The organism is Amycolatopsis sp. NPDC049691 (assembly GCF_040675005.1).
Taxonomy (GTDB): Bacteria; Actinomycetota; Actinomycetes; order Mycobacteriales; family Pseudonocardiaceae; genus Amycolatopsis.
Genome location: NZ_JBFANX010000004.1, coordinates 221,895 through 279,070, shown reverse-complemented (window position 1 = coordinate 279,070; position 57,176 = coordinate 221,895). Strand labels below are relative to the sequence as shown.

Genomic DNA, 57,176 nt, shown 5'->3' with positions numbered 1-57,176 from the left:
GCCAGCCGACGTGCTCGTGGCCGAACCCGCCGGTCCACGTGACCCGGCCGGTGTGCGTGTGCTCGACGGTGATCCGCCAGCTCCCGCTCCACGCGAGCGCGGTCGACCACACTTCGCCGGCCGTCTCGGTCGCGTCGCCCGCGTCGAGCATCACCCACGGGTTGACCTGGTGGCTGGACACGCCGCGACGGCTGGTGAGCGTGGTTTCACCGACCGGCAGAGCTTCGCGCAGCACGCCGTACTCGGCGCTCCACGCTCCGGATGTCCGGGTCAGTCGCGCGCCGGCGCGCCGGGGGAGCGTCCACGACGCGGAATCCGTGCGCAGCAACGAAATCGGGGCCTCGCCGGTGTTCCGCAGCGACGTCCACCGCTCGACGACGTCGCCGCGGACGCGGTAGTGCAGCGAGAGTTCAAGTGGGTAGTGCCGGTCCACCAGCCGGACGACCAGGGTGTCCTCGGTGCTGGTGTGCCCGTCGTAGCGCCATTCGAGCGCCGACGTCCCGTCTTCGTACCGCACGGCCAGTGCCGCGACGCCGAAGAACGCGCCGCCCTCGGCCGGGAGTTCCTGCCGCTCGTCGCCGGGCTCGTCGAAGCTGCTGTCGGCCGGGTTGCGGCGCGCGGCGACCTGCGTGGCCTGGGCCAACGTGAGCGGCGGGCCCCAGTGGACGTGCCGCGGCCGGTCGTCGGCGTCGAGCCGGAAGGCGTAGGAGCTCTCGGGGGTGCGCAGCAGCCAGAGCCGGTGCGCGGGGTCGTGTTCGACGAGCGACATGATCCCGAGCGTAGGCATGACCAGCGAAAAAATAAATTCTTGACGAAGTTAATTAATCCTGCCTACCCTTCCGGCCATGCCTCGCAGTGCACCGGCAAGGGCGCCGATCACCAGTCCCGCGGCAGCGACCGTGTTCACCACGGTCCTGACCGAAGGGCCGGTCTCCCGCGTCGACGTCGCCCGGCGCACGGGTCTGTCGTCGGCCGCGGTCACCAAGGCGGCCCGGCCGTTCATCGAAGCCGGTTACCTCGAAGAACTCGCCTCCGAAGGCCGCACCACGCCCGGCGCCGGCCGGCCCGCGAACCCGCTCGCGATCCGCCCGGACCGCGAGTACTTCGTCGGCGTCAAGATCACCGGCGACGACCTGATCGGCGTCGTCACCGACCTGCGTGCCGACGTCCGCGCCAGCGCCCACCACGCGTTGACCGGCCACGACGTCGAGCACGTCGTCCACGCGCTGGCCGACCTCGTCGGCGAGCTGCTCGCCGGGCCGACCCCCGACGGCACCAGCAACCTCCGCGACCGCGCCTACTGCCTGGGCGTCGCCGTGTCCGGTGACGTCGACCGCGCTTCGGGCGTCGTCCGGTACTCGCCGTTCCTCGGCTGGCGGGACGTCCCCCTGGCTTCCCTCCTGGAAGACGCGACCGGACTGACCGCGACGTTGGAGAACGACGTCAAGGCCCTCGCCGTCGCCGAGCAGTGGTTCGGCGAAGGCGTCGGGGCGTCGTCGTTCGCGCTGGTCACGGTGGGAACCGGCATCGGCAGCGCGCTCGTCGTCAACGGCGACCTGGTCCGCGGCGCGCACGGCGTGGCCGGCGAGATCGGGCACGTCCCGGTCGCCGACGGCGGCCCGGCCTGCCACTGCGGCGGCCGGGGCTGCGTCGAGGCGATCGCGTCCACGGAAGCGATCTTGACGCGCGCCCGCTCGGTTTCGGGAGAGTCCGCGCTGAGCATGGAAGACGCGGTGGTCCGGGCCCGCGGCGGTGACGAACTGCTGCGCGAGGTGTTCGCCGGAGCCGGGCACGCGATCGGGCTCGGCCTGGCCGCGCTGGTCAACCTGTTCGGCCCGGAGCGGGTGGTCGTCTCCGGTGAAGGGGTCGCCACCTACGACCTGTTCGAGGACCAGATCCGCCGGACTTTCGCGGTCCAGGCGTTCGGCAGTGCCGCCCGCTGCGGCCTGGTGATCCGGCCGCTGCCGTTCGAGGAGTGGGCGCGGGGCGCGGCCGCCGTCGCCATCCAAAGTCTTTTCGTCGCCGAGAGCGTCTAAGGAGTCCCTTGTGAGCCCCATGAATCGCAGAAGCTTCCTGGTCGGTTCCGTCCTCTTCGCCGGGGGAGCGGCCCTCGCGGGCTGCACTTCGGACCCGTTGAACAAGAACGCGGGCGCCGCTTCGGGCGCGAAAGTCACGCTGCAGCAGTGGTACCACGCGTACGGCGAATCCGGGACGCAGCAGGCGGTCCAGCGGTACGCCCAGGAGTTCACCAAGGCCAACCCGGACGTCGCGATCAACGTCAGCTGGATCGCCGGCGACTACGAGACCAAGCTGAACTCGGCGATGCTCACCGCGCAGGCGCCCGACCTGTTCGAACTGGGCGACTTCCGGTACCAGAACGTCAAGAACGGCCTGCTCGCGCCGCTCGACGACATCGTCGGCCCGGTCAAGGGCGACTTCAGCCAGGCCGCGCTGGACACCGTGACCGTCGACGGCAAGATCTACGGCGTCAAGATGATCGACGACGTCATGATGCTGTACTACCGCAAGAGCGCGCTGCAGGCCGCGGGCGTCCAGCCGCCGCGGACGTTCGCCGAACTCCTCGAAGCGACGCGGAAGCTGAACACCGGCAAGCAGAAGGGCTTGTACGTCGGCACCGACGGCGTCGGCGAAGCGGCGACGCTCCTGCTGTGGTCGTCCGGCGGGGACTTCTTCGACTCCAGCGGCAAGAAGGTCGCGTTCGCCTCGCCCGAGGCGATCGCCGCGATCGGCGGGCTCAAGCAGCTGCACGACACCGGCGGCCTGCTGCAGGGCTACCCGACGGACTGGTCGGACCCGGGCGCGTTCGCGAACGGCGCCACGGCCATGCAGTGGGGCGGCCTGTGGTCGCTGCCGGACATCAAGAAGGCCCTGGGCGACGACTTCGGCGTCGTCGCGTGGCCGAAGTTCGGCGACGCCGGCAAGCAGGTCGCCCGCGTCGGCGGCTGGTACCAGCTGGCCAACGCCAAGTCGCCGAACCTGGACGCCGTCAAGAAGTACATCGACTGGCTGTGGATCAAGAACGCCGACCTGCAGAAGGACTGGTGCGTCAAGTACGGCTTCCACATCCCCGCCCGCAAGGAGGTCGCGGCGCAGACGACCGAGTTCTCGAGCGGTCCGGCGAAGGACGCCGTGACGATCTCGCAGCAGAACGGGAAGTCGTACTCCGGGCTGTGGAACAAGGCGTCGGCGACGCTGTTCCTGCAGGCCGCGACGAAGATCGCGAACGGGCAGGCCGACCCGGCCGCCGAGCTCGGCGACGCGGCGAAGAAGGCGCAGGCCGAAGTCGACAAGCAGCTGGCATGACGGCCGTGATGGAGGCTCCGGCGGTTCCGGCGGCGGCCGCGAAGAGACGTCGCCGGCGTCGGGACTGGCGGGCGATCGGCGCGTTCGCGGTGCTGACCGGGCCGGTCGTGCTCGGGCTGGGGCTGTTCAAGTACGTCGCGATCGCGTGGAGCTTCCTGCTCAGCTTCAACGACGCCCGCGGCACCATCTCGCTCGGGCACTGGATCGGTTTCGACAACTACGCGTTCCTCCTCGGCGACGACGCCTTCCTGACGTCGCTGTCGACGATCGCGGTCTTCACCGTCTTCATAGTGCCGATCACGTTCGTCGCGTCGCTCGGGCTGGCGGTGCTGATCAACAGCATCAAGCGCGGCAAGGCGTTCTTCCGGACGGTGTTCCTCATCCCGGCCGCGGTGTCGTACGTCGTCGCCGCGCTGGTCTGGAAAATGGCGCTGTTCAACGGCCTGCCCTCCGGCGTCGCGAACGTCGTCGGCGGGCTGTTCGGCGCCGACCCCGTGCCGTGGCTGTCGACGACGAGCCCGCCGGTGTACTGGGTCGCGGTCGTGACGCTGCGGCTGTGGCTGCAGGTCGGGCTGTACATGATCCTGTTCCTGGCCGGGCTGCAGGCGATCTCGCCGTCGCTGTACGAAGCCGGGGAGCTGGACGGCACGACGAAGTGGCAGGCCTTCCGGTACATCACGCTGCCGCAGCTGCGGAACACGTCGGTCGCGGTGCTGCTGCTCATCCTCATCGCCGCGTTCCAGGCGTTCGACGAGTTCTACAACCTGTTCGGCACGGGCCTTTCCGGCACGGCGACCGCGCCGGTGAAGCCGCCGCTGGTCTACCTGTACGACTCCGCGCTCGGCGACCAGAACTACGGCGTCGGATCGGCGGGCGCGTTCCTGCTGACGGTGCTCATCGTCGTGATCACGCTGCTGCAGGGCCGGTTCGTCGGCTTCGGGAAGAAGGACTGATGGCCGTCCTCGCCGCTCCCCGCGTTCGGAAGGCGCCGAAGTACGTCCTGGCGTCCGTGCTCGCGCTGGTCTTCCTGCTGCCGTTCTACATCATGGTGCGCAACGCGCTCATGACGCGGCAGCAGGTCAGTTCGCCGGACTGGTCGTGGCTGCCGGACCCGCTCTCGTGGGTCGACTTCGGCGACCTGTTCGCCGACGCGTCGGTGCCGATGGCGCACGCGTTGTGGAACTCGTTCCTGGTCGCCGTGATCACCGCCCCGGTCGGCACGCTCTTCGGCTCGATGGCGGGGTACGCGCTGGCCCGGATCAACGTGCCCGGGCGGCGGGCGGTGTTCACGTACGTGCTGGTCACGCTGATGATCCCGCAGTCGGTGACGTTCGTGCCGACGTTCGTCGTCGTGGGCTCGATGGGCGGGGTCAACACCGAGTGGGGCATCATCGCGCCGAACCTGTTCAGCGCGTTCACCGTGATCCTGTTCCGCAACTTCTACCTGCGGTTCCCCGCCGAGATCGAGGAAGCGGGCCGGCTCGACGGGCTCGGCTACCTCGGCGTCTACCGGCGGCTCGTGCTCCCCAATTCGGGCAGCATGATCGCGTCGCTCGGCGCGTTGATGTTCATCGAAAGCTGGAACGCGTTCCTGTGGCCACTGGTGATCGGGCAGGACCCGTCGTCGTGGACCGCGCAGATCGCGCTCTCGACGTTCCTGACCGCCCAGTCGGTCAACCTGCCGGCGCTGTTCGCCGGCGCGCTCGTCACCATCGCGCCGCTGGTCGCGATGTTCCTGGTCGCCCAGCGGTTCATCGTCCGCGGGATCGCGGCCAGCGGGCTCAAGGAGTAGGTCCCCCCTATCGAGGAGTGTCCCTTTGAAGCGCCTCCTTTCCGTTTCCCTCGCTGTGCTCGGATTTCTCTCCCTGATCGTTCCTGCGGCCGACGCGCGGACGCCGTTCGTCAAGCCGTTCATGGGCTGGAGCAGCTGGAGCCTCGAGTCGTCGACCCGCGCGGGTTACGGCACTTCGTGGCTCAACGAGTCGCACATCCGCGACGCGGCTCAGGCTCTCGCCACGAAGCTCAAGTCCGCCGGTTACACCTACGTCAACATCGACTCGGGCTGGAACGCCGATCTCTCGTGGGTGTTCCACACCGACGTCAACGGCATCCCGACACCCGATCCGGGGCGGTTCCCCTCCGGGATTCCCGCGCTGGCCTCGTACGTGCACGGGCTCGGGCTCAAGCTCGGCCTGTACGCGGTCACGGGCCTCGAGAAGGAGGTCTACGACAAGAACGCGCCGATTCTCGGGACGTCGTGCCACGCGCGGGACATCGCATACCAGCCGCTGACCCCGTCGAACATGTGGGGCGGCAACTGGAAGGTCGACTTCACCAACCCGTGCGCGCAGAAGTACTACGACTCGATCGTGGCGCGCTTCGCGTCCTGGGGCGTCGACTTCGTCAAGGTCGACGGGACGACCGAAGACAACGTCGCGGACATCCGGGCCTGGTCCACGGCCATCGACCACTCGCGGCGGCCGATGTGGCTGACGGCGAGCGCGTGGCCGGTGCCGCGGTCCGCCGGTCCGGCCCTGGCGCCCTACGCGAACGGCGTGCGCGTCGACACCGACGTCGAGTGCTACTGCGAGACGGTGTCCACCTGGGACAGCTCGGTCAAGGCCCGGTGGGCGGACCTGCCGAACTGGCAGGGCGTGTTCGGGCCGCGGTACCGGCCGGACCTGGACTCGATGCCGATCAGCAACAACACGGGCTCCGGCATCCAGGACGGGATCTCCGACGTCGAACGGCAGAGCGTGATGACGTTCTGGTCGATGGCGTCCTCGCCGCTGTACGTCGGGGGAGACATCTACTTCCTGGACGCCTCGGCGGTGTCGATCCTGACGAACCCCGAGGTCATCGCGGTCGACCGGGCCGGGAGCTACCCGACGCAGGTGACCGGCGGCAACCTGCAGGTCTGGAAGAAGCAGGCGCCGGACGGCAAGTGGTACGCCGCGGTCTACAACCTCGGTTCCGCTCCGGCGGACATCACGGTGGACCTGGGTGTCCCGGGTGCGCGGCCGGTGCGTGACCTCGTCGCGCGCACGGACCTGGGCCGGTTCCGGGGCTCGTGGACGGCCGCGGCGGTGCCCGCGCACGGCTCGCGGCTGATCCGGATCGGCTGAGCTTCTCCGGCCCAAGGGGACTTTCCTCGCTGCTGCCGCGGGGAAAGTCCCCTTCGTCGTGTGTGCGTCATCCATTCGGTGGAAGACGTCTGGTCGGCGGCCCGCGCGTCGTGCTATGTTCGGTTTCAGAACGAGTGTGCGTGATGCGAACGGATTCGGAGCGTGGGATGGCAGAGCTGCTGTCGCTGGAGGAGGCCGTGGGCCGGCTGGTGCACGACGGCGACACCGTCGCGCTCGAAGGGTTCACGCACCTCATCCCGGTCGCGGCCGGGCAGGAGATCATCCGGCAGGGCAGGCGGGGCCTGACGCTGGTGCGGATGACCCCGGACATCGTGTACGACCAGCTGATCGGCGCGGGCTGCGCGCGCAAGCTGGTCTTCTCGTGGGGCGGTAACCCCGGAGTCGGCTCGCTGCACCGGTTCCGCGACGCGGTCCAGCACGACTGGCCGGTCCCGCTGGAGATCGAGGAGCACAGCCACGCGGGCATGGCGAACCGGTACGTGGCGGGCGCGTCCGGCCTGCCGTTCGCGGTGCTGCGCGGCTACACGGGCACGGACCTCCCGGCCCAGACGGACACGATCAAGCCGATCACGTGCCCGTTCACCGGCGAGCGGCTGACGGCGGTCCCGGCACTGAACCCGGACGTGACGATCGTCCACGCCCAGCGCGCGGACCGCGACGGCAACGTCCAGATGTGGGGCATCACGGGGGTCCAGAAGGAAGCGGTCCTGGCGGCGAAGCGCTCGATCGTGACGGTGGAGGAGATCGTCGACGAGCTGGAGCCCCGCCCGGGAGCGGTGGTCCTGCCGGCCTGGGTGGTGACGGCGGTGGCCGAGGTGCCGGGCGGCGCGAAGCCGTCGTACGCGGCGGGGTACTACGAGCGCGACAACTCGGCGTACCAGGCGTGGGACGAGGTGGGCCGCGACCGCGAGGCGTTCACGAAGTGGCTGAACGAGCTGACGGGGGTAAAGGCATGAGCACCGACTACACCGCCGACGAGATGATGAGCATCGCGGCCGCCCGTGCCCTCGCCGACGGCACCTCCTGCTTCGTCGGCATCGGCCTCCCGAGCAAGGCGGCGAACCTCGCCCGGCGTGCGCACGCCCCCAACCTCACCCTGATCTACGAATCCGGCTGCCTCGGCGCGAAGCCGTCGCGCCTCCCGCTGTCCATCGGCGACGGCGAGCTGGCCGACACCGCCGACGCCGTGGTCAGCGTCCCCGAGGTCTTCAACTACTGGCTCCAGCCGGGCCGCATCGACGTCGGCTTCCTCGGCGCCGCCCAGCTCGACAAGTTCGGCAACATCAACACCACGGTCATCGGCTCCGACTACCACGACCCGAAGGTCCGCCTGCCCGGCGCGGGCGGCGCCCCCGAGATCGCGGCGTCCTGCGGCGAAGTCTTCATCGTCCTCCGCCAGAGCCCGCGCGCCTTCGTCGAGAAGGTCGACTTCGTGACGTCCTTCGGCCACGGCACCGGCAAGGGCGACCGCGAGAAGCTCGGCCTGCCCGGCAAGGGCCCGACCCTGGTGGTGACCGACCTCGGCCTGCTGCGCCCCGACCCGGAGACCGCCGAGCTGACCCTCACCGAGCTCCACCCGGGCGTGGAGCTCGACCAGGCGATCAAGGCCACGGGGTGGACACTGAAGGTCGCGGACGACCTGAAGGTCACCCCCGCCCCGACCGAGCAGGAGCTGACGGTGCTCCGAGACCTGGAGAAGGCATGACCGACGTCTACGTCCTCGACGCGATCCGCACCCCGTTCGGCCGTTACGGCGGCGCGCTGGCCGGCGTCCGGCCGGACGACCTGGCCGCCGGGGTGCTCAAGGCGCTCCAGGCCCGCAACGACCTCGATCCGTCCACAGTGGACGAAGTGACCCTCGGCGACGCGAACGGCGCGGGCGAGGACAACCGCAACGTCGCCCGCATGGCCGCCCTCCTCGCCGGCTGGCCGACGAGCGTCCCCGGCAACACCGTCAACCGCCTCTGCGGCTCCGGCCTGGACGCGGTGATGCAGGCCAGCCGCGCGCTCCAGGTCGGCGACGCGTCGCTGGTCGTCGCCGGCGGCGTCGAATCGATGACCCGCTCGCCGCTCGTCATGCCCAAGCCGGAGAAGGCCTTCCCCGCCGGCAACCAGACCCTCTACAACACCGCGCTCGGCTGGCGCATGGTCAACCCGGCGATGCCGGCGCAGTGGACGATCTCCCTCGGCGAGTCCACCGAGCTGCTCGCCGAGCGCTACGGCATCGGCCGCGACGAGCAGGACGCCTTCGCCGCCCGCAGCCACGTCAACGCGGCCAAGGCGTGGGACGAAGGCTTCTACGACGACCTGGTCGTCCCGGTCGAGGGCGTCGACCTGGCCCGTGACGAGGGCATCCGCCCGGACTCCAGCCCGGAGAAGCTCGCCAAGCTGAAGCCCGTCTTCCGCAAGGAAAACGGTACCGTCACGGCCGGCAACGCCTCCCCGCTGAACGACGGCGCTTCGGCGCTCCTGCTCGGCGACGAGGCGACCGCCAACCGCCTGAACAAGGCGCCGCTGGCCCGGATCGCCGGCCGCGGCGCGGCGGGCGTCGACCCGGACGTCTTCGGCATCGGCCCGGTCCGCGCGGCGGAGATCGCCCTCGAGCGCGCCGGCATCGGCTGGGACGACCTGGCCGCGGTCGAACTCAACGAGGCCTTCGCCGCGCAGTCCCTGGCCTGCCTGCGCGACTGGAAGAAGCTCGACCCGGAGATCGTCAACACCCACGGCGGCGCGATCGCCATCGGCCACCCGCTCGGCGCGTCCGGTGGCCGGATCCTCGGCACCCTGGCCCACGACCTGCACCGCCGCGGCGGTGGCTGGGGCCTGGCCGCCATCTGCATCGGCGTCGGCCAAGGCCTGGCCGTCGTCCTCGAAGGCCGGTAAGGGAGAGAAACGTGGCCACTCCGACCGAATTCAGGCTGCCGCGCTACGGGCAGGAGCCCGAAGGCACCCACCCGCCGCTCGGTTTCCCCGGTTACCGCTCGACGGCGTTGCGGCACCCGAAGCAGGACCTCGTGCTGCTGCCGCAGATGCTGACCGAGGTCACCGGCCCGCTGCTCGGCCCCGGCCGCCTCGGCGAGCACGACAACGACCTCACCAAGCAGCACGAAGGCGAACCGCAGGGGCAGCGGATCATCGTCACCGGCCGCCTCCTCGACGGCGACGGCCGCCCGGTGCGCGACTCGCTCATCGAGATCTGGCAGGCGAACGCGGGCGGCCGCTACCGCCACACCGGCGACCGGTGGCCGTCGCCGCTGGACCCGAACTTCACCGGCGTCGGGCGCACCCTGACCGACAGCGACGGCCGCTACACCTTCACCACCATCAAACCGGGCGCGTACCCGTGGAAGAACCACGACAACGCCTGGCGTCCCGCGCACATCCACTTCTCGGTGTTCGGCTCGGCCTTCACCCAGCGGCTGGTCACCCAGATGTACTTCCCGGACGACCCGCTCTTCTACCAGGACCCGATCTTCAACTCGATCCCGGACGAAAAAGCGCGCCAGCGCATGGTTTCGCGCTACGACCACGAGATCACGCAGGCCGAGTGGGCGCTCGGGTTCCAGTTCGACATCGTGCTGCGCGGGCGCGACGCGTCGGTGTTCGAAGAGGAAGAGGACGAGGACGAATGACCGAGCTGCTGCCCACGCCGTCGCAGACCGTCGGCCCCTACCTGTCGATCGGGCTGCCCTGGCCGGACGGCCCGCACGTGGTGCCCGAGGGCACGCCCGGCGCGTTCTGGATCCGCGGCACGGTCCGGGACGGCAACGGCGACCCGGTCCCGGACGCGATGATCGAGACGTGGCAGGCCGACCCGGACGGCGGCTTCCGCCACCCCGACGACCCGCGCGGCGAGGCGTCCGGCGAGTTCCGCGGCTTCGGCCGCTGCCCGACGGAAGCCGACGGCACGTACGGAATCCTGACGCTGCTGCCGGGCCCGGTGCCGGGGGAGCACGGCACCACGCAGGCCCGCCACATCGACGTCTCGGTGTTCGCCCGCGGCCTGCTCAACCGGGTCGTCACGCGGATCTACTTCGAGGACCAGGACAACTCCGCGGACCCGGTGCTGGCGACGGTGCCGGAGGAGCGCCGCGGCACGCTGATCGCGGCGAAGACCGAAGACGGCTACCGCTTCGACGTGCGGCTGCAGGGCGACGGCGAGACGGTGTTCTTCGCCGTATGAACGGAGGTGGGAACGTGAGCGCCGTGCGGGTGCACCGCGTCGTGGAAGGTCCGGAAGACGGGCCGGTGGTGGTGTTCGGCGGGTCGCTCGGCAGCGACGTCCGGATGTGGGAGCCGCAGGTCGTGCCGCTGCTCGAGCGCGGCTTCCGGGTTGTTCGCTACGACACGCGCGGGCACGGCGCGTCGCCGGTGCCGCCCGGCCCGTACGAGATCGACGATCTGGGCGCCGACGTCCTGGCGCTGCTCGACGACCTCGAGGTCGCGCGGGCGCACCTGGTCGGGCTGTCGCTCGGCGCGATGACCGGCATGTGGCTCGGCACCCACGCGCCCGACCGGGTCGCGAGCCTGGTGCTCTGCTGCACGTCCGCGAAGCTCGGGCCACCGCAGATGTGGGCCGACCGGGCCGCCAAGGTCCGCGCGGAGGGCACCGCCGCCGTCGCCGAGGCCGGCGTCGCCCGCTGGCTGACCCCGGCGTACGCGGAGCGGCACCCGGACCGCGCCGCTTTCCTGCGGTCGATGATCGCCGCGGTCCCGGCCGAGGGCTACGCGGCCTGCTGCGGCGCGATCGAGCGGATGGACCAGCTCGACGCGCTGCCGAAGATCACCGCCCCCACCCTGGTCATCGCGGGCGCCGAAGACCCGGCCACCCCGCCGGAGGGCCACGCCGACCTGATCGCGGCGGGCATCCCCGGCGCGCGTCTGGAAGTCGTCGCGGACGCGGCGCACCTGGGCAGTTACGAGCGGCCCGAGGAGTTCACCCGGCTGATCCTGGACCACTTGGAGCGAGCGTGACCGACCGCCACGAGCAGGGCATGAAGGTGCGGCGCGAGGTGCTCGGCGACGAGCACGTCGACCGCGCGGTCGCGGGCACGACGGACTTCAGCCGCCCGTTCCAGGACTACATCACCGAAGGCGCGTGGGGCTCGGTCTGGGCCCGCGACGGCCTGGACCGCAAGACGCGCAGCTGCGTCACGCTCGCGGCGCTGACGGCGCTGCAGGCGCACAACGAGCTGGCGATGCACGTCCGGGCCGCGGTCCGCAACGGCCTGACGGCGGCGGAGATCAGCGAGGTCCTGCTGCACACGGCCGTCTACGCCGGCGCACCGGCGGCGAACGCGGCGTTCGCCATCGCCCAGCGCACCCTGGCCGAGCTCGGCGAGCCGACCGCCCGCCCGGCCGACGCCGGATAGGCTGCGGTCATGGACGTGGGGAGGCAGATCGAAGCCGAGGTCGACACCGAGCCGGCGCACCGAGGTGCCCACCACGTGCAGTCGCTGGAGCGCGGCCTGGCGGTGATCAAGGCCTTCCACGCGGAAGCGGCGGAGCTGACCCTGAGCGACGTGGCCCGGTCGACGGGCCTGACCCGCGCCGCGGCCCGCCGGTTCCTGCTGACCCTGGCCGACCTGGGCTACGTCCGCACGGACGGCAAGTACTTCTCCCTGACGGCCCGCGTGCTGGAGCTGGGGTACTCGTACCTGTCGAGCATGACGCTGCCGGAGGTGGCGCAGCCACACCTGGAGCACCTGTCGGCGGAGGTGCACGAGTCCAGCTCGGTATCGGTCCTGGAGGGCACGGACATCGTCTACGTGGCCCGGGTGGCGGTGTCCCGCATCATGACGGTGAGCATCAACGTGGGAACCCGCTTCCCGGCCCACGCGACCTCGATGGGGCACGTCCTGCTGGCCGGCCTGAGCAGGGCGGAACTGGAGGCGTACTTCGTGGTGGCGAAGCTCGACCCCCTGACGGACCGCACGGTCACCGCACCCGGCCGCCTGAGGGAGGAGCTGGCCAAGGTGCGGGACCAGGGCTGGGCGATGGTCGACCAGGAGCTGGAGGAGGGCCTCCGTTCGGTGGCGGCCCCGATCCACGACCGCAGAGGCCGAGTAGCGGCAGCGGTGAACCTGTCAACACACGCAAGCCGAACGACGGCGGAGTCGGTGGAGCGAGATCTGGTCCCACCGTTGCTGGAGACGGCCCGGGCGATAGAGGCCGACCTGGCGATCGGAGCCCCAGGCCGAGCCCATGGCTGAGAACCGCCCCCGAGCGGCCGGAGCATCAGGTGCAGCAGCCGAGCCCGTCGCCGGCCTGCTGCTGGCCGCCGGGGCCGGGCGTCGGTTCGGCGGTCCCAAAGCCCTCGCCGAACTCGATGGCCGTCCGCTCGTCCTCCGCGCACTCGCCACCCTCGATGCCGCCGGCTGCCGGCCCGTTCGTGTCGTTGTCGGCGCCGCCGCCGAGCAAGTGCGCGCGCTCCTGCCCGAGCCCGGTCAAGCCGTCTTCGCCGAGGGCTGGGAGAGCGGCATGGGCGCGTCCCTCAAAGCCGGCCTGGCCGCGCTCTCCGCGGCGCCAGGCCCGGTCGCGGCCCTGGTCCACCTCGTCGACCTGCCGTGGGTCGGCGCCGACGTCCTGACCCGCGTCGCCGCCGGCGCGACCGCCGAAACCGTCGCCCGGGCCTCCTACGAGGGCGTCCCCGGCCACCCGGTCCTCCTCGGCCGCCGCTGGTGGGCCGAAATCGCCGAGTCCGCCCAGGGTGACCGCGGCGCCCGGGACTGGCTGTCGACCCGTCCCGACCTGAAGCTCGTCGAGTGCGGCGACCTCGGCAGCGGCCGCGACGTCGACCGCCGGGCGGATCTGCCCGGCCGGTGACCGGCGCGCCGCCTACGATCGACACTGTGACGGACTCGCTCGCCTCGCCTGAAGAACTTGCCGCCGCGCTGGACGCGACCGGTTACCTCGCCGACGACGGGCTCGCCACCGCCGGCTTCCTCGCCCTCCGGATGGGCCGCCCGCTCTTCTGCGAAGGCGAACCCGGCACCGGCAAGACCTCCCTGGCCATCGCGCTGGCCACCGCACTCGGCCGGCCGCTGGTGCGCCTCCAGTGCCACGAGGGCATCGACGCCGCCCAGGCCCTCTACGAATGGGACTTCCCGCGCCAGCTCCTGCACCTGCGCGCCCTCGAGGCCGCCGGCGACGGACGCGTCGACGTCGAGACCGCCGAACGCTCCCTCTACACCGAACGCTTCCTGCTCGCGCGCCCCCTGCTGCAGGCCCTCATCACGGCGCCGTGCGTGCTGCTCGTCGACGAGATCGACCGCGCCGACGACGAGTTCGAGGCCTTCCTCCTCCAGCTGCTCGACGAGCACGCCGTGACGATCCCCGAGTACGGCGAAGTCCGCGCCGAACAGCCGCCGCTGGTGGTGCTGACCTCGAACCGGACCCGCGAAGTGCACGACGCCCTCAAGCGCCGTTGCCTCTACCACTGGCTGGAACACCCGGACCTCGCGCGCGAGGTCACCATCCTGCGTCGGCGGATCCCGGAGATCGGTCCGGTGCTGGCCCGCCAGATCGCGGAAGCGGTGCACCGGCTCCGCGAGATGGACCTGCTCAAGCCGCCGGGGGTGGCGGAGTCACTCGACTGGGCCCGGGCCCTGCTGGCGCTGCACCGCGACGAACTGGACGCGGCATCGGCGGCCCGCACGCTCGGAGCGGTCCTGAAGTACAGCGAAGACCTCGACCGCGTCCGCGCGAAACTGGACGCGCTGTTCGCCTGAAAGTCCACAAAGGACCGCAGGTTAATTGCGTTGACCGCCCCGGCGGGCTCCGGCATCCTTTTCCCAGCACAGCAGGCAACACCACCGAGAGGAGGAGATCGTGAACCGGCAAGTGAACCGCTGCGGCACGATCTCCCGTGCCGTTCGCTGAATCTTCCTGAAGGCTCTTCGCGCCCACCCCTCGCTACCTCGGGTCGGCCGCGGCGAAGAGCGCGGTCTGCGCCCGCCCGGGGAGGGGCGTGCGCGCAGACCGCCCCGTCCCGGTAGCTCAGCAGGACAGAGCGCGGCGCTACGAACGCCGAGGTCCGAGGTTCGACTCCTCGTCGGGACGCCAGAGCAGCCCCCGTTTTCCACGCTACCGGAGGGCACCGACAGGTTCGGGTGGCCGCCGAGGTGCTGTCCACAGGACAGCCCTCACAGGTGCGCCCTCCTCGGCGGGTGAGCGCACAATGGAGTCATGACCACCGCCGCCGATCCCGTGGCCGGGTATGCCGGGTTCGCCGCCGCCCTGCGCGAAGCCGGCGTTGCCTGCGATGCGCACCGCGTGCAGGCCTACCTGACCGCCGTCGCCGAGATCGACGTCTCCGAACCCACCCAGCTCTACTGGGCCGGCCGGCTCACCCTCTGCTCCAGCCCCGATGACCTCCCCTGCTACGAAGAAGCCTTCAGCCAGTGGTTCGCCATCGAAACGACCACCCCCCAACGCGCGAAAACTGCCGCTCCCAAGCAGGCGCGCATCGCGCCGCTGGTCGACGCCGACGGTGGGCAGTCCACCACCGCAGATGCCCCTGACCAGCTCAAAGTCGCCGCCAGCGCGCAAGAGGTCCTGCGGCACCGGGATCTCGCCGCCCTCACCACCGCCGAACGCGAACACCTCCGCGAACTCCTCGCCACCCTCAAGCCCGTCCCGCCGCGACGGCCGGCCGCGCGCAGGACCCCCGCGCACCGGGGGCGGCTCGATCCCTCCCGGACCCTGCGCGCCATGCTCGCCAGCGGCGGCGAACCCGTGAAGCTCGCGCACGTCCGCCGCGGGAAGCGGGCGCGGCGGGTCGTGCTGCTCATCGACGTCTCGGGCTCCATGTCCCCCTACGCCGACGCCCTGCTGCGGTTCGCCCACGTCCTGACCCGGTCCGCGCCCCAGTCCGTCGAGGTCTTCACGCTCGGCACGCGCCTCACGCGGGTCTCGCGCCAGCTGCGGCAACGCGACCCCGAACGCGCCATGCTCGCCGCGGGCTCGGCGGTGCCCGACTTCGCCGGCGGCACCCGGCTCGGCGAGACGCTGCAGGCCTTCCTCGACCGCTGGGGCCGGCGCGGGGTCGCGCGCCGCGCCGTGGTCACCGTCTTCTCCGACGGCTGGGAACGCGGCGACACCGGCCTGCTCGGCGAGCAGCTCGCCGGCCTGCGCCGGCTCGCGCACGCCGTATTCTGGGTGAATCCGCACGCCGGCCGTGCGGGGTACGCTCCGGTCCAGTCGGGCATCGTCGCCGCGTTGCCCCACATCGACCGGCTCCTGGCCGGGCACACCCTGGCCACCTTGGAACGACTGCTCGGGGAGATTTCCGATGCGTGACGTACTCGACGACGTGTTCCGCCGCTGGTCCGACGGCGAGACGGTCGGCCTCGGCACCGTGGTCGCGACCTTCTCCTCGGCGCCGCGCGCGCCCGGTGCCGCGATGGTCGTCGCGGCCGACGGGACCGTCGCCGGCAGCGTGTCCGGCGGCTGCGTCGAAGGCGCGGTCTACGAGCTCGCGCAGGAGGTCGTCGCCGAGCGCAAGCCGGTGCTGCAGCGCTACGGCGTCTCCGACGACGACGCCTTCGCCGTCGGCCTGACCTGCGGCGGGATCATCGACATCTACGTCGAGCACGTCGACCGCGAGTCCATGCCGGAGCTCGGCGACGTCGTCGCGTCGGTGCGCGGCGGCGAGCCCGTCGCGGTCGTCACGATCATCGAGCACGAACAGGAAGGCCTGGTCGGCGAGCACATGATCGTCTGGCCGGACCGGACCGCGGGCTCGCTGGGGTCGTCGCGGATGGACGACGCGGTCGCCGACGACGCGCGCGGACTGCTCGCCAGCGGCCGCACCGGCACCCTGCACTACGGGCCGGACGGGCAGCGCCGCGGCGAGGGCATGGCGGTGTTCGTCAACTCCTTCGAGCCGCCGCCCCGGCTGCTGGTCTTCGGCGCGATCGACTTCGCCGCCGCGATGGCCCGCATGGGCGCCTACCTCGGCTACCAGGTCACGGTCTGCGACGCGCGGCCGGTGTTCGCCACCACCAGCCGCTTCCCGGACGCGCACGACGTCGTCGTCGACTGGCCGCACCGCTACCTCAAGGCGGAGGCCGACGCGGGCCGGATCGACCAGCGCACGGCGATCGCGGTGCTGACCCACGACCCGAAGTTCGACGTGCCGCTGCTGGAGGTCGCGCTGCGCCTGGACGTCGGCTACGTCGGCGCGATGGGCTCCCGCAAGACGCACGACGACCGCTTCGCCCGCCTGCGCGAAGCCGGGATCACCGAAGCGGAGCTGGAACGGCTGTCCTCGCCGATCGGGCTCGACCTCGGTGCCCGGACCCCGGAGGAGACAGCTGTCTCGATCGCCGCGGAAATCATCGCGCTGCGGTGGGGCGGCGGCGGAAAACGCCTCGCCGAGCTGTCCGGACGCATCCACGGCTGATACTCCCGGTGGCCCACAAAAGTTCACCCATCCGGACTTCCGCAGATGCGGCGCCGAACGTGGAGGCGTCGCTTATCTGCGGAAGAGATAGTTGAACGTGTGACATCAGGACTTGTCCGCGCGAAGGTCGCGTAGCACGCTCGGGAGTCTGTGAGCCCGATCACGGTCGGGCGGGCCGTTCCCGAACCGGCTTTTGGAGGCCTGATGCGCATCACCGTCACCGTCGACGGGACGAAGTACACCGACGAAGTCGAGCCCCGCACCCTGCTCGTGCACCACCTGCGCGAAAAACTCGGCAAGGTCGGCACCGTCGTCGGCTGCGACACCAGCAACTGCGGCGCCTGCACCGTCCACCTGGACGGGCACAGCGTGAAGTCCTGCTCCGTCCTGGCCGTGCAGGCCGACGGCTGCGAGGTCACCACCATCGAAGGTCTCGCCCGCGACGGCAAGCTGCACCCGGTGCAGCAGGCCTTCCACGACAACCACGCGCTGCAGTGCGGGTTCTGCACGCCCGGCATGATCATGCAGTCCATCGACCTGCTGGCCGACAACCCCGACCCGGACGAGGAAGCCGTCCGCGAAGGGCTCGAAGGCAACCTCTGCCGCTGCACCGGCTACCAGAACATCGTCCGCGCGGTGCGCGACGCCGCGCAGCACATGAGCCCCGGCGCCGGCCCCGAAGCCGAGCGGATCGCCGAGAACAAGCACGTCGGCGTGGGTGGTGACTGATGACCGCGACGATCGAACCGGAAGTCGGAAGGTCCCGGCGCCGCAAGGAGGACGAGCGGCTGATCACCGGCCGCACCCGCTGGACCGACAACATCGCGCTGCCCGGCCTGCTGCACATGGCCGTCCTGCGCAGCCCGTTCGCGCACGCCAAGATCGTCTCGATCGACACGTCGGCAGCCAAGGGCGCTTCGGGCGTCGTCGCCGTCTACACCGGCAAGGACCTCGACCCGGACGGCGCGATCGGCATGCCGTGCGCGTGGCCGATCACGCCGGACATGAAGGCGCCGCGGCGTCCCGTGCTCGCGTCCGACACGGTGAACTTCGCCGGTGAGGGCGTCGCGGTCGTCGTCGCGCGGTCGTCCGCCGAAGCGCACGACGCGCTCGAGGAGATCGACGTCGAGTACGACGAGCTGCCGGTGATCCTCGACATGGAAGCCGCGATCGCCGACGGCGCCCCGCTGGTCCACGAGGACCTGGGCACCAACACGAGCGCGGTCTGGAAGTTCGACTCGGCCGAGGCCGGCACCGGCGGCAACGTCGAGGACGCGATCAGCTCGTCGGAGGTCGTGCTCAAGCGCCGCTTCCGGCAGCAGCGCCTGGTCCCGGCGTTCATGGAGCCGCGCGCCTGCGTCGTCGACCCCACCGGCACGCAGATCACCATGTGGTCGGCCACGCAGGTCCCGCACATCCTGCGCGTGATGTCGGCGCTGACGCTCGGCATCCCCGAGCACAAGCTGCGCGTGATCGCCCCCGACGTCGGCGGCGGCTTCGGCGGCAAGATCGGCGTGCTGCCCGAAGAGATGATGTCGCTGCTGGTCGCGCAGAAGCTCGGCAAGCCGGTCAAGTGGAACGAGTCGCGGTCGGAGACGATGCTCGCCGCGCACCACGGCCGCGACCAGATCCAGGACATCACCATCTCGGCGACCCGCGACGGCCAGGTCACCGGCCTCAAGGTCGAGCTGCTCGCCAACCTCGGCGCGTACAACGGCCTCGTCGGGCCGGGCGTGCCGATCCTCGGCGCGTTCATGTTCAACGCGATCTACAAGATCCCGGCGTACCACTTCGCGTGCACCAACGTGTACACGACGACGACGCTGACCGACGCCTACCGCGGCGCCGGCCGCCCGGAGGCGACCTTCGCGATCGAGCGGATCATGGACGAGCTCGCGGTCGAGCTCGGCATGGACCCGCTGGAGCTGCGCGAGAAGAACTGGATCAAGCACGAGGAATTCCCGTTCACCACCGTGTGCGGGCTGACCTACGACTCCGGCAACTACGAGGCCGCCACCGAAAAGGCCAAGCAGCTCTTCGACTACGACGGCCTGCGCGCCGAACAGAAGCGCCGCCGTGAATCGGGCGACAAGGTCCAGCTCGGCATCGGCATCTCGACGTTCACCGAGATGTGCGGGCTCGCGCCGTCGCGGGTGCTCGGCTCGCTCGACTACGGCGCCGGCGGCTGGGAGTACGCGTCGATCCGGATGCTGCCCACCGGCAAGGTCGAGGTCACGACCGGCGCGTCCGCGCACGGCCAGGGCCACGAGACGGCGTGGAGCCAGATCGTCGCCGACCAGCTGGGCGTCGCGTTCGAGGACGTCGAGATCCTGCACGGCGACACGCAGTCGTCGCACAAGGGCATGGACACCTACGGCTCGCGGTCGCTGGTGGTCGGCGGCATCGCCGTCATCAAGGCCGCCGAGAAGGTCGTCGCCAAGGCGAAGCCGATCGCGGCGCACCTGCTCGAATGCGCCGAGGACGACCTCGAGTTCGCCGGCGGCAAGTTCACCGTCAAGGGCACCGACACGTCGACGACCATCGGCGACGTCGCGCTCGCGGTCTTCGCGGCGCACAACCTGCCCGACGGGGTCGAGCCCTCGCTCGACTCGGACGCCACCTTCGACCCGGAGAACTTCTCGTTCCCGCACGGCACGCACCTGTGCGCCGCCGAAGTGGACACCGAGACGGGCCGGATCAAGCTGCGCTCCTACGTCTGCGTCGACGACGTCGGCGTCGCGGTGAACCCGCTGATCGTCGAGGGCCAGGTGCACGGCGGGCTCGCGCAGGGCATCGCGCAGGCGTTGTTCGAGGGCACCGAGCACGACGACAGCGGCACGCTCACCACCGGCACGTTCGCCGACTACCTGCTGCCGTCGGCGGCCGACCTGCCGTCGTTCACCACCGACCGCACGGAGACGCCGTCGACGTCCAACCCGCTCGGCGCCAAGGGCGTCGGCGAGGCGGGCACCATCGCCTCCACTCCGGCGGTGGTCAACGCGGTGGTCGACGCGGTGCGGCACTTCGGCGTCAACGACATCGAGATGCCGTTGACGCCCATGCGGGTGTGGCATGCCATCCAGCACGGCACGACCGACGCGGGCGGCCCCGGCCGCGACGAAGCGGGCGGCGGGCTCGGTTCCATCGACGCTTCCGGAGGTGCGCAGTGATCCCGGCTTCCTTCGACTACGTCCGCCCGTCCACAGTGGACGAAGCGGTGCAGGCGCTGGCGTCGGCGGGCGAGGACGCCAAGGTGCTGGCCGGCGGGCAGAGCCTGCTGCCGGTGCTGCGGATGCGGCTGGCCGCGCCGACGACACTGGTCGACCTCGGGCGCGTCGCGGAGCTGCGCGGCGTGCGCGAGGACGGCGACGACCTGGTGATCGGCGCGATGACGACGCACTACGAGGTGCAGCGTGACGCGCTGATCGCCGAGCACGCCGCGTTGCTCAAAGAGGCGACCGACACGGTGGCCGACCCGCAGATCCGCCACCGCGGGACGTTGGGCGGCGCGATCTCGCACGCCGACCCGGCGGGCGACCTGCTGGCACCGGTGCTCGCGCTGGAGGCGTCGCTCGTGGTCGCCGGTCCGTCCGGCCGCCGGACGGTGCCGGCCGCGGAGTTCTTCCAGGACCTGTTCACGACGGCGCTGGCGCCGGACGAGCTCCTGGTCGAGGTCCGCGTGCCCAAGCACACCGGGTGGCGGGCGCACTACGAGAAGTTCAACCGGGTCGCCCAGGCGTGGTCGATGGTCGCGGTCGCGGTCACCGTCCGCACCGAAGCGGGCGTCATCGAGGAGGCCCGCGTCGCGCTGACGAACATGGGCTCGACGCCGGTCCGGGCGTCCGGTGTCGAAGCGGCGCTGGTCGGCGTGCAGGCGTCGGCCGATGCGATCGCGGCGGCGGCCTCGCACGCGGCGGAGGGCACGAACCCGCCGGTCGACAGCAACGCCGACGTCGAGTACCGCCGGCACCTGGCCCAGGTGCTGACGGGTCGCGCGATCGCGGCGGCGGCCGGAGCCTGAGGCGTCACCCTGGCCGTCGCTCCGGCGGCGGCTAGGGTGGGCACCGGACCCCGTCGTCTTCAGGAAGGAGGTCGGCCCGTGCGGCTCGACCACGAATTCACCGTCCCGGCACCGATCGGCGAGGTCTGGCAGGCGGTCGTCGACCCCGAGCGCGTCGCCCCGTGCATGCCGGGGGCCACGTTGACGAAGGTCGAGGGCGACAAGTTCAGCGGCACGGTGAAGGTCAAGCTCGGGCCGATTTCCCTGCTGTACAAGGGCAACGGCGAGTTCCTGGAGAAGGACGACGCCGCCCACAAGGTGACGATCAAGGCCTCGGGCAAGGACTCCCGCGGAGCGGGCACGGCGGCGGCAACGGTGACGTTGACGCTGACGGAAACCGACGGCGGAACCCACGGCGCGGTGGCGACGGACCTGTCGATCACGGGCAAGCCCGCGCAGTTCGGCCGCGGGCTGATCAGCGAGGTGGGCGGCAAGATCCTGGACACGTTCGCGGGCTGCCTGTCGGGCAAGCTGGCCCCGGCGGCTTCGCCGGCGCCGTCACCGGTGGCCGCGGAACCGACGCCCGAGCCGACATCGACGACGGAGCCGGTGGCCAAGCCGGCCCCGGCGGTCAAGCCGGCCCCGACGACGGCGGAGATCAACACGGACCCGAAGCCGGCGGCCGCGTCGTCGGACCGCCCACCGTTGCGAAGCGTCCCGGCGGCACCGGAGACGGAAGCGATCGACTTGCTCGACTACGCGGGCCAGTCTGTGCTGAAGCGGGTGGCGCCGGTACTGCTGGGCATCGCGGCGGTGGTCGGCTTGGTGGCGATCATCCGGGCGCTGCGCAAGTAGGGAGCCGGGTCCTCGCGGGCGCGGAGTCGGATTGGGTGCTTCGCGCCAGGTGTGTGTGGCGCGCGCTCGGGTGCGGCCACGACCCTGAGTGCTGAGCTGGGCGAAGCTTGCGTCGCTCCTTGGTCGCACGCTGGTGTTCGTGCGCGGCGTTGGCGCTCTTCCTCGGCGAGCGTGGGATCGCCGAGGCGGGATTCCCACTTCCGCGATCCCGCCTTCGCGATCCCGCCTTCGCGTTCCCAGGTTCGCGTTCCCGCTCCTGTTTTCCCGGGTCCGCCTTTCCCGGGCAATGATCTGCTCGTGGACCGCTGAGCTGCGTGGATCTACTTTGCGCGGGTCTTCGGGCAGGCGCGTTGCCCGCAAATCGCCCGGACTGGCGACGCGCGTCGTCGGAACGGCTACGCTGGGCTACCTGGTCGGCCGAACTTCGCGCAAGGGGTACGTCACGATGCCGGTCCGTCACGTCTGTGGCTTCGGCTCTTGAGAGCCCAGGCCGCCGTGCGCCGGGAAGCGCTTTCCACCTGGCCGGGCTGGCCCGCGCGGTGGGAGATGTGGGCCGGCGCGAAAGCCCGCTGGATCACCTACGCGCTCGGGTGCGAACTGGTCGCCGTAGTCGCGACCGGGACCGCGCTGGTCACCGGGTTCGGCGGGCCCGTGCGGCCGGTCTGGTTCGCGGTGCTCGTCGCGCTCGGCGTGGCCCAGGCCGAGATGTCGCGCCGGATCGAGCGGCTGCGGCGGTGGATGAGCGGGCAGACCCACATCAACGTCACGTCGGTCTGGTACCTCGCCGGCGTCGTCCTGCTGCCGCCGGCGTGGGTCGCGCTGCTGGCCGTCGTGCTCTACACGCACCTGTGGGTGCGCGTGTGGCGTCAGGTGCGTACGCGGCCCGCGCACCGCTTCGTCGCGAGCACGGCTTGGGCGATGCTCTCGTGCTTCGCTGCTTCGTCCGTTCTGGCGGTGTCCGGGTTGCACGGAACGCCGTTGCAGACGGCGCGCGGGCTCTTCGCACTCTGCCTGGCCGCCGCGGTGTTCGAGCTGGTGAACGTCGGCCTGGTCGCGGCCGGGATCTACCTGTACACGAGCCAGCGCTCGGCGGCCGACCTGATGGGCACCTGGGAGGACAACGCGTTCGAGCTGGCGACGCTCTGCCTCGGCGGCCTCGCCGCGCTGGCGCTGGCCGAGCAGCCGGTGCTGGTGGTGTTCGTCGTGGCGCCGTTGTTGCTGTTGCACCGCTACCTGTTGCTGAAACAGCAATTGCAGGTAGCGGCGGTGACGGACGAGAAGACGGGCCTGCTCAACACGGCGGGCTGGCACGAGTCGGCGGTGCGCGAGCACACTCGCGCGCAGCGGCGCGGCCCGGCGGGCGGCGGGTTCGCGGTGCTGATGATCGACCTGGACCACTTCAAGCGCATCAACGACACGTACGGCCACCTGACCGGCGACGACGTCCTGGCCGCGGTGGCGGTCGCGATTTCGGGGTCGGTGCGCCAGGGCGACACGGTCGGCCGGTTCGGCGGCGAGGAGTTCGTGGTGCTGCTGCCGGGCATCGGCCGTGCGGACGTGCTGGCCATAGCCGAGCGGGTGCGGGCGGCGGTGGGGGAGCTGAACGTGGTGATCTCGACGGGCGGCGGCACGGTCCGGGTGAGCGGCCTGTCGGTGTCGATCGGGGTGGCCCGCCACCCGGACGCGGGCCCGACGCTCGACGACGTGCTCCGGTCGGCCGACGCGGCTTTGTACCGGGCGAAGGAGGCGGGGCGGAACCGCGTTGCCGTGTGAGGCCGACGCGCCGCGCGGCTGCCGATGCTGCGCGGCGGGGTGTGGGGATGTGCGGTGGGTTCAGTGCCACGGGGCGCCATGCGGAGGTGGGTCGGACCGGGGGCGTGATTGTCGCTGATGCGCGGGCCGGGGGGGCGGGTAGGGCGGGCTCCGGTCGGCAAGGCCAGGACGCCCTCCCATCCCCGCCGCCCGCGGGAGCCGCCTTGTCTTCGCTCCCGCCGGTCCCGCGCATCGGGCACCCGTCCGTCGCCGCGGCCTTCGCTGAAGTTCTGCTGAGCAGGGCGGAGGTCAGGCGCGGCGTGCCGGCCGGGTAGCGGCGGTCGGTCAGCCGCCGGGGTGCCCGGGGCAGGCCGACCGAGCGACCGGCGCGGTGGCGAGGGTCGCCCGCGGAGGCCGCGCTGTGCAAGCGGATCAGCAAGGCCCCGGCGAACCCGGCCGGGCCTGGCGGGGTCGCCTGCGGAGGCCGCGCTGTGCAAGCCGGTCCGCAGGGCCCCGGCGGACCTCGGCGTGCCGCAGCGGCGCGTGGCGGCGGTGCTCGCCGAACGTGCGACCGAACTCGGCGTCGAGATCCGCCGGGCCCGGCAGGGTTGCCTGCGGAGGCCGCGCTGCGCAAGCGGATCAGCAGGGCCCCGGCGGACCCCGCCAGGGTCGGCGGGGTTGCCTGCGGAGGCCGCGCCGCATAAGCCGGTCCGCAAGGCCCCGGCGGACCCCGGCAGGGTCGCCCGCGGAGGCCGCGTTGCGCAAGCCGGTCCGCAGGGCCCCGGCGAACCCCCGCCGGGCCCGGCAGCTCGGCGTAGACCTTCCAGCCGCCGGCGAACCTGGCGGAGTCGGTGGTGTTGTCGGGGCTCGGTGGGCTGGCCGGGGTGCTGGTGACCGCGGGGTACGCGCTGAACCAGCGGAACTGGCCGCGGGCGCGCTTCACGGCCGCGTCGCGGTCGGTTCCCCAGGGGTCGCCGGATTGGGCGGCCGGCGAGCTGCCGTGTCGTGTGATCCGGCCTGCTGAGCTGCCCGTGCCGCGCGACCCGGCCTGCCGGGGGTCTCCAGTCGAGACGGCAGGACGCTACCCGCGCACGTGTGATGAACGGCGCGAAATACCCCCGGCCGGCAGCCGTTGAACCCGACATGAGCCGTGCGGATCACGAGACCGACGTCGTGGTGATCGGGGCTGGGCAGGCCGGTCTCTCGGCCGCCTATCACCTGCGGCGGGCCGGGTTTGCCAACGGTGATGGCTTCGTCGTCCTCGACCACGGGAAACGGGCCGGGGGCGCTTGGCAGTACCGGTGGCCCTCCCTCGTGCTCGGCAAGGTGCACGGCATCTACGACCTGCCCGGCATGGCCTTCGGCAGCCCGGACGTGACGCGTCCCGCCTCCGAAGTCGTCTCGGAGTACTTCGCTCGCTTCGAAAGCGTCTATGACCTCCCTGTCTTCCGGCCCGTCGACGTCCAGTCCGTGACGCGGGCGGGGGAGCGGCTGCTCGTCAGCAGCCCCGCGGAGTCCTGGGCCGCGAAAGCCGTCATCAGTGCCACCGGTACCTGGGACCGGCCTTTCTGGCCGCACTACCCCGGCCAGGAGACCTTCGCCGGGCGTCAGGTGCACACGGCCGACTACACCGGCCCCGAAGACTTCCGTGGCCGGCGGGTTGTCGTGGTCGGGGGCGGCGCTTCCGCCGTTCAGCTACTCATGGAGTTCGCCCCGCTCGCCCGCGCGACGGCGTGGGTGACCCGGCGGCCGCCCGTGTGGCGGGACGAGCCGTTCAGCGAAAACTGGGGACGCGAAGCCGTCGCGAAGGTCGACGAACGGGTGCGCGCCGGGTTGCCTCCCGAGAGCGTGGTGAGCGTGACCGATCTGGCCGTGACGCCCGAGGTGCGCGCCGCTCGCGCGGCCGGGATCCTCGAGCGGCGGCCCATGTTCGAGCGCATCACGCCCGACGGGGTCGTCTGGGCGGACGGCTCGCGCTTCGACGCCGACGTCATCCTCTGGGCGACCGGGTTCCGCGCGGCGATCGACCACCTCGCGCCGCTGCACATCAGAGAAGCCGGGGGCGGGATCCGGATGGACGGCACGCGCGTGGTGCGCGAGCCGCGGCTGCACCTGGTGGGCTACGGGCCCTCGGCGAGCACGGTGGGGGCGAACCGGGCTGGACGGGCCGCGGTCGGTGAGATCAAGAAGCTGCTGCGTCATACATCCGAAACTACCGAACACCTGAGCGAAGGTCATCACTGAACCGGGTGAAGCTCGGCGCCGCCCGACCCGGCCGGTTTCCCTTGTGGGAGAACGAAAGGCGATGGGCGCTGCCCCCGGTTCCCACGCTACCCGCGACCACCGACAAAATCCGCGGCCGACGGAAAGGTCAGACCTCGCCGTCCCGCGGCACGGTGCAGTATCCCGCTCAGCGAAACATGCTCTGAGCAGCGGAAATCCCCCAAAACTCACCCTCTTGACCGATTCAACGACAAGACACGTCTTGTCAGTCGGAACCGGTCATCGATACAGTCCGCTTTGTTAGGAAACTTTCCTAACAGTTCAGCTCCCGTTAACCAGCGCCGCAGCCCACCAGCCACCGCCAAGGCCCAGAAGGAGCGCGACGTGCCGTCGACCCGCCTACGAAAACTCGTCCCCGTGCTAGCCGCGGTCACCCTGCTGCCCTCCGCGATCGTCGCCGCCCAGGCCAGCGAGCAAGCCGATGTCCTGCTCTCGCAGGGAAAACCCGTCGCGACCTCCACCGTCGAAAGCTCGTCGTACGCCGGGAGCAAGGCCGTCGACGGCAGCACCACCACGCGCTGGGCCAGCGCCGAAGGCGCCGACCCGCAGTGGCTGCGGATCGACCTCGGCCAGTCCGCCGCGATCCACCGCGTCCTCCTCAACTGGGAAGCCGCCTACGCCAAGAAGTACCGCATCGAAGTCTCCGACGACGGCGCGAACTTCACCACCGCCTCGTCGGTCGACGCCGGTGACGGCAAGATCGACGACCTCACCCTGAACGCCCACGGCCGGTACGTCCGCTTCGTCGGCCTCACCCGCGCCACCAGCTACGGCTACTCCTTCTGGGAGATGCAGGTCTTCGGCAGCACGGACTCCTCCGGCGACACCCAGGCCCCGACCACCCCGGCCGGCCTCACCGCCGGCGCGACCACCGCCACCAGCGCCGCCCTGACCTGGACCGCCGCCACGGACAACGTCGGCGTCGCCGGGTACGACATCCTGCGCAACGGCACCCCCGTCGCCACCAGCACGACGACGTCCTACACCGACACCGGCCTCACGCCCGACACCAACTACACCTACGCCGTCCGCGCCCGCGACGCCGCCGGGAACCTCTCGGGCACGAGCGCGCCCATCACCGTCAAGACGACGGCGGGCAGCGGAACCAGCTTCGTCCTCGCCGCGGCCGGCGACATCGCCGAGCGCTGCACGTCGAGCAGCTCGAGCTGCGCGCACGTCAAGACGGCCAACCTGGTCACGCAGATGAACCCCGCCGCCGTGATCACCATGGGCGACAACCAGTACGACGACGCGCACCTCTCGGACTTCAAGTCCTACTACGACAAGACGTGGGGCAAGTTCAAGAGCATCACCCACCCGATCCCCGGCAACCACGAGTCCTACGACGACACCCCGTTCAAGGGCTACGAAGACTACTTCGGCGCCATCGCCAGGCCGCAGGGAAAGCGGTACTACAGCTGGGAAATGGGCAACTGGCACTTCATCGCCCTCGACTCCAACGACTTCGTCACCCACGACGACTTCGCCGAGCCGCCCCAGCTCACCTGGCTCAAGCAGGACCTGGCGAACAACACGAAGGGCTGCGTCGCCGCCTACTACCACCACCCGCGCTGGAGCTCGGGTGACCACGGCGACAACCCCGACAGCATCGAGCTGTGGAACATCATGACGGCCAACAAGGTCGACCTCGTCCTCAACGGCCACGACCACGACTACGAGCGGTTCGTCCCGCAGAACGCCGACGGCCAGGCCGACGCGAACGGTCCGGTCGAGATCGTCGGCGGCAGCGGCGGCGCGAACCTCTACACCATCCACACCGCGCACCCGACGACCGCGAAGCTGCTGAAGACCTACGGCGTCCTCAAGCTGTCGATGACGGACACCTCGTTCCAGTCGCAGCTCATCGGCGTCGACGGCAAGGTTCTCGACAGCAGCCCGACCTACACCTGCCACTAGGAGCCGGGCATGTACATCGCGGCAAGCCGTACCTCGGACCTGGCGGCCGGCGAGAACCGGAAACCCGCGCTGAAAAGGGTTTCCGCCAACGTGGTCGCGCTCGGCATGGTCAGCCTCGTCACCGACGTCTCCTCGGAGATGGTGACCGCCGTCCTCCCGCTCTACCTGGTGCTCGGCCTCGGCCTGAACCCGCTGCAGTTCGGGCTGCTCGACGGGCTCTACGCCGGCGCCACCGCGCTGGTGCGGGTGCTCGGCGGCCACCTCGCCGACCGGTGGCGGCGCCTGAAGGCCGTCGCCGAGTTCGGGTACGGCTTGTCCGCGGTGTGCAAGCTCGGCCTGGTCGCGGCCGGCTCGTCGGTCGCGGCGATCGGCCTCGTCCTCGCCGCCGACCGCACCGGCAAGGGCGTGCGCACCGCCCCGCGCGACGCCCTGATCTCGCTGTCCAGCGAGCCGGACGCGCTCGGCCGGTCGTTCGGCGTGCACCGCGCGCTCGACACCGTCGGCGCGTTCCTCGGCCCGCTCGTCGCCATGGCCGTGCTCGCGCTGAGCCTCGGTAGCTACAACAGCGTGTTCTTCACCAGCTTCTGCGTCGCGGCGATCGCCGTGCTGCTGCTGGCCCTGTTCGTGCGCGATCACCCCGGAAGCGTCGATCGCGCCGCGGTGTCGCTGCGAACGGCAGCGGGCCTGCTCAAGCGGAGCGACTTCCGGCGCGTGACGCTGTGGGCCGCGTTGCTGGGCCTGGTCACGGTCGGCGACTCCTTCGTCTACCTGGCCCTGCAACGGCGCTGGGAGATCGCGGCGACCTTCTTCCCGCTGCTGCCGCTGGGCACCGCGGGGGTCTACCTGGTGCTCGCCGTGCCGCTCGGCAAGCTCGCCGACCGGATCGGCCGCTGGCCGGTGTTCCTCGGCGGTCACGGAGCGCTGTGCGTGGCCCTGGTCCTGCTCTGCGGCCCGGCCCACGCGGTGATCCCGGTCGTGGCGCTCGGCCTGCACGGCGTCTTCTACGCGGCCACCGACGGCGTCCTCATGGCAGCCGCCGGCCCGCTCATCCCGCGTGACCTCCGGGCCACCGGGATGGCCGTCGTGCAGACCGGGCAGGCCGTGGCCCGCATGCTCTCCTCCGTCCTCTTCGGACTGGCTTGGACGCTCTGGGACCTGCGGCCCGCGGTGCTCGTCGCCGCCGGCTGCCTGGCCGTCGTCGCCCTCGCCGCCGCCCTCGTGAAACCGGTGCGCCCGTGAAGAAAATCGTCCTCGCCCTGGCCGGCACCGCTCTCCTGGTCGCCGCGGCCGCCGCCTACACCGTCAGCGCCCGCCACGACTCCGCGGACGCCACTCCGGCCGCCCAGCTCACCCTGAACCCCGGCCAGTTGCTGTTCCGCGACACCGCCACCGGTCGCGTCGGCGTCCTTGACCAGGGGAAACGCCAGCTCAGCGGGGTGAAGTGCGACCGGTTCGCGGCGGCGAAGCAGACGGCGGTCTGCCTGGCCGTCCAGCCCGGCACACTTCCCGCGGTCACGGACGTCCTCGTCCTCGACGACCACCTCGCCGTCCGCCACACCGAGACCCTGCCGGGGACACCCAGCCGCGCCCGGGTGTCCCCGGACGGCAAGCGCGTCTACTGGACGCTCTTCGTCACCGGTGATTCGTATGCGCAGACGGGGTTTTCGACGCGCGCGGGACTGTACGAAGTGGACACCGGGCGGCTCGTCAAGACGATCGAAGAGCTGCCGGTGTTCGTCGACGACAAGCGCTACTTCGCCGCCGACGTCAACTACTGGGGCATCACCTTCGCCCCCGACGGCAACCGCTTCTACGCCACCCTCGGCAGCAAGGGCAAGACCTACCTCGTCGAAGCCGACTACCGGCGCTTCCGCGGGAAGGCCTTGAGGGAGAACGTCGAATGCCCGTCCCTGTCCCCGGACGCCACCCGGGTCGCCTTCAAGAAGAAGGTCGGCGACGGCGTCTGGCGGCTGTCGGTCCTCGACCTGAAGACCATGCGGGAAACCGAGCTGGCGGAGCGGAAGAGCGTCGACGACCAGGCCTTGTGGCAGGACGACCACACCGTCCTCTACGGGCTGGACAACGCCGTCTGGGCGGTCCCGGCCGACGGCTCCGGCACGCCGCGGAAGCTCGTGGACGGTGCCGCGTCGCCCGCCGTCACGGGGTGACGCCGACCGCCGCGAACAGCGTCCGGACGCAGAGGTCGCGCAGCTCATCCTGGGTGACCTTCGGCTGGTCGAGCCAGTCGAGGATGGTCGTCGCGACGAACGTCAGCCAGCCGCGGACGGCCAGCCGTGTCACCTCGGTGACCGGCGTCAGCCCGCTCACCGCGTCCAGGATGCGCGTGGCGTTGGCGGCCATCCCGGCCTCGCGGATCTCCTGGATCTCGCGGTCGGCGCCGCTCGCGGCGCGGTGCACGATCCGGTAGCCGTCCGGGTGCGTGCGCGCGAACTCGAGGTACACGTCGAGCCCGGCCCGCAGCTGCTCCGCCACGGGCAGCGCCGGGTCGGGCTCGCTCATGGCCAGCAGCTGATCGCGCTGGGCGCGGACGATCGACGCGAAGAAGTCCTTCTTGGTGGGGAAGTAGTGGTACAGCAGGCCGCGCGAGACCTGCGCGATCTCGGCGACCTCCTCGATCCACACCTCGTCGTACGGCCGGTTCGCGAACAGGCCGGCGCCGATCGCCAGCAGCTGCTCGCGACGCTGTTCGGTGCTCAGCCTCGTCCGCATCCCCCGAGCTTACTTGACACGGGTTCAGTAGCGGGGGATCGTGAACCTATTGGATACGGGTTCAATAGAGGGGCTTGCCGTGGACACCACCGGGATTCCGCACCGGCCGGGCCGGCTGCCGGTGATCGGCGACCTGATCGGCGCCAACCCGCGCACGCCGCTGCAGGACACCCTGCGCATCGGGCGGCGCGTGGGCCCGATCTTCACGCGCAAGGTCTTCGGCTTCGAGATCGTCTTCGTGGGCGGGGTCGACCTGGTCACCGAGCTGAACGACGAGACGAAGTTCGGCAAGCACGTCGGCCTGGGCGTCGAGAACCTCCGCGCGCTCGCCGGCGACGGCCTGTTCACCGCGCACACCCACGAGCCGAACTGGCGGCTGGCCCACGACATCCTGCAGCCGGCGTTCTCCGCGGAGGCGATGCGCCGCTACCACCCGGTGATGCTGGCGGTCGCCCGCGAGCTGACCGCGGCCTGGGACGCGGCGGACGGCCCGGTCGACGTCGCCGCCGACATGACCCGGCTGACCCTGGAGACGATCGGCCGCGCCGGCTTCGGCTACCGGTTCGGCTCGTTCGAGCGCGCCGAGCCGCACCCGTTCGTGACGGCGATGATCCGCGCGTTGCGGTACGCGCAGCTGCAGAACGTCAAGCTCCCGTTCGTGCGACGGGCGTTCGCCGGGACGCCCGAGCAGAACCGGGCCGACATCGCGACCATGACGAACCTGGTCGACGAGGTCATCGAAGCCCGCGACGGCTCGGAGAACCTGCTGGAGCTGATGCTCACCGAGGGCCACCCGGTGACGGGGGAACGGCTGGACCCGGTGAACGTCCGCAACCAGGCGATCACGTTCGTCGTCGCGGGCCACGAGACGACGTCCGGCGCGTTGTCGTTCGCGTTGTACTACCTGACGCGCCACCCGGAGCTGCTGGCGAAGGCGCGCGCGGAGGTCGACGCGGTGTGGGGCGACCGCGAGCCGGCGTTCTCGGACGTCGCGAAGCTGCGTTACGTGCGTCGCTGTCTCGACGAGGCGATGCGGCTCTGGCCGACCGCACCCGGTTACTCGCGCGAAGCACGTGAAGACGTTGTGCTCGGCGGGAAGTACCGGATGCGCAAGGGGGATTGGGTGATCGTGCCGCTGCCGTTGGTGCACCGTGATCCGGCGGTGTGGGCGGATCCGGAGCGGTTCGACCCGGACCGTTTCGAGCCCGCCGCGGTGAAGAAGCGGCCGGCGCAGGCGTACAAGCCGTTCGGGACGGGCGAGCGGGCTTGCATCGGGCGGCAGTTCGCGTTGCACGAGGCTGTGCTGGCGTTGGGGATGGTGTTGCAGCGGTACGACTTCGACGTCGATCCGGGGTATGAGTTGAAGATCGTCGAGTCGTTGACGCTCAAGCCGAGCGGGTTCACCCTGCGGCCACGGGTGCGCGCGAGGGCCGGAACCGCGACGGTCGCTTAGGGCGGTTGCTCAACGCTCGCGGTTCACAGCGGCCACGATTCGATGATCCCGATGGCGACCGGCTCGGCGTACTCCCGGCACATGACCCACATCTGCGGCAGCTCGAGCAGGTCCTTGGTCCCGGGCAGGCGGAAGTCGACGGTCTCGTATGGTGCGAGGTCGAACGGCTCGTCCGGGAGCCCCTTCACCTTCTCCCGGGGATAGCCCGCGAAGGTGACCGAGATACCCGTGGCCGGATTGCGGCTGAGGTTCTCGAGCCGGAAGCCCTTTTGGAGCTGACGGCAAGAGAAACTCGGGAGCCGCGAGGCCGCTTTCGCGGCCAGCCAGCCGGTCCGAGCGGCCTCGGCCGCCTTCCTGGTGTCGAGCCGTTCTCGCCGACGGTCCAGTGCCTTTCCGAGTCTGGTGAACCCGAGAGCGGCCGCACCGCCCAGCAGAGCGGTGAAGATCGGCAACGCAATCTGCAGCCATAGGGGCATCCGGCAAGTATCGCGCACTTGCCGTGCTCACGGCCGCAGGTAACGCACCTGCCCGCCCTTCCCGCGCTCGAAGCTGTCCCGGCCGGCCAAGTGCTCCGGCACCCCGACCTCCCACCAGGCCCCCGCCTCGGTCCACGTCGACGGTTGCGTCTTCACCACGACCACGGCCGGACGCCGTTCGCCCACCGCCGCCGAGCGTGCCTCAGTGTAAGCCGTCCGCAGCGAGTCCACTGTGGATGCTTCGAAGACCAAGCAGCCCAGCGATTCCGCGTGCCGGGCGAAGTCCACGCGTGGCGGCGAAGCGTGCGAAGTCGTGCAGTCGGCGTAGAAGTTGTTGAACGGCTTCCCGCCCTGGCCCTCCTGGAGCCGCGCGATCACCGCGTAACCGTCGTTGTCGCACACCACCGCGACGAACGGGTGGCCCGCGAAAGCCGCCGAGAACAGTTCGGAGTTCAGCATCAGGTACGAGCCGTCGCCCGTCAGGGTGGTCACCAGGCCGGGCCACGCGATCGCCGCGCCCCATGCGCCCGACAGCTCGTAGCCCATGCACGAGAACCCGTACTCGACGTCCATCGAGAGCGATCCTGAGCCGCGCCAGCCGCCGATCAGCTCGCCCGGCAGGCCGCCCGAGGCCGTCATCACGTAGTCCTCCGCCGCCGACAGGTCGTTCACCACTCCGACGACCTGCGCGTACGAAGGAACCTCCGCGGCGGACGAGCGCAACGAGTCGATGTGCGCGTCCCAAGCCGCCCGTTCACTCGCAGCCCGCGAAGTCCACGACGGGTCCACCCGCCAGCTCTCCAGCTGCGCGGCCAGGTCCGTCAGGCCCGCGTCGGCGTCGCCGACCACGGACAATGCGCCGTGCTTGACCGCATCGAACCGCGCCGCGTTCAGCGTCACCAGGCGGACGTCGGGGGAGAACACCGTCCACGACGCCGTCGTGAAGTCCTGCAGCCGCGTCCCGACCGCGAACACCACGTCGGCCGCGGCCGCGAGGGCGTTCGCCGACGACGAGCCCGTGATGCCCAGCGGCCCGGCGTGCAGTGGATGCGAGTGCGGCACCAGCGTGCGCCCCGCGGTCGTCTCGACGACGGGGATCCCGTGCCGCTCGGCGAAATCCAGCGCGCGCTGTCCGGCGCCGGAGTAGCGGACGCCGCCACCGAGCACCAGCAGGGGACGCCGAGACGCCCGCAGCACCCCGGCCGCCTCGGTGACCGAACGGCGGTCGGGACGCGTCCGCAGTGGACGGTGCGTCACCGGCGCGAACAGGGCGTCCGGGAAGTCGTACGTCTCCGCCTGGACGTCCTGCGGCAGCGCCAGGACCACCGGCCCGCTGTCCGCCGGGTCCGTGAGCACCCGCGCGACCTGCGGCAACGTCGAAATCAGCTGCTCAGGCCGGGTGATCCGGTCGAAGTAGCGCGACACCGCGCGGAAGGCGTCGTTGACCGTCGCGGTCGCGTCGCCGAACGGCTCGATCTGCTGCAGCACCGGGTCCGGCGCGCGGCCGGTGAACGTGTCGCCCGGCAGCAGCAGCACCGGCAGCCGGTTCGCGTGCGCGACCCCGGCGGCGGTGACCATGTTCAGCGCGCCCGGCCCGATCGACGACGTCACGACGCCGACCTGCCGCCGGTGTGTGGCCTTCGCGTAGCCGACCGCGGCCAGCGCCATGCCCTGCTCGGTGTGCCCGCGCCAGACCGGCAGCTCACCGCGGTGTTCTTCCAGCGCGGTTCCCAGGCCGAGGACGTTCCCGTGCCCGAAGATCGCGAAGACGCCGGGAAACAGCGGGACTTCGCGCCCGTCCAGGGTTTCCGAGCGCTGCGCGAGGAGCCAGCGGACCAGCGCCTGAGCCGTCGTCAGCTTCACTGGACTCGCCCTTCGTGACTCGTGACGGGGCACCGCGGGTCCAGCTCCTGCGCCGCCCACGTGTCGCGGACCCAGCCGTGCGCCGGGTCGTCGCAGAACGCCATCGACCGCTCGGGCGCCGGTCCGGCCAGGACGTTCAGGTAGTACATCGGGTAGCCGGGCGCCGCCACGCACGGCCCGTGGTAGCCGCGTGGGATGAGGAACACGTCGTGGTCGCGCACGGCGACGTCCTCGTCCAGGTCGCCGTCGGCCGTGTACGTCCGGTGCAGCCCGAAGCCTTCTCGGGACGGCGTCATGCCGTCGCGGCCGGCGATCCGGAAGTAGTAGATCTCCTCGTTGACGACCTCGCACTCGGTCGCTTCGTCGTGCTTGTGCGGCGGGTACGACGACCAGTTGCCGCCCGGCGTGATCAGCTCGCACGCGTTGAGCTTGTCGGCGTGGTCCCACACCCCGGGCACGCCGAAGTTGGTCACCTGCCGGGTCGCCTGCCCGGCCCCGCGCACCTCGACCGGCACGTTCTCCGCGGGGCCGTACGCCGGCGGGAGACGGCGGGTGCAGCGCGCCATCGGCAGCGCGACCTCGAGACCGTCCTTTGTCGACAACTCGACTTCGGCTTCCCGGGGGACGTACGCGAAGTCCGTGACCCGCGTGAAGACCGACGAACGACCGCGCAGCTCGAAGACCTCGCCGTCGACCCGGAGGGTCGCCGAGCCGGACAGGGGCAGGACGAAGGCCTCGAACTCGCCGGTGTGCAGGACCCGGACCTCGCCGGCGGCCAGGGACAGCACCCGCAGCCCGGTGTAGGTCCAGCCCGCGCTGTCCGGGGTGAGCCGCACCGGATCGGCGTCGTCGGACAGTGTCCCGAGTGGACGGTGCAGCTTGCTCACTTCGCGGCCTCCAGTACCTTCGCGGCGGCTTCGACGGCGGCACCGACGTCGCCGTCGGGCGGGTAGAGCAGGGTGCGGCCGACGACCAGGCCGCGCACGACGTCGTGGCGCAGCGTCCGGCCCCAGGACGCCAGGTCGGCGCCCGGGTCGCCGGACGGCACGCCGCCGAGCACGACCACCGGCAGCGTCGTCGCGCCCAGCACGGCGGCCGATTCGGTGGACGGGAGCTTCAGCCAGGTGTGCGCCGACGTCGTCCCGAGCCCGGACGCCACGGAGACCGCCCGCGCGAGGGACACCGGATCCTTCTGCAGCACGAGTTTCCCATCGGCGCGGGTGTAGGGGAGCGGCTCGACCATCGCGACCAGGCCGTACGCGGCCAGTTCGGTGACGGCGTCGGCGCAGGCCTGCAGCGTCGGGACCGTGCCGGGGTCGGAGTCGACGAGCCGCAGCAGCATCTTGCCGCCGTCCAGGCCGCAGTCGACGAGCGTGCGGGCGTCGTAGCCGGTGAAGCGGTCGTCGATCTCCCAGTCGGCGCCGGCGAGGCCGCCGCGGTTCATCGAGCCGAAGACGACCTTGTCGTGCAGCGCACCGAGCAGGAGCAGTTCCTCGACGACGTCGGGCGTGCCGAGCAGGCCGTCGACCGCCGGGTTGGCCAGCGCGACGAGCAGTCGCTCGAGCAGCGTCCGGCGGTCGGCCATCGCCAGGGGGTCGTCGCCGACGCCCAGTGCCCCGCGGGCCGGGTGGTCGGCCGCGACCAGGAACAGCGTGCCCTGGTCGGACAGGAGGTGCGGACGCCGTTTGCGGGTCGCGTACGCCTGCCGGACCGCGCCCGGGTTCGTGGCCCGGGTGTGCAGGAGTTCGCGCCAGCGGTCGTCGGTGAGGATCACAGCAGCTCCTCGATCTCGTCGGCGGTCGGCATCGCGTCGGCGCAGGCCAGGCGGGACGCGACGAGCGCGCCCGCCGCGTTCGCGTACTCGGCGGTCCGCACCGGGTCCCAGCCGGACAGCAGCCCGTGGATCAGCGCGCCGCCGAAGCCGTCGCCGGCGCCGAGGCCGCAGACGACCTCGACGCGCTGGGGCGGGACGGTCGAGCGTCCCTCCGGCGTCGCCACCAGCACGCCGTCGGCGCCCTTCTTGATCACGGCCAGGTGCAGCCCACGCTCCAGCAGGCGGTCGGCGGCGGCATCGGGATCCGCGGTGCCGACGGCGACCTCCACCTCGGTCCGGTTGCCCACCGCGACCGTGACGTGGTCGAGCATCCCGCCGATCTCGGTTCGCGCGGTTTCGGCGTCCGGCCAGAACATCGGCCGGTAGTCGAGGTCCAGGACGGTGTGCGCACGGCGTCCCCGGGCCTCGAGGATCTTCCGCTGGGTGGCTCGCGCCGGCTCGGCGGAGACGCCGGTACCGGTGACCCACAACAGCGGCACCGACTCGACGACGTCCCAGGGCACGTCTTCGTCGGTGAGCGTGAGGTCGGGGGCGAGGGGAGAGCGGTAGAACAACAGCGGCGGGTCCGCGGGTGGGTTCAGCTCGCAGAACACCACCGGCGTCTGCAGGTCCGGCGAGGTACCCACGAAGGCCGGTGAGACACCGAAGCCGTCGAGGGCCTGCCGGACGTAGTCGCCGAAGCCGTCCGGCCCGACCTTGGTCAGCACGGCGGTGCGCCGGCCGAGCCGGGCGGCGGCGACCGCGACGTTGGTCGCGGTCCCGCCGAGCGACTTCGCGAAGGTGCGGACGCCGGCCAGGGGCACGCCGCTCTGCTCCGGGTAGAGGTCGACGCCCACCCGGCCGATCGTGAGCGCTTCGAGACTCACGCCTTCTCCACCTGCCGCAGCTCGTGTTCGAGGGCTTCGAGTTCCGCACCGCCCGCCATCTGCCGGGTCAGCTCGTTGATGTCGATCTCGGACTTCTCGTAGTGCCCCAGCGCGGCACCGCGCTTGAGCAGCAGGAACCGGTCCGCCACCGGGTAGGCGTGGTGCGGGTTGTGCGTGATCAGCACGACGCCGAGCCCGCGGTCGCGGGCCTGGGCGACGTACTTGAGCACCACCCCGGCCTGCTTGACCCCCAGCGCGGCCGTCGGCTCGTCGAGGATCAGCACCTTCGCGCCGAAGTGCACCGCCCGCGCGATCGCGACGCACTGGCGTTCGCCACCGGAGAGCGTCCCGACCGGCTGCTCGACGTCCCGCAGGTCGATGCCCATGTCGGCCAACGCCTTCTTGGTCGTTTCGCGGCCCTTCTTCCGGTCGAGCATCTTGAACGGGCCGAAGCCCGTCGTCGGTTCGGAGCCGAGGAAGAAGTTCCGCCAGACGCTCATCAGCGGTACCACGGCGAGGTCCTGGTACACGGTCGCGATACCGCGGTCGAGGGCTTCGCGCGGCGACGCGAACCGGACCGGCTCGCCCTCGACGAGGAACTCGCCGCGGTCGTGCTGGTGCACCCCGGCGAGGATCTTGATCAGCGTGGACTTCCCGGCGCCGTTGTCGCCGAGCACGCAGGTGACCTCGCCCGCGTTGACCACAGTGGACACATCGCGCAGCGCGATCACGCTGCCGTACGTCTTACCGATCTCGCGAACTTCCAGCAGCCTCATCGGCGTACCCTCTCCGCGCGGCGCCGGAAGGCGTTGTTCACCAGAACCGCGGCCAGCAGCATGATGCCGAGGAACAGCATGAACCAGTCGCTGTTCCACTGCGCGAACACGATGCCCTGGCGCGCCATGCCGAAGATCAGCGCGCCGATCGCCGCGCCCACCGCCGAGCCGAACCCGCCGGTGAGCAGGCAGCCGCCGATCACCGCCGCGATGATGTACTGGAACTCCAGCCCGATGCCCTGGTTCGCCTGCACGCTCGCGAACCGCAGGATGTTGATCGAGCCGACCAGCCACGCGCCGAACGCGGTGCCCATGAACAGCAGGATCTTCGTGCGCACCACCGGCACGCCGACCGAGCGGGCCGACCCCTGCGACCCGCCGACCGCGAAGATCCAGTTGCCGAACCGGGTCCGCACCAGCAGCCACGCGGCGATCGCCGTGACGACGATCCACCACACGATCGACGACTGGAACTCCGTGCCGCCGATGTCGAAGGTCGACGCGAACAGCCCGCCCGCCGACTCGTAGCCGCTGGTCGAGCGCATGCCCGACACCTGGACGGTGTTGGTCACCCAGCGCGTCACGCCGAGGTTGAGCCCCTGCAGGGCGAGGAACGACCCGAGCGTGACGATGAAGCTGGGCAGGCCGGTCTTCATGACCAGCCAGCCGTTGAACGCGCCGACGCCGAGGGCGAAGGCCAGCGAAACCAGCAGCGCGAGCCAGACGTTCCAGCCCGCCTGCGTCGCCAGGATCGCGGTGACCAGCGATGTCGACGCCGTCATGACGCCGGCCGAGAGGTCGAACTCGCCGCCGACCATGAGCAGCGCGACCACGACGGCCATGATGCCCAGCGTCGAGGAGTCGTCGAGCCAGGTCGCCACGCCCAGCGGGCTGAGGAACTGGCCGGTGACGACGGAGAAGAAGACGAACACCAGCACGGCTCCGAGGAGCGCCCCGATCTCGGGGCGGACGACCAGGCGGTCGGTCAGCCCTTTCTTGGCGACGCGCTCGTCGGGTTGGACTTGGATCCCACCTGCTTTTGGGGGGTCCAGGGGGGCTTGCCCCCCGGCTGGGGTCTGGGGCTTGGCCCCAGAAGATGGAGCGGTCATCGCGTGCCGCGCTGGGCGTACGGGGCCACGGTGTCGATGTTGGTCTTGTCGACGAAGCCCGGGCCGGTCTGCACGGGCTTGCCGCCGCCGATGGTGTTGCCGTTCTCCTTGTACAGCTTGAGGAACACGATCGGCAGGTAGCCCTGCTCGTACTGCTGCTGGTCGACGGCGAAGAGGATCGTGCCCGCCTTGATGGCCGCGACGACGTCGGCGTTGAGGTCGAACGTCGCCACCTGCGCCTTCGAGCTCGCTTCCTTCGCCGCGTCGACCGCGCGGGCCGCGACCTGCGAGTTCAGCGCCAGCACGGCGTCGATCGACGGGTCGGACTGCAGCGCGCCGCGGATGCGGGCCTGCGCGTCGGTCGGGTTGGAGATGTCGACCTGCAGCGTGGTGACGTTGCCGAAGGTCTGCTTCGCGCCGTCGCAGCGCTGGTTCTGGCCGATGTTGCCGGCCTCGTGGATGACGCACAGCAGCTTGGTCTTGCCCGCCGCCTTGAGCCGCTGGCCCGCGCCCTGGCCCGCCAGGCCCTCGCTCTGCCCGACGTGCGCGATCGCGCCGAACTGGGCGCTGAAGTCCTCGCCGGAGTTGATGGTGACGACCGGGATGCCCGCCTTGACCGCGTTCTGGATCGACGTCTGCAGCGCCTGCGGGTTCGCCATCGAGACGACCAGGCCGCCGACCTTCTGCGCGACCGCGTTGTCGATCAGCCGGGCCTGGTTGCCGGGGTCGCCGTCGGCGAAGTAGTCGACGCCGACGTTCAGGTCCTTGCCCGCCTGCTCGGCGCCGTTCTTCACGACGTTCCAGAAGGCGTCGCCGGCGCTGCCGTGCGTGACGACGGCGATCTTCAGCGGCCCGCCGGTGCTCGGCGCCGCGGCCTGGGAGCTCGGGCTGCCGCTGGACGAGTTGTCGGCGCTCGGGCCGCTGCAGGCGGACAGGACCAGCCCGGCGGCGGCGATCGCCGCCACCCCCGCCAGCTTCTTGATTGAGAACACAGTCACTCCTTTGGGACCAGGGGTTACAGGGAGTCGATGATCTTCGCGAGGTGGGCCAGGCTGCGCTCGGTGTCCCGGCGGGGTAGGTCGTCGGGGCTCTCCGCGCCGAGAGCGGTGTCCTGTTCGAGGACGTACCAGCCGTCGTAGCCCGCCGCCTGGACGGAGCGCACCATCGCCGCCACGTCCACGTCCCCCTCGCCGAGCGGGGTGTAGATGCCCCGCCCGACCGCGTCGGTGTAGCCGAGCCGCCCCGCGCGGACCTCCGCCGCCAGGTCTTCTCGGACGTCCTTCAGATGCACGTGCCCCACCCGTTCGGGATACCGCTGCGCCAGCTCGACCGGATCCGTCCCGCCGATCATCAGGTGCCCGGTGTCGAGGCACAAGCCGAGATCGGAGTCGGCGAGGAACCGCTCGACCTCGGCCCGCTGCTCCACGTGCGTCCCGACGTGCGGGTGCAGCACCGTGCGCAGGCCGTGCGCGGCGGCGATGTCGCGGATCGCGCCCGCGGTGCCGACGAGCGTCGCCCATTCGGCGTCGGTGAGCCGCGGGCGGTCGTCGTAACCGTCGAGGCCGGTCGCGGCGGCGAGCACGAGGACGTCACCGCCGCACGCGGCGAAGAGCGCGGCCGACTCTTCGGCCTCCTTGAGCGCGTGCTCCCGGTTTTCGTGGAGGACGACGGCGAGGAACCCGCCGACGAGCGTCAGGTCGTACTGCCCGAGCAGCCTCCGCAGGTCCGCCGGGTCGCGCGGGAGGTACCCGGGCGGGCCCAGCTCGGTCGCCTGGACGCCCAGCTCCGCCATTTCGCCCAGCACGGTCGCCGCGTCCAGCACCCGGCCCCAGCCCGGGACTTCGCAGACGCCCCAGGAGATCGGGGCGGCGGCCACGCGGATCGTCGCTGTCACAAGGGCCTCCGTTGGTCCGTTGGAGCGCTCTATTGATTAGAGCGCTCTAATCTTGTAACGTCCGTCACACCAAGTCAAGGCCGAGTTTCCGGTGACCAGGGGAGGTGTGCCGCATGCGTCCGACGATGGAGGACGTCGCCGCGCGGGCGGGGGTTTCCCGCGCACTGGTGTCCCTGGTGATGAGGAATTCACCGAAGGTCTCCGACGCGCGGCGCGCGGCCGTGCTGCGCGCGGCCGAAGAACTCGGCTACCAGCCGCACGTGATGGCGCGGTCGCTGGCCAGCCGGACGTCCACTGTGCTCGGGGTGATGGTCAACGACCTGCGCAACGCCTTCTTCGCCGACGTCGTCGAGGGACTCGACGCGGCCGCGCAGGCCGCGGGCTTCGACCTGATCCTCAACACCGGCGGCCGCAGTCCGACGCGCGAGTGGAACGCCCTGCACAACCTGCTTTCCTTCCGGCCGGCGGGGATCATCCTGCTTTCGCCGGTCGTTCCGGCCGCGTCGATCCAGACCGCGGCCAAGCAGTGCCCGGTCGTGCTGGTCTCGCGGACGATCCGGTCATCCACAGTGGACACCGTGAACGACGACGGCGAGGCGGGGTCCGCGCTGGCCGTCGACCACCTCGTCGGGCTCGGGCACCGGCGCATCGCGCACCTCGACGGCGGCGGAGCGGCGGGCGCGGCCCAGCGCCGGCGCGGGTTCCAGGCGGCGATGCGGCGGCACGGCCTGGAGCCGATCGTGGTGCGCAGCGAGCACACCGACACCGGGGGCGAGAAGTCCGTGCGGGAGCTGCTGGCGACGTACTCGCGGCCCGAGCTGCCGACGGGGCTGGTGGCGGGCAACGACTTCAACGCCGTCGGCGCCATCTCGGCGCTGGAGGAGGCCGGGCTGCGCGTGCCGGAGGACGTCTCGGTCGTCGGCTACGACAACACCTCGCTGGCGGCGTTGCGCCACCTCTCACTGACCACAGTGGACCAGCCGCGCACCGAAATGGGGCGGCTGGCCTTCGAAGCGCTGGCCGAGCGCATCCGCGGGGAGCGCACGGAGCCGGTCCGGCACCTGCTGCACCCGTCACTGGTGGTCCGGGCGACCACTGCGGGGATTTCTCAGACAGAAGGGCATCAACGATGAGGTTGGGACTGGCCGGCACCGGCCGGATCGGCACCGCGCACGCGGAGACGCTGAAGGGCTTCGAGGAGGTCGAGTCGGTCGTCGTGGCCGACGTCGACCCCGCGCGGGCCGCGTCCGCCGCCGCGAAGCTGGGTGTCGAGACGGCTCCCCTCGGCGACCTGTTCACCGCGGGTCTCGACGGCGTGGTCGTCACGGCCGCCACGGACGCGCACCCGGGCCTGATCATCGCGGCGGTCGACGCGGGCATCCCGGTGTTCTGCGAGAAGCCGGTGGCCGCCGACATCCCGGGCACGCTGGCCGTCATCGACCGCATCAGCGCGTCGGACGTGCCGGTCCAGATCGGGTTCCAGCGCCGGTTCGACGCGGGCTACGCGGCGGCCCGGGCGGCGGTCGCGTCGGGCGAGCTGGGCTGGCTGCACACGCTGCGCGCGACGACGTTCGACCCGGCGCCCCCGCCGGCCGAGTACGTCGCCCACTCGGGCGGGCTGTTCCGCGACTGCGGCGTCCACGACTTCGACATCATCCGCTGGGTGAGCGGCCGCGAGGTCGAGGAGGTGTACGCGATCGGGGCGAACCGCGGCGAGCGCTTCTTCGCGGACGCGGGCGACGTCGACACGGCGGCGGCGACCCTGACCCTGGACGACGGAACGTTGGCGACGGTGTCACTGACCCGCTACAACGGCGCGGGCTACGACGTGCGCTTGGACGTGCTCGGTTCGGTCTCGGGGGTGGTGGTCGGCCTGGACGACCGGGCGCCGCTGCGTTCGGTGGAGCCGGGGGTGGCGCCACTGCCGGGGCCGGCGTACCCGGGGTTCATGGAGCGGTTCCGCCCGGCGTACACGACGGAGCTGAAGGCGTTCCTGGACGTGGTCGCGGGCCGGGCACCTTCGCCGTGCGTCGCGGCGGATGCGTTGGAGGCGTTCTACATCGCGGAGGCGTGCGAGGTATCCCGCCGCGAACGGCGTCCGGTGCGGCTGGCGGAGGTCAGGCGCTGAAACCCGGTCGCGCGCCCGGGCAAGCTGGCGGGGTGATCACCTTGACCCCGCTCGACGAGCCCGCCCTCGCTCGGCTGCTCGAAGCCGCCGTCGCCGGAGCCGACCCGCTGGAGGTCATGCCCCCGGTCGAGGACGTGCCCGGCTGGACCCCCGCGCGCCGCTCGGCGTTCCTGGCGTTCCACCGCGGCCGCTCCCTGGACCCGCCCACCGCGGTGGAACGCACGTGGGTGGTCGACCTGGACGGAACCGCAGTGGGGGCTGCCCGGCTGGAACGCCACGGCGACACGGTGGAGGCGGGCATCTGGCTCAGCCGCGGCACTCGTGGCCGGGGAGTCGGGCGTGAGGTAACGAAACTGCTCTTGGCCGAGGCACGCACCTCCGGCGCGGCCAGGTTCATCGCGACGACGACGGCCGGCAACGCCGCAGCCCGCGCGTTGCTGGGAGGCCTCGGCGCGGCCCTCACCACCCACGGCGAAGAAGTGCGCACGGAACTCCGGCTCACCTGACCAGCCGCGGCAGGATCTCCGTCCGGACGTACTCCAGCGCGTCCCGCGAAGGCAGGATGTGCGGCCCCTGTACCCACCGCACCCCGTGCCGGACGGCGGCCGCCGTGACGCGCTCCCGGAGCGGGCCCACGACTCCCGCGCCGAGGACCAGCACCTCGTACGCGCCCAGGCGCGCCAGGACCGCTTCCTCCGAGGCGACGCCGTCCGCGGCGAGACCCGCCGCGGACAGCGCCGCCGTCACCCTCGAGACCGTGGCCGGGTTGCGGCCGAACAGCAGCACCTTCATGCCGCCCAGGCTCACACCTCAAGGGCACTCGAAGTCAAGACAGTTCGAGCGTCGGGGAGTACATCTCGATCCAGTGGTACAGGTCGAGCACCCGGTCCAGGCCGATGCGCATGGCCGGGTTCATCGTCGCCGAGTCCACTTCGGACGCCCGGTGCGCCCACGCCCGGTCGACCAGTTCGAACACCTGGTGGCGAGGTTCGGCCAGCACCTCCTTGACCTGCTGCTGCAGCGCCGCCGCGTAGCCCGGGTCCTGCGTCGACGGGTACGGGCTCTTCACCCGCTGCGCCACCGATTCCGGCAGGACGTGCTTGGTCGCGTGCCGCAGCAGGCTCTTCTCGCGCCCGTCGAACGTCTTCAGCGACCACGGCGTGTTGTACACGTACTCGACCAGCCGGTGGTCGCAGAACGGCACGCGGACCTCCAGGCCCACCGCCATCGACGCGCGGTCCTTGCGGTCGAGCAGCATCCGCACGAACCGGGTCAGGTGGAGGTTGCAGATGGTCCGCATCCGGGCCTCCCGCGCAGACTCGCCGTCGAGGTGCTCCACCGCGGAAACCGCCGAAGCGTACTGATCCGCGATGTAGGTCTCGACGTCGAGGTTCTTCACCAGCTCCGGCGTGTACAGCGACGCCCGCTCGTCCATCATCGACGTGCGGAACGCCAGCCACGGGAACGTGTCCGCGTTGACCGCCTTCTCGTCGTGGAACCAGCGGTAGCCGCCGAACACCTCGTCGGCCGACTCGCCCGACAGCGCCACCGTCGACTGGCCGCGGATCGCCTTGAACAGCAGGTACAGCGACGTGTCCATGTCGCCGAGGCCGGCCGGGATGTCACGGGCCCGCAGCACCGCGCGCCGGACCTCGGGGTCGGTCAGGTCGGCCGGGTTCAGCATGACGTCTTCGTGCGCGGAGTCGACCAAGGAAGCGACGTCCCGCACGAACGGCGAGTCCGCCGTGTCACGCATCTCGTCCGGCTTGAAGTTCTCCTCCTGGCCGAAGAAGTCGACGGAGAACGTCCGCAGCTGCTCGCCCTGCTCGGCCAGCCGAGCCGCGGCCAGGCCGGTGACGGCGCTGGAGTCGAGCCCGCCCGAGAGCAGCACGCACCGCGGGACGTCGGCGACGAGCTGGCGGTTGACGATGTCGGTCATCAGCTCGCGCACGCGGGCGACCGTCGTCTCCTGGTCGTCGGTGTGCTTCTTCGCGTCCAGCTTCCAGTAGGTGCGGGTCTTGATGCCCTCGCGGGACACGGTGACGATCGTGCCCGGCTGGACCTCTTCCATGTCCTTCCACAGCGACCAGCCCGGTCGCTTGGTGAAGCCGGCCAGCTCGCGGAAGCCGTCGAGGTCGACGACCTTCTTCGCGAGGGGGTTCGCCAGGATGGCCTTCGGCTCGGAGCCGAACAGGACGCCGTCGCGGGTCGGGTAGTAGTAGAAGGGCTTGATGCCCATCCGGTCGCGGATCATGACGAGCCGGTCGTCGCGCTCGTCCCAGATCGCGAACGCGTACATGCCGTTGAGGTGGTCGACGACCTGGTCGCCCCACTGCAGGTAGCCGTGCAGCACGACCTCGGTGTCGCTGTCGGTCTCCCACCGGTGGCCGAGCTTGGTCAGCTCTTCCTTCAGCTCGGTGAAGTTGTAGGCCTCACCGCTGTAGACCATCGCGACGTCGCCGTTCGGTGTGTGCACCGACATCGGCTGCCGTCCGCCGGGCAGGTCGATGATGGCCAGGCGCCGATGGCCCAGTGCGACGTGCGTGCGCACCCACGTCCCGGCGTCGTCCGGGCCGCGGCAGGCCATGGTTTCCGTCATGGCGTCGACCACGTCCCGGCGGCGGGTGAGGTCGGCGTCGTAGGAAACCCAGCCGGCGATACCGCACATAGGTGATCCCCTCTCCCAAGATTTGCTTAGCCGATACAACTATCGGTAACTCAGGTGTAACACGGGCTGTAGATCTTGTCTGCCCGAATTGCACGTTCCGCACCTGTTCGGTCACACGTTGTGTCGCGAGTCACTAACCAACTGCATGCTGTGACAACGAGGCAAACGTTTGCGTGACGGCCGCCACCAGCCATAAAGACGGCGTAAATGCGTGTCGGGAACGCATCAAGGCGCCATCAGCCGCGGGTCCCGGGCCGCCGGGAGAGCCGCACAGTGAACGGCGTCCGGTCACCGAACCCGGTGACCCGTCTTGAGAGGTGCCTGTGGCCGACTTGCTCTACGCCGTCCTGCTGATCGGCGTGTTCGTGGTGCTCGCGCTGGCACTGCGCGGGATGGAAAAGCTGTGAGCGCGGCCAACGTCGCCGGCGGAGTGCTGGCGCTCGGCCTCCTCGTGTACCTCTTCGTCGCGCTGATCAAGCCGGAGAAATTCTGATGTCCGACACGACGGCCGGGCTCATCCAGCTCGGCCTGCTCCTCGCCGCCCTCGCCGCGGTCTACCGGCCGCTCGGCGACTACCTGGCGCGCGTCTTCTCCACCGAGAAGCACCTCAAGCTCGAAAGGGGTCTCTACCAGCTTTTCCGCGTCAACCCGGACTCCGAACAACGCTGGCCGACCTACGCCGCCGGCGTGCTGGGCTTCTCGTTCGTCTCGGTCGTCCTGCTCTACCTGCTGCAGCGGCTGCAACCACTCCTGCCGTGGAACCTCGGCCGTGGCGCGGTGAGCCCCGGCGTCGCGTTCAACACGGCGATCTCGTTCGTCACCAACACGAACTGGCAGTCCTACGTCCCCGAGACGACCATGGGCCACTTCGTGCAGATGGCCGGGCTGACCGTGCAGAACTTCCTGTCCGCGGGCGTCGGCCTCGCCGTGGCGATCGCCGTGACACGCGGGTTCGTCCGCGCGAAGACCGACCGCCTCGGCAACTTCTGGGTGGACCTGACGCGTGGCACGGTCCGCGTCCTGCTGCCGATGGCCTTCGTGTTCGCCATCGTGCTGGTCGCGCTCGGCGTCGTGCAGAGTCTCAAGGCCGGCGTCGCCGTGACGAACCCGGACGGCAGCCACAGCACCATCGCCCTGGCCCCCGCGGCGAGCCAGGAGGCGATCAAGGAACTGGGCACCAACGGCGGCGGCATCCTCAACGCCAACTCCGCCCACCCGTTCGAGAACCCCAACGCGTGGACCAACCTGATCGAGCTGTTCCTCATCCTGGTGATCCCGGTCAGTCTGACCCGCGCGTTCGGCACACTCGTCGGCAACCGCCGCCAAGGCTATGTCCTGCTGAGCGTGATGGGCCTGCTCTGGACGGCGTCGCTGGCGCTCATCTGGTTCTCCGAAGCCCACGCGAGCAACCCGGCCGCGCTGGCCGCGGGCGCGAGCATGGAGGGCAAGGAACAGCGGTTCGGCATCGGCCTGACGTCGCTCTTCGCCGACACCACCACCGGCACGTCGACCGGCGCGGTCAACGGCGCGCACGACAGCCTCTCCGGCCTCGGCGGCGGGGGACCGCTGCTGAACATGCTCTACGGCGAGATCTCGCCCGGCGGCGTCGGCACCGGCCTCTACGGCATCCTCGTCATGGCGATCATCGCGATGTTCCTGGCCGGTCTGATGGTCGGGCGCACGCCCGAGTATCTGGGCAAGAAGCTCGGCAAGCGCGAGGTCACCTGCGCGGCCATCGCCATGCTCGCGATGCCGACCGTCGTCCTCCTCGGCTCCGGCATCGCCCTGCTGCTGCCGGACACGGCGGGCGCGCTCGGCAACGGCGGCGCGCACGGCCTCTCCGAAATCCTCTACGGCTACGCGTCCACCGGCAACAACAACGGCAGCGCGTTCGGCGGCCTGACCGCGACGAACGACTGGTTCCAGTCCTCGTTCGGCGTCGCCATGGCGATCGGCCGGTTCGTGCCGATCCTCGCCGTGCTCTGCCTGGCCGGTTCCCTGGCCGCGCAACGCAAGGTGCCCGAAACCGCCGGCACCCTGCCCACCACCGGGCCGCTGTTCGCCACCATGCTCACCGGCACGGTGGTGCTCGTCGCGGCCCTCACGTTCATCCCGGCGCTCGCGCTCGGGCCCATCGCGGAGGCACTCGCATGACCGTCGGCGCCGGGGTTTTCAGCCCCCGCCAGCTCTGGACGTCGCTCCCCGACGCCTTCCGGAAGCTCAACCCGAAGCACCAGCTCGGCAACCCCGTGATGTTCGTGGTGTGGGTGGGTTCCGCGCTCACCACGGTCTTCGCGGTCATCGACCCGAGCGTGTTCACCGTCCTGATCGCCGTGTGGCTGTGGTTCACGGTCCTCTTCGCGAACCTCGCCGAAGCTGTCGCCGAAGGCCGTGGCAAGGCCCAGGCGGAATCCTTGCGGCGGTCGAAGAAGGAGACCGTCGCGCGCCGGCTCACCGAGACCGGGGAGGAGCAGGTACCGGGCGTCGAGCTGAAGGTCGGCGACCTGGTCGTCGTCGAGGCGGGCCAGGTGATCCCGGGTGACGGCGACGTCGTCGAGGGCATCGCGACCGTCGACGAGTCGGCCATCACCGGCGAGTCCGCCCCGGTCATCCGCGAATCCGGTGGCGACCGCAGCGCGGTCACCGGCGGCACGACCGTGCTGAGCGACCGGATCGTCGTGAAGATCACGACCAAGCCCGGTGAGTCCTTTGTAGACCGCATGATCGCGTTGGTGGAAGGCGCTTCGCGACAGAAGACGCCGAACGAGATCGCCCTGACCATCCTGCTCTCGACGTTGACGATCATCTTCCTGCTGGCCGTCGTCGCGCTGCAGCCGATGGCCCGCTACTCCGGGTCCGAGCAGTCGGTGATCGTGCTGACCGCGCTGCTCGTGTGCCTGATCCCGACCACGATCGGCGCGCTGCTGAGCGCCATCGGCATCGCGGGCATGGACCGGCTGGTGCAGCGCAACGTCCTCGCGACGTCCGGCCGCGCGGTCGAGGCCGCGGGCGACGTCTCGACGTTGCTGCTCGACAAGACCGGCACCATCACCTTCGGCAACCGCCGCGCGACCGAGCTGATCCCGGTCGGCTCGTCCACACCGGACGAACTCGCCCGCGCCGTCCGGCTCGCAAGCCTCGCCGACGAAACCCCGGAAGGCCGCAGCGTCGTCGAACTGACCGAGGCGTACGCGGCCCAAGACGAACACGGCGAATTCGTGCCCTTCACCGCACAGACGCGGATGTCCGGCCTCGACATCGGCGACCGGCGGATCCGCAAGGGCGCGGCTTCAGCGGTCCGGGCCTGGGTGCGCGACAACGGCGGCGAGTTCCCCGACGAGACCGAGCGCGTCGTCGACGACATCAGCGCTCAGGGCGGCACGCCGCTGGTCGTCGCCGAGGACACCGTGGTGCGCGGCGTGATCCGGCTGTCCGACGTCGTCAAGCCGGGCATGAAGGAGCGCTTCGAAGAACTGCGCTCGATGGGCATCAAGACGGTGATGATCACCGGCGACAACCCGCTCACCGCGAAGGCCATCGCCGCGGACGCCGGCGTCGACGACTACCTCGCCGAAGCCAAGCCCGAAGACAAGATGGCCCTGATCAAGAAGGAGCAGGAAGGCGGCCGGCTCGTCGCGATGACCGGCGACGGCACCAACGACGCCCCCGCGCTCGCGCAGGCCGACGTCGGCGTCGCGATGAACACCGGCACCTCGGCCGCCAAGGAGGCCGGGAACATGGTCGACCTCGACAGCGACCCGACGAAGCTGATCGAGATCGTCGAGATCGGCAAGCAGCTGCTGATCACCCGCGGCGCGCTGACCACGTTCAGCGTCGCCAACGACCTCGCCAAGTACTTCGCGATCCTGCCCGCGATGTTCACCGGTATCTACGCCCAGCTGGGCGGGCTGAACATCATGCACCTGGCCACGCCGAAGTCGGCGATCCTCTCCGCGGTCGTCTTCAACGCGCTGATCATCGTCGTGCTGATCCCGCTGGCCCTGCGCGGCGTGCGGTACAAGCCGTCGTCGGCCTCGGCCCTGCTGCGCCGCAACCTGCTCGTCTACGGCCTCGGCGGGATCGTCAGCCCCTTCCTCGGGATCTGGCTGATCGACCTGCTCGTGCGCCTCATCCCTGGAATCGGGTGATCGACAGTGAACACGCTCGTCAAGCAGACCTGGGCCGGGCTGCGCGTCCTCATCGTCATGACGGTCCTGCTCGGGATCCTCTACCCCCTCGCCGTGTGGGCCGTCGCCCGGATCCCCGGGCTGGAGTCCACCGCCGAAGGCTCGATCGTCACGCGGAACGGGCAGGCCGTCGGCTCGTCGCTGATCGGCGTCGACCCGGTGCCCGCCGACCCCGCGCACGACCCGTGGTTCCACACCCGGCCCTCGGCGGCCACGCCCGAGATGCCGTCCGGCGCGTCGAACAAGGGCCCGTACAACGAAGATCTGGTGAAGGCGATCCAGGAGCGGCGGGCGGCCATCGCCCAGCGCGAAGGCGTGTCACCCGACCAGGTACCGCCGGACGCCGTGACGGCGTCGGGGTCCGGCCTCGACCCGGCGATCAGCGTCGCCTACGCCGACCTCCAGGCCGCGCGGGTCGCCAAGAACACGGGCCTGTCGCCGGACCGGGTGAAGCAGCTGATCGAGCAGAACACGAGCGGGGCCGGGATCGGCGTTCCCGGCGTCGATGTGCTCCCGCTCAACTTGGCCGTGCGCGCCGCGGCCGGAGGGGCACACTAGCACCGTGACCACCGCGAACAAGCCGCGCCGAGGGGAGCTGAGGATCTACCTCGGCGCGGCTCCGGGCGTCGGCAAGACCTTCGCCATGCTCGGGGAAGCGCGCCGGCGCCTCGACCGGGGCACCGATGTCGTCGTGGGTCTGGTCGAGACGCACGGCCGCGAGAAGACCGCGCAGCTGCTGGCGGGCCTCGAAATCGTCCCCCGGCGGCACGCCGAGCACCGCGGCCGCGCGTTCGACGAGATGGACGTCGACGCCGTCCTCGCCCGCGCGCCCGAGGTCGCCGTCGTCGACGAGCTGGCCCACACCAACGTGCCCGGCTCGCGCAACGCCAAGCGCTGGCAGGACGTCGAGGAACTCCTGGAAGCCGGGATCGACGTGCTGTCCACGGTCAACGTGCAGCACCTGCAGAGCCTCAACGACGTCGTCGAGCGGATCACCGGCGTCACCCAGCAGGAGACCGTGCCGGACGAGGTCGTCCGCCGCGCCGAACAGCTCGAGCTGGTCGACATCACGCCGGAAGCGCTGCGACGGCGGCTCGCGCACGGCAACGTCTACCCGGCCGAACGCATCGACGCCGCGCTCGGCAACTACTTCCGCCCCGGCAACCTGACGGCGTTGCGCGAGCTGGCCCTGCTCTGGGTGGCCGACCAGGTCGACGTCGCCCTGCAGCGTTACCGCGCCGAACAGCGGATCACCGACACGTGGGAGGCACGCGAACGCGTCGTCGTGTCCGTGACCGGCGGGCCGGAGAGCGAGACGCTCATCCGCCGCGCCAGCCGGATCGCCACGCGCGCCGGGGCCGAGCTGCAGGTGGTGCACATCCTGCGCGGCGACGGGCTGGCCGGGCCGGGGCCGGTCGCGATGGCCCGCTGCCGGACGGTGGCCGAAGAGGTCGGCGCGACCTTCCACACGGTCGTCGGCGACGACGTGCCGACCGCGCTGCTGGACTTCGCCCGCGGCGTCAACGCGACCCAGCTGGTGATCGGCACCTCGCGGCGCTCACGCGTGGCGCGGCTGTTCGACGAGGGCATCGGCGCGTCGGTGGTCCGCCGGTCGGGCCCGATCGACGTGCACATGGTCACCCACGCCGAGGCGGGCGGCCGGCTGCGCGCCCGGCTCGCCGCGAGCCCGCTCGGGTTGTCGCGGCTGGTCGCGGGCTGGGTGCTCGGCGTCGCGCTGCCGGTGCTGGTGACCGCGGTCGGGTTCTTCGTGCCGAGCGGGCTCGACTTCGCCACCGACGTCATCTCCTACGTGCTCGCGACGGTCGTGGTCGCGCTGGTCGGGGGCCTCGGCCCGGCCCTGGTCGCGGCCGTGCTCGGCGCCGGGCTGCTCAACTTCTTCTTCACGCCGCCGCTGTACACGCTGAACGTGCACACCCCGCAGAACCTGGTGACCCTGATCGCGATGGTCGTGGTCGCGGTGCTCGTCGCCCTGGTCGTCGACCAGGCCGCGCGCCGGGCCACCCAGGCGGCGCGGGCGCGGACCGAGGCGGCCCTGCTCGCCTCCTACGCGCGGACCGTGCTGACCCACGCGAACCCGATCGAGCGGCTGCTGGAAAAGGTGCGGGAGAACTTCGCGCTGACTTCGGTGACGCTGCTGGAAAAGCAGGAAGGCGAGTGGCGGGCGGTGGCGTGCGCGGGGGAGCACCCGTGCGCCGACCCGGACGAAGCCGACGTCGACGTCGCCGTCACCGCGGACGTGCACCTGACCCTGCGCGGCCGGACGCTGCCCGCGGCCGACCGGCGGGTCCTGGAAGCCGTGGCGGGACAGGCGTTGCTCGCCCTGCGCCAACAGCGGACGGCGGCCGCCGCGGCCCGCGCCGAGCGCAAGGCGGAGGCGACCGAGCTGCGCACGACGTTGCTCTCGGCCGTCGGCCACGACCTCCGGACGCCGCTGACGTCGATCAAGGCGTCGATCGGCAGCCTGCGCGCCCCCGACCTGGAGCTGTCCGAAGAGGACACCGCGGAGCTGATGGAGGCCATCGAGCTGTCGGCCGACCGGCTCGCGGGGCTGATCGACAACCTCCTGGACTCCTCGCGGCTGGCCACCGGCGCGGTGCGGCCGCACCTGCGTCCGGTCGGCTACGACGAGGTCGTCGCGCACGCGTTGTCCACTGTGGACGGCTCGGACGCGGTGCGGGTGGCGGTGGACGACCAGCTCCCGGCGGTGCTCGCCGATCCGGGGCTGCTGGAACGGGTGGTGGCGAACCTCCTGGACAACGCCCTGCGGCACGGCGGGGCCCCCGTGTCCGCGCGGGCGTCGGCGCACTCCGGCCAGGTGGAGCTGCGGATCGTCGACCACGGCAAGGGCCTGCGCAAGGGGGCCGCGGACTCGGCGTTCGCGCCGTTCCAGCGCCTGGGCGGCGACCGCGACACCACGCCCGGCGTCGGGCTGGGGCTGTCGGTGGCGAAGGGGTTCACCGAGGCGATGGGGGGCACGATCCGCGCCGAGGACACCCCGGGCGGCGGGCTCACGATCGTCGTCTCCCTGCCCGAGTTCAGCGTCGAGTTCGAGGAAGAGGGGGTGCGATGAGCGACCCGGGTGCCACCGTGCTGGTGGTGGACGACGAGCCGCAGATCGTGCGGGCACTGCGGATCAACCTCACCGCCCGCGGCTACAAGGTGATCACCGCGCACGACGGCACGGCCGCGCTCAAGGCGGTGGCCGAAACCAAGCCGGACGTGGTGGTCCTGGACCTCGGCCTGCCGGACCTGGACGGCACGGAGGTGATCGCCGGCCTGCGCGGCTGGACGACGGTCCCGATCATCGTCCTGTCGGCCCGCGGCGACTCGGCGGACAAGGTCCAGGCCCTCGACGCGGGCGCGGACGACTACGTCACGAAGCCGTTCGGCATGGACGAGCTGCTGGCCCGGCTGCGCGCGGCGGTCCGCCGCTCGGCGGTGACCGGCGCGGACGGCGTGGACGCGGTGGTGGACACCTCGTCGTTCAGCGTGGATCTCGCGGCGAAGAAGGTCCGCCGCCACGACGGCGTGGAGGTCCACCTGACGAAGACCGAGTGGGGCGTGCTGGAGCTGCTGGTCCGCAACCGCGGCCGGCTGGTGGCGCAGAAGCAGCTCCTGCACGAGGTGTGGGGGCCGTCGTACGAGACGGAGTCCCACTACCTGCGGGTGTACCTGGCCCAGCTGCGGCGCAAGCTGGAGCCGGAGCCGTCGCGGCCCCGGCACCTGCTCACCGAACCCGGCATGGGCTACCGCTTCGAGGTCTGAGCGGCTGGGTACTTCCCCGGCATGGACGGGACGAAGACGTGGCTGCGGGGCGGTGAGCGCATCCCGCCGGTGCTCGTGCTGACGCTGGCGGTGGGAGCGACGTTCGGCGCGTTCGGCTGGCTGTTCACGGCGTTCGACGGCGGGGTGAGCGGGGTGACGTGGCTGCGCGTGGCGGCGGCAGGCGCTGGTGCCCTGCTGACCGTTTACCTGTGGGCGTTGTTCGCCCACCGCCTCAGGCGCCGCCGCTAGAACCAGAAGGTCGGCTGCTCGATCCCGAACCGCAGCTTGGCGTACCTCTTCGACGCCGCCGCGGAGAAGTAGATGTGCTGCGAAGCCGCGTGCAGGTCGCGGAAACACCGCTGCATCGGCTGGTCCGTGTGCAGCGCGCCCGCTCCGGCGAAGCCGAAGGCGATGTCCACCGCGCTCAGCGCCGCCCGCATCGCCTGCTGGGTCGCCAGCAGGAACTGCCCCCGCCGGGCCGCGTCCGGCACGTCGCCCGCGCACGCCGTCTCCCACAGCGCGCCGAGCGCGTCGAACACGAACGCGCGCGCCGATCGCAGCTGCCCTTCGGCCCTGGTCAGGGCGATCTGGACGTCGCCGTCCTCGGCGATCGGGCCCGGGCCCGGCGGGCGGAACTTCGCCGGCGCGAACCCGGTGAACTCGTCCAGCGCGCGCCGGGCGATGCCGAGCGGGACGCCCGCCATCAGCGTGCCGACGAACGTGAAGAACGGGAAGCGCCACAGCGGCCCGTCGTGGCGCGCCGGGTTCGTGAACGGCGAGATCGTGTGCTCCTCGCGCACGACGGCGTCGATCTCGACGTCGTGGCTGCCGGTGCCGCGCAGGCCGCTGACGTCCCAGTTCTCGACCACCCGCACCGCGGCGGCCGGGACCACGGCGAGCCGCCAGTCCCGCGGGTCGCCGCCGGCGAAGGCGCCGTTGAAGAACAGGTCGGTGTGCGGGCTGCCGCTGCAGAACCCCCACCGGCCTGCGAACGAGAACTTGCCGTCGCCGTCCGGGGTGAGGCGGCCCATCGGCGCGAAGACACCGCCGCCGATCGGGTCCGGGGTGCCGGCGACCAGCTCCGCGGCGACCGCGGGGTCGAGCCAGGCGAGGAACGCCGAGCCGTTGCCGATGGTGATCGTCCAGCCCGCGGACCCGTCGGCGCGGGAGAGCTCCTCGATCACTTCGACGAGCTCGGCGGGCGGCAGCTCCCGCCCGCCGAGCGCGCGCGGCGTCGCCAGGCGGAAGAGCCCGGCCGCACGCGCCCGCTCGACGAGGTCCCGCGGCAGTGTCTGGAGCCGTTCCGCTTCGACGGCCCGCGCGCTCAGCTCGGGCGCGAGCTCCCGCGCGGCGGTCACGGCGTCGGTGGTGGCTTGTCCCATCATGGTCAACGCCCCCTCAGGGTGTCATGATAGATGGACATCTATTCGATAGAGGAGTCTCTACCTAAATGGTCGAGCCTGTCAAGCGCCGTTATGACACGTCGCGACGCCAGGAGCAGGCGCGCGAGAACCGCCGCCGCATCCTGGCGTCGGCGTCGGGGCTCTTCCGGGACAAGGGGTACGCGGGCACGTCGATGCCCGAGGTGGCGAAGGCGGCCGGCGTCGCGGTCCAGACGGTCTACAAGGCGTTCGCGAACAAGGCGACGCTGCTCAAGGCGGTCTTCGACGTGACGGTCGCGGGCGACGACGAGGACATCCCGATCGCCGGCCGCGACTTCATCGCGGCGATCCAGGCCGAGCCGGCCGCCGCCCGGAAGATCGGGATGTACTTCGACCACCTCGCGTCGCTCGCGCCGTCGGTGGCCCCGGTGCAGCTGCTGGCCAGGGAAGCGGCCGCGGCCGACCCGGCGGCGGCCGAGGTGTGGGCGCAGATGCGCGCGGAGATGCTGACGGCGATGACGTACTTCTCGGCCGACCTGCTGGCCACCGGGCAGGTCAAGCCGGGGTTGGCCGCCGACGACGTCCGCGACGTCCTGTGGGCCTACCACGGGCCGGAGCAGTACGAGCTGCTGTGCCTGGAGCGCGGGTGGCCGCCGGAGCGCTACGGCCGGTTCCTCCGCGACGCGGTCGTCGCCGCGATCCTGGCCTAGACATGCCGAAGGCCACCGCCGGAACGGTGGCCTTCGGGGCTTCTCTCACTGCGCGTGCGTGGTGCTTCCGCTCGCGGTGGGGGAGTCGGTCGTGCTCGGCGACGGCGCCCCGCCGGTGCTCGAGCTGCCGCTGGACGGCGGAGTGGACGTCGGGTCGGGCGTCGTCGTGGGGTCCGGCGTGGTGGTCGGCGGCGTGGTCTTCGGTGTTGTCGGCGGCTTCGGGCTCGACGGCGGCGGGGACACCGGCGGCGGGTTGCCGCCCGTGTCGCTGCGCGGCGGCGGGGGCGGGTCGGCGTGGGTGACGACCGTGGTGGTCGTCTTGCCGTCCGGGCTGATCGAGACCACCGTGGTCGGCGCGCTCGACGACGTCGTCGCCGACTCGCTCGTCGGCGCGCCCACGGTCGACGGGCTGCTGGACGACGGGGTGCTCGGCACCGTCTGCAGGCCGGCCTGCGAGGTGCCCTGGCCGCCGGTCCCGCCGGTGCCGCCCGCGGTGCTGGCGGGGTCCGGGCCGGCGAGCTCGGCGACGGCGGCGAACGCGGTCGCGACCACCAGTCCGGCCACCCCGAGCACGACGTACCCGGTGCGGTTCGGTTTGCTGCTCTTCGGCGGGGCGGTGTCGACCCTGGTCACGTGCGAGCTCGAGGCGGACCCGTCGGGGCGGGGCATTGCAGGCTCCTCGGGGGTTCGGGAGAGGCGCGGTCGAGGCCGTGAATCGATCACTGCTTCCCCGGGCGGGGGAACCCGGGAGGACGACCTCGGCGGCGAGGTTATCACCGTCGGTGCCGCATTCGCCCAGGTAGTGGGCTTGCGCGATCACTGTGCGCAGTCGGAGAGTCCGGAAAGGATGAAAGCGTGAGTGAGGGACAAACGAACACCCGGTTGACGGCGTGGGTCCGGGGCCGCGTCCAGGGAGTCGGTTTCCGCTGGTGGACCCGGAGCCGGGCGCTCGAGCTGGGGTTGGTGGGCAGTGCCCGCAACATGCCGGACGGGCGTGTCGAGGTCATAGCGGAGGGTGATCGAGACCACTGTGAGCGGTTGCTCGCCATCCTGCGGTCCGGAGAATCACCCGGAAGTGTGGAGACCGTCGTCGAGCGCTGGTCCGACCCGAAAGGGGGACTCGACGGCTTCGTCGAGCGGTAGGCCGCGCCGATGAGGGGGCGCGTCCGGCGGCCCGCGGGAGCTCCCGGGTAGCCTGGGACGATTGAACCGCCAGTACCGGCAGCCAGAGGGGTCAGCACCCAGTGCACCTGAAAAGCTTGACGCTGAAGGGCTTCAAGTCCTTCGCCTCGGCCACCACGCTGCGCTTCGAGCCGGGTATCACCTGCGTGGTCGGGCCGAACGGTTCCGGCAAGTCCAACGTGCTGGACGCCCTGCGCTGGGTCATGGGCACCCAGGGCGCCAAGGACCTGCGCGGCGGCAAGATGGAGGACGTCATCTTCGCCGGCACCGCGGGCCGCGCCCCGCTCGGCCGCGCCGAGGTCACCCTCACCATCGACAACGCCGACGGCGCGCTCCCCATCGAGTACTCCGAGGTGTCGATCACCCGCCGGATGTTCCGCGACGGCGCGAGCGAGTACGAGATCAACGGCGACCGCTGCCGCCTGATGGACGTCCAGGAGCTGCTGTCGG

At 71.2% G+C, this 57,176-nt stretch carries 55 protein-coding genes and 1 tRNA gene (2 of these 56 cut by a window edge); 41 read left to right on the top strand and 15 right to left on the bottom strand.

Annotation, left to right across the window (positions count from 1 at the left end; all coding sequences use genetic code 11):
• A protein-coding gene (locus AB0J40_RS11205) for an alpha-galactosidase (protein ID WP_364450744.1) crosses the window boundary here: on the bottom strand, positions 1–769 show its beginning. It extends 1,316 nt beyond the left edge of the window; the window shows 769 of its 2,085 coding nt (coding positions 1–769); its start codon is at positions 767–769; its stop codon lies beyond the left edge, outside the window.
• A 76-nt stretch (positions 770–845) separates the two neighbouring features.
• On the opposite strand from AB0J40_RS11205, the gene AB0J40_RS11200 reads away from it, so the two are divergent.
• The 27 genes from AB0J40_RS11200 to AB0J40_RS11070 all read left to right on the top strand — a co-directional run bounded on the left by AB0J40_RS11200 (position 846) and on the right by AB0J40_RS11070 (position 29,850).
• Entirely contained in the window at positions 846–2,036 is a 1,191-nt protein-coding gene (locus tag AB0J40_RS11200) for an ROK family protein (RefSeq protein WP_364450742.1), read from the top strand.
• Between the two features lie 19 nt (positions 2,037–2,055).
• On the top strand, positions 2,056–3,324 hold the full coding sequence (locus AB0J40_RS11195) for an extracellular solute-binding protein (protein WP_364450739.1): 1,269 nt from the start codon (positions 2,056–2,058) through the stop codon (positions 3,322–3,324).
• Positions 3,321–4,277, top strand: coding sequence for a sugar ABC transporter permease (locus AB0J40_RS11190; RefSeq protein ID WP_364450737.1), 957 nt, complete (start codon positions 3,321–3,323; stop codon positions 4,275–4,277). Before AB0J40_RS11195 ends, AB0J40_RS11190 begins: the two co-directional genes overlap by 4 nt.
• Positions 4,277–5,116 (top strand): carbohydrate ABC transporter permease, encoded by an 840-nt coding sequence (locus AB0J40_RS11185; protein ID WP_364450735.1) that lies wholly within the window; start codon positions 4,277–4,279, stop codon positions 5,114–5,116. The genes AB0J40_RS11190 and AB0J40_RS11185 overlap by 1 nt, the downstream gene beginning before the upstream one ends.
• A gap of 25 nt (positions 5,117–5,141) precedes the next feature.
• A complete protein-coding gene (locus tag AB0J40_RS11180; protein WP_364450733.1) occupies positions 5,142–6,449 on the top strand; it encodes a glycoside hydrolase family 27 protein in 1,308 nt (435 codons plus the stop codon).
• 167 nt (positions 6,450–6,616) lie between these two features.
• Positions 6,617–7,426: a CoA transferase subunit A gene (locus AB0J40_RS11175; protein WP_364450730.1), complete on the top strand. Its 810-nt coding sequence runs from the start codon at positions 6,617–6,619 to the stop codon at positions 7,424–7,426.
• Positions 7,423–8,175, top strand: coding sequence for a CoA-transferase subunit beta (locus AB0J40_RS11170; RefSeq protein ID WP_364450727.1), 753 nt, complete (start codon positions 7,423–7,425; stop codon positions 8,173–8,175). Before AB0J40_RS11175 ends, AB0J40_RS11170 begins: the two co-directional genes overlap by 4 nt.
• A complete protein-coding gene (locus AB0J40_RS11165) occupies positions 8,172–9,353 on the top strand; it encodes a thiolase family protein (RefSeq protein WP_364450725.1) in 1,182 nt (393 codons plus the stop codon). Before AB0J40_RS11170 ends, AB0J40_RS11165 begins: the two co-directional genes overlap by 4 nt.
• A gap of 11 nt (positions 9,354–9,364) precedes the next feature.
• Positions 9,365–10,102, top strand: a complete 738-nt coding sequence (pcaH, locus tag AB0J40_RS11160) for a protocatechuate 3,4-dioxygenase subunit beta (protein WP_364450722.1) — start codon at positions 9,365–9,367, stop codon at positions 10,100–10,102.
• Positions 10,099–10,653 carry a protocatechuate 3,4-dioxygenase subunit alpha gene (gene pcaG / locus AB0J40_RS11155; protein ID WP_364450719.1) on the top strand — a complete coding sequence of 185 codons (555 nt, stop codon included), beginning with the start codon at positions 10,099–10,101 and terminating at the stop codon, positions 10,651–10,653. The genes pcaH and pcaG overlap by 4 nt, the downstream gene beginning before the upstream one ends.
• Positions 10,654–10,667: 14 nt before the next feature.
• On the top strand, positions 10,668–11,444 hold the full coding sequence (pcaD, locus tag AB0J40_RS11150; RefSeq protein ID WP_364450716.1) for a 3-oxoadipate enol-lactonase: 777 nt from the start codon (positions 10,668–10,670) through the stop codon (positions 11,442–11,444).
• Positions 11,441–11,842: a 4-carboxymuconolactone decarboxylase gene (gene pcaC, locus AB0J40_RS11145; RefSeq protein WP_364450713.1), complete on the top strand. Its 402-nt coding sequence runs from the start codon at positions 11,441–11,443 to the stop codon at positions 11,840–11,842. Before pcaD ends, pcaC begins: the two co-directional genes overlap by 4 nt.
• A gap of 9 nt (positions 11,843–11,851) precedes the next feature.
• Positions 11,852–12,682: an IclR family transcriptional regulator C-terminal domain-containing protein gene (locus tag AB0J40_RS11140; RefSeq protein ID WP_364450711.1), complete on the top strand. Its 831-nt coding sequence runs from the start codon at positions 11,852–11,854 to the stop codon at positions 12,680–12,682.
• A complete protein-coding gene (locus AB0J40_RS11135) occupies positions 12,675–13,295 on the top strand; it encodes a nucleotidyltransferase family protein (RefSeq protein ID WP_364450708.1) in 621 nt (206 codons plus the stop codon). The genes AB0J40_RS11140 and AB0J40_RS11135 overlap by 8 nt, the downstream gene beginning before the upstream one ends.
• 26 nt (positions 13,296–13,321) lie before the next feature.
• Positions 13,322–14,200: a MoxR family ATPase gene (locus AB0J40_RS11130; RefSeq protein WP_364450706.1), complete on the top strand. Its 879-nt coding sequence runs from the start codon at positions 13,322–13,324 to the stop codon at positions 14,198–14,200.
• 257 nt (positions 14,201–14,457) lie between these two features.
• Positions 14,458–14,534, top strand: a tRNA-Arg gene (locus AB0J40_RS11125).
• A 123-nt stretch (positions 14,535–14,657) separates the two neighbouring features.
• Complete coding sequence (locus AB0J40_RS11120) at positions 14,658–15,770, top strand: VWA domain-containing protein (RefSeq protein WP_364450703.1); 1,113 nt, start codon at positions 14,658–14,660, stop codon at positions 15,768–15,770.
• A complete protein-coding gene (locus AB0J40_RS11115) occupies positions 15,763–16,875 on the top strand; it encodes an XdhC/CoxI family protein (protein ID WP_364450700.1) in 1,113 nt (370 codons plus the stop codon). The genes AB0J40_RS11120 and AB0J40_RS11115 overlap by 8 nt, the downstream gene beginning before the upstream one ends.
• A 204-nt stretch (positions 16,876–17,079) precedes the next feature.
• The gene (locus tag AB0J40_RS11110; RefSeq protein WP_364450697.1) at positions 17,080–17,604 is read left to right on the top strand and encodes a (2Fe-2S)-binding protein; all 525 of its coding nucleotides are present in this window, start codon (positions 17,080–17,082) and stop codon (positions 17,602–17,604) included.
• Positions 17,604–20,045 (top strand): molybdopterin cofactor-binding domain-containing protein, encoded by a 2,442-nt coding sequence (locus AB0J40_RS11105; protein WP_364450694.1) that lies wholly within the window; start codon positions 17,604–17,606, stop codon positions 20,043–20,045. The genes AB0J40_RS11110 and AB0J40_RS11105 overlap by 1 nt, the downstream gene beginning before the upstream one ends.
• Positions 20,042–20,896, top strand: coding sequence for a xanthine dehydrogenase family protein subunit M (locus AB0J40_RS11100; RefSeq protein ID WP_364450691.1), 855 nt, complete (start codon positions 20,042–20,044; stop codon positions 20,894–20,896). Before AB0J40_RS11105 ends, AB0J40_RS11100 begins: the two co-directional genes overlap by 4 nt.
• Positions 20,897–20,974: 78 nt before the next feature.
• Positions 20,975–21,730 (top strand): SRPBCC domain-containing protein, encoded by a 756-nt coding sequence (locus AB0J40_RS11095; protein ID WP_364450688.1) that lies wholly within the window; start codon positions 20,975–20,977, stop codon positions 21,728–21,730.
• A gap of 477 nt (positions 21,731–22,207) precedes the next feature.
• Entirely contained in the window at positions 22,208–23,503 is a 1,296-nt protein-coding gene (locus AB0J40_RS11090) for a GGDEF domain-containing protein (RefSeq protein ID WP_364450685.1), read from the top strand.
• A 1,122-nt stretch (positions 23,504–24,625) separates the two neighbouring features.
• A complete protein-coding gene (locus AB0J40_RS11085; RefSeq protein ID WP_364451361.1) occupies positions 24,626–25,726 on the top strand; it encodes an NAD(P)-binding domain-containing protein in 1,101 nt (366 codons plus the stop codon).
• 396 nt (positions 25,727–26,122) lie between these two features.
• Positions 26,123–27,682, top strand: coding sequence for a discoidin domain-containing protein (locus AB0J40_RS11080; RefSeq protein WP_364451358.1), 1,560 nt, complete (start codon positions 26,123–26,125; stop codon positions 27,680–27,682).
• 9 nt (positions 27,683–27,691) lie between these two features.
• Positions 27,692–28,921 (top strand): MFS transporter, encoded by a 1,230-nt coding sequence (locus AB0J40_RS11075; protein WP_364450682.1) that lies wholly within the window; start codon positions 27,692–27,694, stop codon positions 28,919–28,921.
• The gene (locus AB0J40_RS11070; RefSeq protein WP_364450679.1) at positions 28,918–29,850 is read left to right on the top strand and encodes a hypothetical protein; all 933 of its coding nucleotides are present in this window, start codon (positions 28,918–28,920) and stop codon (positions 29,848–29,850) included. The genes AB0J40_RS11075 and AB0J40_RS11070 overlap by 4 nt, the downstream gene beginning before the upstream one ends.
• Here AB0J40_RS11070 and AB0J40_RS11065 read toward each other — a convergent pair.
• Positions 29,840–30,412, bottom strand: a complete 573-nt coding sequence (locus tag AB0J40_RS11065) for a TetR/AcrR family transcriptional regulator (RefSeq protein ID WP_364450676.1) — start codon at positions 30,410–30,412, stop codon at positions 29,840–29,842. The two genes, AB0J40_RS11070 and AB0J40_RS11065, sit on opposite strands and share 11 nt — an antisense overlap.
• 79 nt (positions 30,413–30,491) lie before the next feature.
• Between AB0J40_RS11065 and AB0J40_RS11060 the strand changes: the two genes are divergently transcribed.
• Positions 30,492–31,865 (top strand): cytochrome P450, encoded by a 1,374-nt coding sequence (locus tag AB0J40_RS11060; RefSeq protein WP_364450673.1) that lies wholly within the window; start codon positions 30,492–30,494, stop codon positions 31,863–31,865.
• 23 nt (positions 31,866–31,888) lie between these two features.
• Here AB0J40_RS11060 and AB0J40_RS11055 read toward each other — a convergent pair whose 3' ends face one another.
• The 9 genes from AB0J40_RS11055 to AB0J40_RS11015 all read right to left on the bottom strand — a co-directional run bounded on the left by AB0J40_RS11055 (position 31,889) and on the right by AB0J40_RS11015 (position 40,683).
• Positions 31,889–32,359 (bottom strand): hypothetical protein, encoded by a 471-nt coding sequence (locus AB0J40_RS11055; protein ID WP_364450671.1) that lies wholly within the window; start codon positions 32,357–32,359, stop codon positions 31,889–31,891.
• A 9-nt stretch (positions 32,360–32,368) separates the two neighbouring features.
• Positions 32,369–34,204: a 3D-(3,5/4)-trihydroxycyclohexane-1,2-dione acylhydrolase (decyclizing) gene (gene iolD, locus AB0J40_RS11050; protein WP_364450669.1), complete on the bottom strand. Its 1,836-nt coding sequence runs from the start codon at positions 34,202–34,204 to the stop codon at positions 32,369–32,371.
• Complete coding sequence (gene iolB / locus AB0J40_RS11045; protein WP_364450666.1) at positions 34,201–35,091, bottom strand: 5-deoxy-glucuronate isomerase; 891 nt, start codon at positions 35,089–35,091, stop codon at positions 34,201–34,203. Before iolB ends, iolD begins: the two co-directional genes overlap by 4 nt.
• Positions 35,088–35,978 carry an aldolase gene (locus AB0J40_RS11040; protein WP_364450663.1) on the bottom strand — a complete coding sequence of 297 codons (891 nt, stop codon included), beginning with the start codon at positions 35,976–35,978 and terminating at the stop codon, positions 35,088–35,090. The genes iolB and AB0J40_RS11040 overlap by 4 nt, the downstream gene beginning before the upstream one ends.
• Entirely contained in the window at positions 35,975–36,904 is a 930-nt protein-coding gene (gene iolC / locus AB0J40_RS11035) for a 5-dehydro-2-deoxygluconokinase (protein ID WP_364450660.1), read from the bottom strand. Before iolC ends, AB0J40_RS11040 begins: the two co-directional genes overlap by 4 nt.
• Entirely contained in the window at positions 36,901–37,680 is a 780-nt protein-coding gene (locus tag AB0J40_RS11030; RefSeq protein WP_364450657.1) for an ATP-binding cassette domain-containing protein, read from the bottom strand. The genes iolC and AB0J40_RS11030 overlap by 4 nt, the downstream gene beginning before the upstream one ends.
• Entirely contained in the window at positions 37,677–38,708 is a 1,032-nt protein-coding gene (locus tag AB0J40_RS11025) for an ABC transporter permease (RefSeq protein WP_364451355.1), read from the bottom strand. The genes AB0J40_RS11030 and AB0J40_RS11025 overlap by 4 nt, the downstream gene beginning before the upstream one ends.
• A 77-nt stretch (positions 38,709–38,785) precedes the next feature.
• Positions 38,786–39,781, bottom strand: a complete 996-nt coding sequence (locus AB0J40_RS11020; RefSeq protein ID WP_364450654.1) for a sugar ABC transporter substrate-binding protein — start codon at positions 39,779–39,781, stop codon at positions 38,786–38,788.
• A gap of 23 nt (positions 39,782–39,804) precedes the next feature.
• On the bottom strand, positions 39,805–40,683 hold the full coding sequence (locus AB0J40_RS11015) for a TIM barrel protein (protein WP_364450651.1): 879 nt from the start codon (positions 40,681–40,683) through the stop codon (positions 39,805–39,807).
• A 113-nt stretch (positions 40,684–40,796) separates the two neighbouring features.
• On the opposite strand from AB0J40_RS11015, the gene AB0J40_RS11010 reads away from it, so the two are divergent.
• The 3 genes from AB0J40_RS11010 to AB0J40_RS11000 are packed head-to-tail and all read left to right on the top strand — an operon-like array spanning position 40,797 to position 43,317.
• Positions 40,797–41,816 (top strand): LacI family DNA-binding transcriptional regulator, encoded by a 1,020-nt coding sequence (locus AB0J40_RS11010; protein WP_364450649.1) that lies wholly within the window; start codon positions 40,797–40,799, stop codon positions 41,814–41,816.
• Positions 41,813–42,811 (top strand): Gfo/Idh/MocA family oxidoreductase, encoded by a 999-nt coding sequence (locus AB0J40_RS11005; RefSeq protein WP_364450647.1) that lies wholly within the window; start codon positions 41,813–41,815, stop codon positions 42,809–42,811. Before AB0J40_RS11010 ends, AB0J40_RS11005 begins: the two co-directional genes overlap by 4 nt.
• Before the next feature lie 32 nt (positions 42,812–42,843).
• Positions 42,844–43,317: a GNAT family N-acetyltransferase gene (locus tag AB0J40_RS11000; RefSeq protein WP_364450644.1), complete on the top strand. Its 474-nt coding sequence runs from the start codon at positions 42,844–42,846 to the stop codon at positions 43,315–43,317.
• On the opposite strand, the gene AB0J40_RS10995 is transcribed toward AB0J40_RS11000, so the two are convergent.
• Together AB0J40_RS10995 and asnB are read right to left on the bottom strand one after the other, a co-directional pair.
• On the bottom strand, positions 43,310–43,603 hold the full coding sequence (locus AB0J40_RS10995; protein ID WP_364450641.1) for a hypothetical protein: 294 nt from the start codon (positions 43,601–43,603) through the stop codon (positions 43,310–43,312). The genes AB0J40_RS11000 and AB0J40_RS10995 overlap by 8 nt on opposite strands.
• A gap of 34 nt (positions 43,604–43,637) precedes the next feature.
• Positions 43,638–45,479, bottom strand: a complete 1,842-nt coding sequence (gene asnB, locus AB0J40_RS10990; RefSeq protein WP_364450639.1) for an asparagine synthase (glutamine-hydrolyzing) — start codon at positions 45,477–45,479, stop codon at positions 43,638–43,640.
• Between the two features lie 403 nt (positions 45,480–45,882).
• Here asnB and kdpF point away from each other — a divergent pair, with 403 nt between their 5' ends.
• The 7 genes from kdpF to AB0J40_RS10955 are packed head-to-tail and all read left to right on the top strand — an operon-like array spanning position 45,883 to position 53,701.
• Entirely contained in the window at positions 45,883–45,972 is a 90-nt protein-coding gene (gene kdpF / locus AB0J40_RS10985) for a K(+)-transporting ATPase subunit F (protein ID WP_125306522.1), read from the top strand.
• The gene (gene kdpA / locus AB0J40_RS10980) at positions 45,972–47,633 is read left to right on the top strand and encodes a potassium-transporting ATPase subunit KdpA (protein ID WP_364450637.1); all 1,662 of its coding nucleotides are present in this window, start codon (positions 45,972–45,974) and stop codon (positions 47,631–47,633) included. Before kdpF ends, kdpA begins: the two co-directional genes overlap by 1 nt.
• Positions 47,630–49,627, top strand: a complete 1,998-nt coding sequence (gene kdpB / locus AB0J40_RS10975; RefSeq protein WP_364450634.1) for a potassium-transporting ATPase subunit KdpB — start codon at positions 47,630–47,632, stop codon at positions 49,625–49,627. The genes kdpA and kdpB overlap by 4 nt, the downstream gene beginning before the upstream one ends.
• A 6-nt stretch (positions 49,628–49,633) precedes the next feature.
• On the top strand, positions 49,634–50,224 hold the full coding sequence (locus tag AB0J40_RS10970) for a potassium-transporting ATPase subunit C (RefSeq protein WP_364450632.1): 591 nt from the start codon (positions 49,634–49,636) through the stop codon (positions 50,222–50,224).
• 4 nt (positions 50,225–50,228) lie between these two features.
• A complete protein-coding gene (locus AB0J40_RS10965) occupies positions 50,229–52,757 on the top strand; it encodes a sensor histidine kinase KdpD (RefSeq protein ID WP_364450630.1) in 2,529 nt (842 codons plus the stop codon).
• Entirely contained in the window at positions 52,754–53,452 is a 699-nt protein-coding gene (locus AB0J40_RS10960; RefSeq protein WP_364450627.1) for a response regulator, read from the top strand. The genes AB0J40_RS10965 and AB0J40_RS10960 overlap by 4 nt, the downstream gene beginning before the upstream one ends.
• A 21-nt stretch (positions 53,453–53,473) precedes the next feature.
• Positions 53,474–53,701, top strand: coding sequence for a hypothetical protein (locus AB0J40_RS10955; RefSeq protein WP_364450624.1), 228 nt, complete (start codon positions 53,474–53,476; stop codon positions 53,699–53,701).
• Here the strand turns inward: AB0J40_RS10955 and AB0J40_RS10950 are convergent.
• Positions 53,698–54,837 carry an acyl-CoA dehydrogenase family protein gene (locus AB0J40_RS10950; RefSeq protein WP_364450621.1) on the bottom strand — a complete coding sequence of 380 codons (1,140 nt, stop codon included), beginning with the start codon at positions 54,835–54,837 and terminating at the stop codon, positions 53,698–53,700. The genes AB0J40_RS10955 and AB0J40_RS10950 overlap by 4 nt on opposite strands.
• Positions 54,838–54,902: 65 nt before the next feature.
• Here AB0J40_RS10950 and AB0J40_RS10945 point away from each other — a divergent pair, with 65 nt between their 5' ends.
• A complete protein-coding gene (locus tag AB0J40_RS10945; RefSeq protein WP_364450619.1) occupies positions 54,903–55,544 on the top strand; it encodes a helix-turn-helix domain-containing protein in 642 nt (213 codons plus the stop codon).
• 45 nt (positions 55,545–55,589) lie between these two features.
• On the opposite strand, the gene AB0J40_RS10940 is transcribed toward AB0J40_RS10945, so the two are convergent.
• Entirely contained in the window at positions 55,590–56,213 is a 624-nt protein-coding gene (locus tag AB0J40_RS10940; RefSeq protein ID WP_364450616.1) for a hypothetical protein, read from the bottom strand.
• 186 nt (positions 56,214–56,399) lie between these two features.
• Between AB0J40_RS10940 and AB0J40_RS10935 the strand changes: the two genes are divergently transcribed.
• Together AB0J40_RS10935 and smc are read left to right on the top strand one after the other, a co-directional pair.
• Entirely contained in the window at positions 56,400–56,687 is a 288-nt protein-coding gene (locus AB0J40_RS10935; protein WP_364450614.1) for an acylphosphatase, read from the top strand.
• 101 nt (positions 56,688–56,788) lie between these two features.
• On the top strand, positions 56,789–57,176 hold the 5' end (the start) of the coding sequence (gene smc, locus AB0J40_RS10930) for a chromosome segregation protein SMC (protein ID WP_364450611.1). The gene runs 3,215 nt beyond the window's last position; only the first 388 of its 3,603 coding nucleotides appear in the window; it begins with the start codon at positions 56,789–56,791; the stop codon falls past the right edge of the window.

Bases quoted from the DNA above. Each gene is read 5' to 3' on its own strand.
- AB0J40_RS11200 (WP_364450742.1), top strand. From the start codon at position 846: ATGCCTCGCAGTGCACCGGCAAGGGCGCCGATCACCAGTCCCGCGGCA.
- AB0J40_RS11195 (WP_364450739.1), top strand. From the start codon at position 2,056: ATGAATCGCAGAAGCTTCCTGGTCGGTTCCGTCCTCTTCGCCGGGGGA.
- AB0J40_RS11190 (WP_364450737.1), top strand. From the start codon at position 3,321: ATGACGGCCGTGATGGAGGCTCCGGCGGTTCCGGCGGCGGCCGCGAAG.
- AB0J40_RS11185 (WP_364450735.1), top strand. From the start codon at position 4,277: ATGGCCGTCCTCGCCGCTCCCCGCGTTCGGAAGGCGCCGAAGTACGTC.
- AB0J40_RS11175 (WP_364450730.1), top strand. From the start codon at position 6,617: ATGGCAGAGCTGCTGTCGCTGGAGGAGGCCGTGGGCCGGCTGGTGCAC.
- AB0J40_RS11170 (WP_364450727.1), top strand. From the start codon at position 7,423: ATGAGCACCGACTACACCGCCGACGAGATGATGAGCATCGCGGCCGCC.
- AB0J40_RS11165 (WP_364450725.1), top strand. From the start codon at position 8,172: ATGACCGACGTCTACGTCCTCGACGCGATCCGCACCCCGTTCGGCCGT.
- pcaG (WP_364450719.1), top strand. From the start codon at position 10,099: ATGACCGAGCTGCTGCCCACGCCGTCGCAGACCGTCGGCCCCTACCTG.
- AB0J40_RS11140 (WP_364450711.1), top strand. From the start codon at position 11,852: ATGGACGTGGGGAGGCAGATCGAAGCCGAGGTCGACACCGAGCCGGCG.
- AB0J40_RS11135 (WP_364450708.1), top strand. From the start codon at position 12,675: ATGGCTGAGAACCGCCCCCGAGCGGCCGGAGCATCAGGTGCAGCAGCC.
- AB0J40_RS11120 (WP_364450703.1), top strand. From the start codon at position 14,658: ATGACCACCGCCGCCGATCCCGTGGCCGGGTATGCCGGGTTCGCCGCC.
- AB0J40_RS11115 (WP_364450700.1), top strand. From the start codon at position 15,763: ATGCGTGACGTACTCGACGACGTGTTCCGCCGCTGGTCCGACGGCGAG.
- AB0J40_RS11110 (WP_364450697.1), top strand. From the start codon at position 17,080: ATGCGCATCACCGTCACCGTCGACGGGACGAAGTACACCGACGAAGTC.
- AB0J40_RS11105 (WP_364450694.1), top strand. From the start codon at position 17,604: ATGACCGCGACGATCGAACCGGAAGTCGGAAGGTCCCGGCGCCGCAAG.
- AB0J40_RS11085 (WP_364451361.1), top strand. From the start codon at position 24,626: ATGAGCCGTGCGGATCACGAGACCGACGTCGTGGTGATCGGGGCTGGG.
- AB0J40_RS11075 (WP_364450682.1), top strand. From the start codon at position 27,692: ATGTACATCGCGGCAAGCCGTACCTCGGACCTGGCGGCCGGCGAGAAC.
- AB0J40_RS11065 (WP_364450676.1), bottom strand. From the start codon at position 30,412: ATGCGGACGAGGCTGAGCACCGAACAGCGTCGCGAGCAGCTGCTGGCG.
- AB0J40_RS11030 (WP_364450657.1), bottom strand. From the start codon at position 37,680: ATGAGGCTGCTGGAAGTTCGCGAGATCGGTAAGACGTACGGCAGCGTG.
- AB0J40_RS11010 (WP_364450649.1), top strand. From the start codon at position 40,797: ATGCGTCCGACGATGGAGGACGTCGCCGCGCGGGCGGGGGTTTCCCGC.
- AB0J40_RS11005 (WP_364450647.1), top strand. From the start codon at position 41,813: ATGAGGTTGGGACTGGCCGGCACCGGCCGGATCGGCACCGCGCACGCG.
- AB0J40_RS10995 (WP_364450641.1), bottom strand. From the start codon at position 43,603: ATGAAGGTGCTGCTGTTCGGCCGCAACCCGGCCACGGTCTCGAGGGTG.
- asnB (WP_364450639.1), bottom strand. From the start codon at position 45,479: ATGTGCGGTATCGCCGGCTGGGTTTCCTACGACGCCGACCTCACCCGC.
- kdpA (WP_364450637.1), top strand. From the start codon at position 45,972: ATGTCCGACACGACGGCCGGGCTCATCCAGCTCGGCCTGCTCCTCGCC.
- kdpB (WP_364450634.1), top strand. From the start codon at position 47,630: ATGACCGTCGGCGCCGGGGTTTTCAGCCCCCGCCAGCTCTGGACGTCG.
- AB0J40_RS10960 (WP_364450627.1), top strand. From the start codon at position 52,754: ATGAGCGACCCGGGTGCCACCGTGCTGGTGGTGGACGACGAGCCGCAG.
- AB0J40_RS10955 (WP_364450624.1), top strand. From the start codon at position 53,474: ATGGACGGGACGAAGACGTGGCTGCGGGGCGGTGAGCGCATCCCGCCG.
- AB0J40_RS10950 (WP_364450621.1), bottom strand. From the start codon at position 54,837: ATGATGGGACAAGCCACCACCGACGCCGTGACCGCCGCGCGGGAGCTC.
- AB0J40_RS10945 (WP_364450619.1), top strand. From the start codon at position 54,903: ATGGTCGAGCCTGTCAAGCGCCGTTATGACACGTCGCGACGCCAGGAG.
- AB0J40_RS10940 (WP_364450616.1), bottom strand. From the start codon at position 56,213: ATGCCCCGCCCCGACGGGTCCGCCTCGAGCTCGCACGTGACCAGGGTC.